Genomic DNA, 55,853 nt, shown 5'->3' with positions numbered 1-55,853 from the left:
ACCGGATTTTTCTTGCTCTTGTAACGGGGATAACTGTTCTGTTTCTTGAAGAAGCGGTCGTAACTGTCCGATAGATTCCGCAAGGAAGATTGGAGGGCGGTACTGTCGACCTCTTTCAGCCAGAGCGTCTCCTCTTCCTTTTTCAGCAACGTCAACTCGGCGGAGCAAGCGTTGTAATTCAGTCCTTTTCCTGTTTCCTTATAGTTTTTGTTCCATTCGGACAGGAAATGGTTGAACACGAACCGGGAACAGCCGATGGTCTTGGCAATCAGGATTTGTTGTTCCTGATTGGGGTAGATCCGAAACTTGTAGGCTTTGTGGATCATCATTGTTGTTCACCTCCTTCTGCCACCTATTATACACGAACGTTTGTTCTTGGTCGAACGAGAGGGTCTTCTTTAACAACAAGATTTTTCGAATTTTTCGAAAAGAATAGGCTGACGCCTACCGCCATTCATCTCCCACCTACTCATTGGCTGTGCCCTTTTCATTCCTAGAGGTGGGAGTCTTCTGGCGGAAAATGATAAAAGACGCAAGGCCAAGTGAATGAGCGGGGCTTGTCGCGTAATAATACTGGATTGGGGTTTTGGATATGAAATGTTATGTTGTGGATGCTTTTACGGATACGGTTTTCAAGGGGAATCCAGCCGCCGTATGCGTGTTGGACGAATGGCTGCCCGCTGATTTGATGCAGGAAATCGCAAAGGAAAACAATCTTTCCGAGACGGCCTTCACGGTGCGCAACGGGGAGGACTACGATCTGCGCTGGTTCACGCCGGGCGGGGAAATCGACTTGTGCGGCCACGCGACGCTTGCCACCGCGTACGTCCTGCTGCGGTTCTTCGAGCCGAACCGGGATGTGGTATCTTTTTACACTTTGAGCGGGGTGCTGACGGTGGAGCGGAAAGGAGATCTGTATGAAATGGATATGCCGGCCTACAAGTTGAAGCGGGTGCCGGTCACGGCCGAAATGGAGGAAGCAATCGGCTTTCGCCCGTTGGAGGCCTGGATGGGCCGCGACTTGGTGTGTGTGCTGGAGAACGAGGATCAGGTCATCCAAGCCGCGCCTGACAAGGAAAAAGTGGGGAATCTGGACGGCGTGCTGCTGCAGCTTACTGCAAAAGGCAAGGACTACGACTGTGTGACGCGCAGCTTCGCGCCGAAACTGGGCGTGTGGGAAGACCCCGTCTGCGGATCCGGCCACTGCCATGTGATCCCGTTGTGGGCCGAAAAAATGCACAAAACGGATTTCCATGCTTTCCAGGCCTCGCAACGCACAGGGGAGTTGTATTGCCGTATGGAAAAGGACCGCGTGCTGATCGCCGGGAAAGCCGCGCTGTATTCGGTGGCGGAAATTTTCTTGCCTGAAAAATTATAGCGCCAACGAAGTGGATTGGACCGCGATTTCTATGTGGAGTGATATAATGAAGCTACAGAGAACCGGGTGCGTTTAACCGGAAATGCCTATTGGTTTGCAGCGGAGGGAAAGCCCATGAAACGTTTATGGATGAGTCTGATGCTATGGATGCTCCTGTTGGTGGCTGGGTGCAGTTCATGGGAAAAGGCATATGAAGAAGCGGGGTCAGCCAGTCTTACGGTTATGGCACTTAAAGGTCCAGGGGCTCTTGGGTTGGTCAAGGCAATGGAACCAGGCCTCGATCCGCCGGTGAGATTGGGGGACACCGTGTACTACTCTTTCGAGGAGGATGAGGCAACGCTTTATGCGAAACTGTCGGAAGGGAAAGCGGACATAGCAGTTGTACCCACAGAAATTGCCGCGAAGCTCTATCATGAGGGCGCCGGATACCAATTGGCAGCAGTCAATACGGGCGGGTATCTGTATATGTTGTCAACGGATAACGCAATCAAAGAGGTTGCTGATCTGAGAGGCAAAGTCATCACGATAGCAGGGGAGAAATCGAGGGCGGAAGTTGTGATCAGGCGACTGCTGGAACGGAGCGGCCTCAATACGGATGCTGATGTGACGCTGACCTATGCTTCAAGTTCGGAAACCGCAGTCGAAAACGCCGCAAACAGCGAGCTGATATTGTTAGCGGAGCCTTGGGTGACCGATTTATTGGGTGAAAATGATGACTTCGCCATTGCTTTGGATATCCAGGATGAATGGATGCAAGTTAATGGGAATGGAATGTCCTTGCCTTTGACCTGCTTGATCGTGAAGAAGGAAATCCCTATTGATAGAGCAGAGGAATGGGGCTTGTTTGTCGCGGATTATAAGGATTCCATCGATTGGATCAACAGTAATCCGGCTGAAACGACGGAATTGGTGGATAAACATGAAATGGGAATTACGAAAGAGCAAGCAGAGGGAGTGATTTCCCGAAGCAATTTGATTTATTTGGATGCTGCAAGTTCGAAATCAGCAGTGGAAGAGTACCTGAATCTATTTCTTGAGGCAAATCCTGATGCGATAAACGGCAGTTTACCTGATGATGCATTTTACCTTGAACAAGAATAGGAGGAAAAGATCATGAAAATGCAGTTTTGGTCCAAGACAAAAGCCGGGCAATGGGCAGCGGGACTGACTTTGGCATTCATCGTACTGATGGCCATCAAAATGACGGCTTTGGGAGCAACAATCAGATTGCCGTTGCCGACACCGGCCCTTGCGGTGCTGGGCGTGATCGGTTTCATCATGGGCTTGATAGCAGTCATCAAACACAAGGACAGAGCCTTGCTGACGCTGCTGTCCATTCCGGTCGGGCTTGTGATCATACTATGGACACTGGCGGAAATCGCCTTCCCGCACTGATGCATCCTTATCCGAAAAGCCTATTGAAACAAAAAAGACGCCCCGGGGCGTCTTTTTTGTTTCAATAATGAATGACATTTTCTGCCTTTTTGATGCGCTCAATCACCGGTTTTGCCTCTTCGCTCATGAAGAAATCGTAGGTAGTCTGTGGGACGAGATTTTTGAATTTTGCGAAATCACCGTCTTGGATGGCTTTGCGCACGGTCGAAGCGCTGATGGCGCGGCCGCCGGATTCTTTGCGCGGAACAACCGTGCAGGCGATGCCGGATTTCGGCAATTCCTTCTGCATGATTTCATTGTAGAGGTTCGTGACCTGGCTGGTGGGTTCCTCGCCCACGTAGCGGTGGTTGATCCCCAGCTTCGCGGCGATCTTTTCGAAGATGGCCAAGTCGATCATCGCCTGGCCTTTGATGACGGACACATCGTCCTTCAGGAAGTAGCTCGGGAAGGTGGCGCTGCTGATGATGTACGGTCCGCTGTCGTGATAGCGGACGTTTTGGAGGTGGGCAGTCCCGGCCATGACCAACTTTTTGCGGACATCGAAAGGCACGAGGCTGGCATCCTCGCTGACGATAAAAATGTGCAGGGCATCGTTCTCCGCTGCGGCTTTTTCGATCAGATACTGATGCCCCAAAGTGAACGGATTCGCGTTGACGACGATAGCGGCGGTTTTCGGTGCGTCGATCTTATCTGCGGCCAGATTGTCCAGGTAATCAGCAAAACCGGTCCTGCGGTTCTCCATGAAGACGACCTGATCCTCGACGCGGGCGATTTCGTAGAAGCCCAAATCGCCGAAAAATTTGGCGGTGTCGGTCTTCGTGTACACAAACAAATGGATGTTGCCGCGCTCGAACTGCACGTTGATGAGATGGGTGATGATTTCGTTCAGCAGGCCTTCACCTTGATGGTCCTTGCTGACGGCCAGGCAGCGCAGCGTGTTGCCGAAGCAGCTGCCGGTGGCGATGATGTTCATCTTCTCATCATACATGCCGCAGGTATAATCGAGATTTTTGTCGCGGGCGATGCCTTCCGATTCCAAAAGCAGATCGACTTTTTTGTTGCCGGCTGAATCTTTCGGGAAAATGCGGGAAATGCTGTAATCTGACATGTTGTTCTCTCCTTGCTTAGTTTTTTCTGATCAGATCCACGAACGCCTTGACCTGCGGCAGCTTCAGGGCTTGTTCGGTATAGAGGATATAGGTGGAGCGCACAAACGGCTCTCCGTTGGCGAAGGAAAGCGGTTCGACGTGTCCGTCGAAGTCCTTCAGGCAGATTTCCGGAACAATCGCCCAGCCCAGTCCGCGTTTGACCATCTCTACGCAGGTGGAAAGGTTATCGACGTGGATGCTGTAGTTTTTCGGATGCAGTCCGTTCTCGTGCATCCATTGGCCCATTTCCCGTTCCGACTCGGCATCGGAATTCCGTCCGATGTAGGGCAGTTCCTGAAGCCTGCGGTCCTTGTCCGGCACCAAACGGATGACGCACATGTTCTCGCGCGACAGCAGCAATTTATTGCTTTTCCATTCGTATTCCCCGCGCAGGATGGCGACGTCGATCGTGCCGTTCAGCATCTGGACATACAGTTTGCGGCTCTGGTCTGTCGTGACGTGCGTATTCACACGCGGGTAACGCTGGCAATAGTCGGCCAGGACATCGGGCAGCGCGTAAAGGGCATAATTGATCGATACGCCTGCCCGGAGCGTACCGCAGACGTAATCCTTCTGTGCATCGAGAGTGGCGCGCATCCTTTTCAGCTGATCGGCGGCCTCTATGCTGCGGCGGAGGACTTCCTCCCCTTCAGGCGTGAAATGGATGCCTTGTCTGGAACGGAGCATCAGGCAGATGCCGAGTTCCTCCTCGATGGCGCGGATGCGCTTCGAGAGGGAGGATTGGGAAATGAACAGTTTATCGGCTGCATGCGTGATGTTTTTGGTCTCGTTCAAGGTGATCAGCAGTTCAAAATCTCTTTCATCCATGGGTGCACCTTCCTTTCGGATAATTGTTGCATGATTCCATAAAGGAATGGAAAAATAAATATTTTAATACTACTAACGAATTACTGGAGTAGTGTATAGTCTCCATTTGTAACCGTTCTTTCGCTAATCATTATAGCTCATTCCGCACAAAAAAGGATAGTTGAAATCATTCCATATCGGAATGGTTATGCATGAAAATCGAGACTTTTACATCCGGCTGAAAAAGTTGTGTAATAGGGGCAGGAAGTAGAGTGATTGTTGGGACAAGCAAAAGGAAAAGGAGCAAAGCAATGGAAATCAAAAAAGCAGGATTAGCCGGGACACTGGAGTCCAGCGATGCCCAAGTCAGCATCGAGCCTTCAAAAGCGGGCATCCGACTGACCGTTCAGAGCAGCGTCATGAACCAGTACGGCAAACAGATCAAATCAACCGTTCTTCAGACATTGGAAAACCTCGGGGTGGAAAATGCGAAAGTCACCGTGGTCGACAAAGGTGCTCTGGATTGCACCATCAAGGCCCGGGTGGAATGCGCCGTGTTCCGCAGCGGCGAAGCATCTGAGAAAAATATTCCTTGGGGAGGGGCCGTAAAATGATCAAACGTCCAGCACCGCAAAAAGTGCGCCTGCGCCGCACTATGATGTTCATGAATGCGCAAAAACCAGGGCTGATCAAGGACGCCTACATTTACGGAAGCGACAGCATCATCCTGGATCTTGAGGATGCCGTTGCGGAAAACCAGAAGGATGCAGCCAGATTCTCGTTGTACAATGCCCTGAAATCGGTCGATTACGGCGACACCGAAGTCATCGTCCGCATCAACGGCCTTGATACGCCGCATTGGCAGGAAGATATCCGCTGCGTCGTCGCGGCTGGCGCGGACGGCATCCGCATCGCGAAATGCGAAAGCGCTCAGGATGTCCTGACCGTCGAAGCGCATGTGCTGGCGGCTGAACGCGAATTCGGGGTCGAAGAAGGCCGGACGCTGCTGATGGCCGCACTTGAAAGTCCGAAAGGCATCCTGAACGCCTACGAAATCGTCAGCGCCTCTGCGCGCATGTTCGGTTGCGCCATCTCCGGCGGTGATTTCCGCAAGAGCATGCACGTCCAGATCCAGGAAGGCGGCATCGAAATGCTGACCGCAAGGGGACAGATGCTGTTGGCGGCGCGTGCGGCTGGCGTGATGTGTTTCGACACCATGTTCCCGAACATCGATGACATGGAAACGTTCAAGCAGGAAGTCATCCAAAACCACAAAATGGGCTTCGACGGCAAATCCATCGTCAGTCCAAAACAGATCCAATTTGTGCATGACACTTTTGCCCCGACGCAAAAAGAGATCGCCTATGCCGAAAAATTGGTGCGCTCCTTCGATGAGCAGGCGGATTCCGGAGTCGGAGTCTATACGGTCGACGGCAAGATGGTCGACATCCCGTTCTTCGAAGATGCGAGGCGGATCATCGCCCTGGCGAAAGCCTGCGGTGTCTACAAAGGCGATTTATAAAAAGACAGGAAAGGAAGTGGATCCATCAATGAAAAATGCAGTAGGAAGAGAAATTCCGGACCAGTTGTTGGGTGAAGGAAAAGAAGTTTATCAAGGCAAGGGCTATATGGACGGCAAGTATTTCCAGAAGGCTACGCCGCGGACACGACGCTACGAAACGCCGCAGGAGAGCAAAATCGTCCAAAGCATCCGCGAGGCTTGCGAAAAGTGCGGAGCGCACGACGGCATGACCTTCTCGTTCCATACGGAATTCCGCGAAGGGGATTATGTCGCGAGCATGGTCGCGAAAGTACTGATCGAAGATATGGGCTTGAAGGACATCACAGTGGCGGCCACTTCATTGGGCAACGCCCAGGATAACTTCGCCGACTACATCGAACAAGGCAAAATCATCGGTGTGCAGACTTCAGGTGTCCGCGGCCGCATCGGCGAAGTCATCTCGGCAGGAAAACTGAAGACGCCGGCCATCATCCGCAGCCACGGCGGCCGTCCACGCGCCATCGAAACGGGCGATGTGCACATCGACATCGCCTTCCTGGCGGTTGCGTCATCCGATTGCTGCGGCAACTCAAGCGGCATCGGCGGCAGGAATAATTGCGGCTCGCTCGGCTTTGCGATCCACGACACACATTTCGCGGATCATGTAGTCATCGTGACGGATACGATCGTTGAATACCCGAATTTGCCGTCCTCGATTTCATCCATCGACGTCGACTGCGTCTGCGTGGTCGATGAAGTCGGTGATGCAACCAAAATCTCCACCAAAGAAGCGCGCATGACCGACAATCCGCGCGAATTGATGATGGCCGAAAATGTCGCGAATGTCATCGCGGCCAATCCTTACTTCAAGGACGGTTTCTCGTTCCAGACAGGGGTCGGCGGGCCTTCTCTGGCCGTCAACCGCTTCCTGGAAAAGCATATGCTCGAAAAAGGCATCAAGATGAGCTTCGCTTTGGGCGGCACCAGCAAAGCGATCTGCGATCTGATGGATAAAGGTCTGGTCGGCCGCATCCTGGATACGCAGGACTTCGATCAGGGCGCCATCGATCACATCTTCAAGAATCCGAACCACGTCGAAATCGACCTGAGCGAATACGCGAACCCGGCCAACAAAGGCGCTTACGTCAACAAGCTGGATTTCGTTGTCCTTTCCGCATTAGAAATCGACACGAACTTCAACGTCAATGTCATCACCGGTTCCGACGGCGTGCTGCGCGGCGCTCCGGGCGGGCACCCGGATACGGCTGCCGGAAGCAAGTGCTGCATCATCGTGACGCCATTGACGCGCGGCCGCATGGCGACCGTCTGCAAAGATGTCGTTACGGTAACGACGCCGGGCGACTGCGTGGACGTGCTGGTCACGGACTACGGCATCGCCGTCAATCCGCTACGCCAAGACATCATTGGCTACTTGGACGAGGCCGGCATCAAGCATGTCACCATCGAATCTTTGCAGGAAAAAGCCTACAGCATGATCGGCACGCCGGACGACCTGGAATGGGAAGATGATGTCGTTGCCATCGTGGAAGCCCGCGACGGCACGATCCTCGATGTCGTGCGCAAGATCAAACCGATGGAATTGGACTAGAACAGGATTTGGAACGCGGGATGGGCAGGCTGCCTGTTCCGCGTTATTTGCAGTTGAACGATCCGATCGCTTGCGCGGTTCGGCAGCTCCGGCGAAGGCCGTGTTCGCCGGAGGACGTCGAGAAATCGGACTCCAACTCCGGGGAAGCCACGTTCGCCGGAGGACAGCGCCGAAAAATACGCCCAACTCCGGGGAAGCACTGTTCACCGGAGGACAGACCGAATGCAGATCCTGAACTTCGGCGAGGCCGGTTTCACCGGAGCACAGTCTTTCCCCGAGGGTTTTCCGCCATGCGCAGCATGCACATTTCCCGGATATTTACCTAAAACATATAAAAACGCTTCCCTTGGAGCGCGCTCCAAGGTGTATACTTCTTCCTGTAACGCGAAGGGCGCTTTTGATTTTGCATTAGGGCGCAATGATCAAAACAAACAGCTTCGGAAAGGAAGGAAACAATATGACAACATGGTTGATTACAGGCTGCTCAAGCGGCATCGGCAGAGGGATTGCAAAGGCAGTTTTAAAGCATGGGGAGAATGCGGTCGTGACTGCACGGGATATTTCTACAGTGGCGGATATCATCGCAGATTACCCTGATGCGGCCATTTCAATAGCTTTGGATATCACAGACAAAGCGAGCATCGCGAAGGCTGTGAAAGCGGCAGAGGACAAGTTCGGCGGAGTGGATATCCTTGTGAACAACGCCGGCTACGGCTATCGTTCGTCCGTTGAAGAAGGCGAAGAAGAAAGCGTGAATCTGCTGTTTGACACGAATTTCTTCGGCCCGATTGCATTGATCAAGCAAGTACTGCCTTACATGCGGGCTCAGAAAAACGGCGCCATCATCAATGTTTCCTCGATTGCCGCAGCCCGTTCCGGTGTCGGTTCCGGCTATTACGCCGCATCCAAAGCCGCGTTGGAACTGATGACGGACGGCCTGATGAAGGAAGTCGCGCCATTGGGGATCAAAGTCATGACCGTTGAACCCGGCGCCTTCCGCACCAAATTCTACGACACTTCCCTGAAAGGGACGCAGCAGCAGATCGAGGATTACGCCGAAACAGCCTGGAAAACGAGAAAAGAGAACATCGTCGACAATCAGGATCAGCCTGGCGATCCGGACAAAGCTGGGGAAGTCATTTACGAAACCATCCAGAAAGAAACCCTTCCGAAACGCTTGTTGCTCGGATCGGATGCCGTCAAAATCGTGTCTGCTGAGATGAAGGAGCGGCTGCAGGAGATCGAGGACTGGAGCGCCGTCAGCACACAGACGGACTACTGATCGGAATTCCGGAACAGGCAATGATGGATACAGACTGCGGAGGCGGGCGTGTTGCCTTCTTCGCAGTTTTTTTGCATGACTGGCAGTCCTTTTTCCGAAGACTTACTTTCAAAAACGCGGTTCTTGCAAAAAATAACTACTTGTTATAAGATATATGCATGCGCATGCAATTTTAGGAGCAGAACATTCTGTTAGGCTTTTTCCGGCAGGCTCGGTAGAATGAAATAAAGCGATCCAAGGGGAGAGAAAAATATGTCAACAATGAACAGCAAACTGACTTTCAAACGCGGCCTTGAGCTGAAGAACCGCATCATGATGGCGCCGATGACAACAAAGATGAGTTTCTATGACGGTGTCGTGACATCCGACGAAATCAATTACTACGCACTCCGTTCCGGCGAAATCGGCGCGGTCATCACAGGTGCGGCGAATGTGCAGAACGACGGCAAGGGCTGGGAAGGCGAATTGAGCGTAGCATCCGATGTGTTCATCCCGGGCCTAAGCAAACTGGCGGCGGCCATCAAGAAGAACGGCACGAAAGCCATCCTGCAGATTTTCCACGGCGGACGCATGACGGATTCCAGCGTCTTGCGCGGTGTTCAACCGGTGGCGCCGAGTGCGATCGCTGCCGAAAGACCGAACGCGGAAACGCCGAGAGCATTGGCCGATGACGAAATATTGGATTTGATCGAAAACTTCAAAGCCGCTACCCGTCGCGCGATCGAAGCCGGATTTGACGGTGTGGAACTGCACGGCGCCAATACTTATTTGTTGCAACAATTCTTCTCGCCGCACTCCAACCGCCGGGACGATGAATGGGGCGGCAGCCTGGAAAAGAGATTCCGTTTCATCGACAAATTGGTTGATGAAGTGACGGCGGTCGTGGATGAGTCAGGCGCCGAGAATTTTATCGTCGGTTACCGCTTTTCACCCGAGGAATATGAAAATCCTGGCATCCGTTTTGCCGATACGCTGTTCCTGGTGGACCAATTGGCCGACAAAGGCTTGGACTATCTGCATATTTCCTTGCGTGACAGCCAACTCGTTTCCGTTTCGGAGGACCATAAAGAGAAAAGTATGATGGCGTACATCCATGAACTGATCAACGGACGCGTGCCGTTGGTCGGTGTCGGTGACGTCCGCACGAGCGTGGACGCGGAGCAAGTACTGGAAAATTCGGAGCTTGTTGCCGTCGGACGGGCTTTGCTGATCGATCCGCATTGGGGCGCGAAAGCCCTCGACAAAAAGGACGAGCTGATCCGCCAAGCAATATCCCACTACGACCGCGAAGAACTGTTCCTTGCGAACGGCGTCTGGGGCTTCATGGAATTCATGATGCCGGACCGTTTGGGTAAATAAACAATCAGAAAGGCCATACAGACTTTTTCCTGAAGTCTGTATGGTCTTTTTGAATTGCAAATATTAAAAGCTGAAATGCAATAAAAACGTACATTTTAAATAGAGCCGCCGTATTGTGGGCCTAAAATAAGGGAGTGATTAGAGACCAATTAATTACTTGTTTCGTTTGTCATTTCCGTTCGTATATTATAGAATGTATACGAACGGAAATGACATGGAGAGCGGTGAAAATCCGATGAATCAAAGGGATTTAGTCTTAAAAGTGTTGAAAGAAAATAATGGTTTGATAACTGCCGGCCAAGTCAAAGAGAAAGGTGTAGCATACAAAACTTTACAACGGATGAGCCAATCGGGAGAGATTGAAAAAATTGAGCGAGGGCTGTATATGGATCCAAATTTTATTGAGGATGAATTTTTTTTGACCCAATACAGATGCCAAAAAGGAATTTTTTCGCACGAAACGGCTCTTTATTTTCATGACCTTTCCGACCGTACGCCTTATCAGTTGATGCTTACTATTCCTTCGGGATTCAACACCAGACTTTTGAAAGATAAAGAGCATTATCGATTTTTTTATGTAGCAGAAGCGCTTCATTCCATGGGTGTCATTGAAATGGTAACCCCTTATGGCAACAAGGTAAAGGTGTATGATAGAGAGAGAACAATCTGCGACTGCCTTAGAAAGAGAAATATTTTGGATAGTGATTTGGTGCTTGAGGCAGTCAAAAAATATCTGAAGGGACCAGAGGCAGACTATGCCAAGTTGCTCAAATATGCGGAAATTTTTAATGTCAGAGATGCTGTCCAGAAATATATGGAGGTATTAATGTGAAAGTTAGCAGCCCTAAGCAACTCAAGGACTGGATAAATAACATGGTTCAAACCAAATAAACATTTCCGATTCAAAAATGTTTATTTGGTTTTTCTTGCGCTTCTTTGGGTGCGGTTGCAGGCGATTCTCGGGTTGGAAAAGTGTTATAATGAGGTCGAATGATAGCGGTTGCGAAGTTTCCGTTTCAGTCACTCCTCTTCCTTTTTCCACAAGTCGCATCAGTTCAGGGAGGAATTTCTGATGACCAGAATCAACAAACACCAAACCAAATTTTTCTTCATCATGATGTCGCTGTTGTTGTTTATCTTTTCGGGCTGCGGTTCTCCCAGCAAAGAATCCGACTCAGCATTGGATTCCGAAGCGATCAGGGAGAGCCGGATCAGTGAACTGGAAAACAGCGACCTGGTCGGGAATGTGGATGCTTATGCCGCCATCGAAGGTATGCTTGCGGAAGGGCCTGCTCCAACGCCGGCGAAAGTTTTCATCATCGAAAACGATGAATCTGTGGAAGGAGACGCCGGAGAAAAGTACGTCTATTCGCGGCATTATCTTGATTTGCCGGAGGAACTGCAGGCCAAGTCGGATGCGGAGATGAATGTCTTGGTTAAATTGCGCCAATATTACATGGAGACCGGAACCTATTCGAATGAAGGCATTGCCTACACGCGCTATGTCCAGATAACCATCCTGGACAGGGCTGCCGGAACCATAATCCATCAGGAAACGATGATCGGGTCGGCGCCGTTCAGCATCAGTGAAGGTGAGTCTGCCGGCTATGGGTACGTTCCGGAATACCAAGTTCTGGAAAAAATCCTGGAATTTTTTGGATATGCGGAAGAATAGAGGAGGCAAGTAGAAATGTCGAGTCCGATGGATTACAAAAAGGTAGAAAAAAACCTTTACCAGCCGAAGACAGTACCTATGATAGTCGATGTGCCGAAAATGACCTTCATCATGGTTGACGGCAAGGGGAACCCCAATGAGGAAGCGGGGGAATACGCGAAAGCGATCGAAATGCTTTATGGATTGGCCTACACGATCAGAATGAGCAACAAAAGCGGGAATGCCCCCGCTGATTTTTTTGAATACGTCGTGCCGCCATTGGAGGGCCTCTGGTGGACGGAAATTGATCGTCCTTTTGACACGAGCCAGAAGGACCAACTGATTTGGACGGCGATGATCCGGCAGCCGGAATTTGTCACCGAGGGAGTATTCCGCTGGGCTGTCGATGAATTGAAGAAAAAGAAGCCGGAGCTTGAACTTTCCAAAGCAAGGTTGCAGGAGTTCACGGAAGGGCTTTGCGTGCAGATGCTGCATATGGGTCCATATGACACCGAAGCTGTAACGGTTAAGGCCATCGATGACTTTGCTGCAGCCAATGGATACGTCAATGGCATTTCGGATGTGCTGCCGGACGGCATTATCCGCAGGCACCATGAGATCTACCTGAATGATCCGCGCAAAGTTGCCCCGGAAAAGATGAAGACGGTCGTCCGCCATCCAATCAGGAAATAAAGGAGGCTCGTGGCATGAGATTCCATGAATTTGGAAATCGAGGCAGAAAATCGGTTATGCTCATCCATGGACTTGGAACGACATGGGAGAAAAGTTTCGGTAAATTGATTCCTTTGCTTGCAGCTGATTTTCATGTCGTTGCTGCCGGACTTGATGGGCATGACCCGGAAGAGGAAACCGATTATACAAATGGAGAACAGGAAGCGGAACAGGTTGAGGCATATATTCAACATAACCTTGGTGGGAAGCTTGACGTGATCTGCGGCTCATCGCTAGGCTGCATTACGGCATTATTGACGGCATACCGCAGAAACGTAATAGTAGGAAATATCGTCCTGGATGGGACTGCGGACATGTCGCTTGGTATATTCAATAAACCAGCATCTAAATTTGCCGGATGGTTTGGCGAACAAGTGCTGAAAGGGAAGATGAATTGGTTTCTGAAACTTGGAGGAATTACGCCTAAAATGCTGGATGAACTTTTATATGCCGACATTTCAAGAAAAACACTCGAGAATGCTTTCTATGATGCGGCATCACTGTTCTCGCATATAGATAAAATGGAACCTTATGCCGGCGTTAGGCTGGCTTGTTGGTATGGAACCAATGAAAAGCTGGCTGCGAAAGGCGCCAAAAAAATAAGAAAAGTTTTCCCAAATGGGAAGGACACCCTATTTGCGGGGTTTGGCCATGGTGAAATACTGCTTCATCCGGAACAATACTGCAAAGCGCTTCAAATTTTTTTGGAGGAAGCCTAAACGTCATCATTCACGAAGGCATCGGCAGGCACGCCCTTGTGTACGGCATCATCTGCGCCGTTGCTTTGGTGCTGTTTATTATGTCCACCGAGAGCGGATCATATGGACAGGGAACAGCGATATGGTGTTCACATTTTGTCCGCAATACTGTTGGATTATCGACAAAATGTAGGCGCTTAAAAGTGCTATAATGAACCGAAAGTACATTTCTGGGAGGTCTGTTTTGATGAAAGATGAAAATTGCGCTTATTGCATGGAAGGCGAGTTGGTGGCGGCTTTCGGTTACCCATGCTGCGAATTGCCATACAGCAAAGTCTATGTTTTTAAAGAACAAAGCCATAAAGGCCGTGTGATTGTTGCCTACAAAGACCACGTGAGCGAATTGGTGAACATTATGGATGAGGAACGCAACGGCTACTTCGCCGACATCGCCAAAGTGGCGAACGCTTTGCACAAAGCTTTCAGCCCTGAAAAAGTGAACTACGGCGCTTACGGTGATACCGGCAAGCACTTGCATTTCCACTTGGTGCCGAAATACAAAGAGGACGCTTTCGAATGGGGCTCGACTTTCGACATGAACCCAGGCCGCGTGACTTTGACGGACGATGCTTATGAAGCATTGGCAGAAGAAATCCGCGCAAACATGTAATAAGAGCGAGATGAATCCCGGGTAGAAATCGAGCACTAAGAGGCTATTACGAGAACGACCGTATTTTGGTCGTGACGTAATAGCAACTTAGGCACAGATTTCTGGGATTCAGAACGCGTTTAATAGAGCGAGATGAATCCCGGGTAGAAATCGAGCACTAAGAGTGTCATAGTTCCAAAAAATAAAGGTCGACTCCAAAAAAACGGGGTCGGCTTTTTTGTGCGGACTTATAAGATGAACGGTGCAGAAAAATAGGCGGGGTGGCTGCGATGTTCTATAATAAACATGACCACAAACGCAAAGGAATACGGGGGAGTTGAACGGATGATAATGGAAGAAAGAATCAAACAACTGAACGAAAAGAACGCGATATTGGAGCGACCGTATGTGGTCTACTGGATGCAGAGTTCGCAGCGGGCGGAGTACAATCATGCTTTGGAATATGCAATCCGCCAGGCTAATCGCCTCGGGAAACCACTAATTGTCTTTTTCGGGATCACGGACGGATTTCCGGAAGCCAATGAGCGCCACTACGCCTTCATGCTGGAAGGGCTGAAGGAAACGAAGGCGGCCTTGGAGCAGCGCGGCATCCAGCTGCTGATCCGGAAAATATCACCGGAACAAGGAGCATTGGAGCTTTCCGGATTGGCGGCCTTGTTGGTTGTTGACCGCGGTTACCTCAGGATCGAACGTCAATGGCGGGCTGCTGTGGCTGAAGGAGCGAAATGTGCCGTCGTCCAAGTCGAAAGCAACGTCGTCGTCCCGGTCGAGTTGGCTTCTCCGAAAGAGGAGTATTCCGCCGCGACCTTGCGTTCGAAAGTGAAGAAAGTCCTGCCCCTATGCCTGGCGCCGCTGGAAGAGTCCACCTGCAAGCATCCGTCTATCGCATTGGAGCTACCGTTCGAGGCATATGATGTTTCGGACACCGGAGCGGCTTTGACCGGATTAAACATTGACCGCAGTGTGCCGCGCGTTGCGGATTACGTCGGCGGAACCAGCGAAGCCAAGCGTCGGCTGGAGGATTTCATCGAACATAAATTGGCAGGGTACAGCGAACGCAAGAACCGCCCTGGCGAGTCTTTCACATCCAACCTGAGTCCGTATCTGCATTTCGGCCAGATTTCGCCGCTCTATGTTTACCGCAGGCTGATGGGAATGGACAGCGAAAGCCAACAGTCTTTCCTTGAGGAACTTGTCGTCAGAAGGGAACTGGCCGTCAATTTCGTTTATTATAATGAACAATACGATTCTTTCGCAGCCGTGCCGGATTGGGCCAAAAAGACGCTGGCCAAGCATTTGGTGGATGAACGCGAATATCTGTACACCTTGGAGGAACTGGAAGCGGCCAAGACCCACGACGATTATTGGAATGCAGCCCAACTGGAAATGAACCTGACCGGGAAAATGCACGGCTACATGCGCATGTATTGGGCCAAAAAAATTCTGGAGTGGAGCAGCACGCCGGAGGACGCCTACCGCAAAGCCATTCATTTGAACAACAAGTATCTGCTGGACGGCCGCGATCCGAACGGTTTCGCTGGCGTGAGCTGGTGTTTCGGCAAGCACGACCGGCCGTGGGGGGAACGGGCCATCTTCGGGAATGTCCGTTTCATGAACGATAAAGGCCTGAAGCGAAAGTTCGACATGCCACTGTATCTGGATCAGGTTGCGAAGCGGACCCGGAACTAGCACATAGACAGAAAGGGGGCGGAAAGGATGGACAGCAGTCGCAAAAAGGCGGAACCCTTGCACATAATTCTCCTGGTGCTTTTCATCATCGCCTACATTTTTTCGGCCATCCGTCCATTGGATCGGCTGGCTTGGATGGGCCAGATGACGCCTGCGCTCCTGCTCGTTTTCTTGTTGGTTGTGACTTACCGGAAGTTCCGTTTCAGCACCTTCGTCTATGTGATGGCTTTTCTGCATGCTTTGCTGTTGGTTTACGGCGCTCACTTTACCTATTCCCAGAATCCTTTGTTCAATCAATGGAAGGAACAGTTCGGCTGGGAGCGCAATTACTTCGACCGGGTGGGGCATTTCGCGCAAGGCTTCGTGCCGGCGTTTCTGGCCAAGGAATTCCTGCTGCGGGGCGGCTACGTCAGGAAGGGCAAGATGTTGCTGCTCATCGTCCTCCTCTCTTGCCTCGGCTTCAGTGCAGCCTATGAACTGAGCGAATTTGCGATCGTCAAAATTATGGATGTGCCCGCTGATGCCGTTATGGGGACGCAGGGCGACGCTTTCGACAGCATTTGGGATATGCTATGGGCATTGATCGGCGCGATTCTGGCGGTGTTTGTGTTCGGCCCGTTTCATGACCGTCAGATGGAAAAAATGGAAAATTCCGATGGACCTCTCTGTTAGCGATACCACGATCGATGACCTATAATAAAGGTGAAGCTGATGTTGGAGAAGGACGACAATCGTTTTTGTTGTATTTGCGAGAAGGAGGAAAATGAAATGGAACTGATGCTGGTAATGGCAGCCATTGTATTTTTCAGCATTCTTTTTGTACCTGTGAAAGCAAAAGCACATTGTGACACCATGGATGGACCTACAGCTGTTGACGGAAAGCGAGCGCTGGAGACCTGCAACATAAATTATGCGGCAAAATGGATCCTTCCGGAGCATGAAGAAGAGCTGAAGGAAATCTTTGCCTTGAGCTGCAAGGTCAGGTCACTCGGGCCGGATGCAAAGGAATTGGCTGACAGGTATTTCCTTGAGAATTTGGTCAGAATTCATCGGGCCGGGGAAGGCGCCTTCTATGAAGGATTGAAACCTTCGGGAACCCCCATCGATGAGAAAGTTGCCGCAGCCGACAAATGTATGGATGTGGGGGACTTATCCCCATTGGAGGGGCTGCTCTCACATGAAGAGCTTCATGAACTGGAAGGAAAATTCCAAAAAGCTTTGTCACTGAAAGCATTCGATGTGGATGATGTGGAAGCTGGGAGAGCCTACATAGAGGCTTATGTCGATTTCTTCAAGACGGTGGAAGGTGAACACCATGCACATAAACATGATTATGGCCATGCTGCGCACCCGCACTGATTGGGAACAGGGCGTTCTGTATATTTCACTGATTGTTGCCGCCATTTTGGCCGCTGTATTCGTCCGGAAATATCTGTTTTTCGTGACAGTGGTTCAGTCCGATTCGATGTTTCCCGCCCTGCGGTCAAAGGATTGGGGAGTCACACTGCGCATCCACAACGCAACCGAAATCAAAAGAGGAAACATCCTCGTTTTTTATTCCGAGGAACTTAAGGATACGCTGGTGAAAAGGGTCATCGGATTTCCGCATGACCATATCATCTGCGGCCGTGATGGCGCCGTTTACGTCAACGGCAAAAAATTGCAAGAACCTTATCTCAAGCAAACAGAAGGGGAGAGGTCGGAATTTCGGGTGCCGGCAGGCAAGTATTTTTTGATGGGCGACAACAGAGCGCATTCTTTCGACAGCCGTTCTTTTCTTGAGCCTTTCATCTCAGAACAAGATATCAAGGGAAGAATCATTTTTTCCCTCGTGCCATTCCGAAAAATATGATCGGTACGATTTCATATTCACCTGATAAGGTCTCTGTTAGTACGTTTGTTGCATCGAGTATTGGAGAAAGAAAGGTGTAGTATCATGAAAGAGATTACGACAGAAAAACTGAGGCGCTTCAACCTGATCATGGGCGGATTGCATTTGGTCCAAGGCATTGCAATGCTGTTTTTGGCAACGTCCGTCATCCAAAAAATCGCCGAATTCAGCCCGCAAATCACCCAATTCTATTTGGCTTTCAATCCCGAAACGCGCTCGTTGGAAACGGCCTCGCGCGTTCTGTTCGATTTGCCGTTCGGTATCCTTGTCGCTTCGTTCCTGTTCATTTCCGCCATCGCGCATGCTTTGATTTCGATCCCGAAAAATCTCAATGCGGTCTACAACGCCGATTTGGCTAGGGGCATCAATAAGTTTCGCTGGTTCGAATATGCACTCAGCTCCTCGATTATGATCGTCCTGATCGCGACCCTGTTTGGCATCTATGACATCGCGTCGCTCATCCTGATTTTCATCGTGAACGCCACAATGAATCTCTTCGGGCTCGTGATGGAGCAGTTGAATGCGGGCCATTCAAAAGACAACATCCAATGGGGACCATTCATCTGGGGCTCGATTGCCGGAATCGCGCCATGGATCGCCATCCTGCTGTATATGTTCGGGACGGGCAATTTCGGTGAGGTCCCTTGGTTCGTCTGGGCGATCGTCGGCACGTACTTTGTCGCCTTCAACACGTTCCCGATCAACATGATTCTGCAGTACAAGAAAGTCGGCAAATGGGCCGACTATCTTTACGGGGAGCGGATTTACATCGTGCTGAGTCTGGTTGCGAAATCGATCCTTGCTTGGCTCGTGCTTTTCGGGGCGATGCAGCCGTAAGGCAGCTTGCCATCAGACAGCAGCCTTTACAAAAAAATGACAGTATTTTTCGATAGAATTTACACAACTGGTGTATATTGAACTTGTGGAGGAAATGTATTTTGTTTCTGCTTTGCTTATATCTGAATCACAATGCTGCAGCCGGACAGGTTGGTCGTCCACCAGAAAGCTTCTGATGGATGCCCAACCTGTCCGGTTTTTTGTGTTTTCACCAAATCGTGATTATTGGCAATCGTATGCGGCAAGGTCTACAATGGTTTTGACTAAACAAGTATCGTAACGGATGGAGGAGGAAATCAGATGAAAGAACTGCAGCAAATCCCCGGCATCGGTCCGAAGATGGCGGCTACCCTTGTTTCATTGGGGATAAACAAAATCGCTGATCTGCGCGACAAGGATCCGCAGGAACTCTATGACCGTTTGAATCGGATAACCGGGCATCGGCAGGATCCTTGCGTGCTGTATACTTTCCGCTGCGCCGTCTATTATGCGACCGAACCGCATCCGGATCCGGAGAAGCTGAAATGGTGGAACTGGAAAAACGGATAGCTTATCCAATTGCGTTCCTTTACTCTTGATACCTATAGGGGTATAATGGTTTTTAACCAATCTGGCGAAGCATCCAGAGTAAAGGAGAAAAAAATGGCGCAGGAATTTTACAAGAAAATATACTCGGTGCGGGAATTCTACACGATTTTGTATGAGGGAATCCGCACAATGAAATACATGATCAGGGCCAAAAAGAAAAAAGAATTGAGTCCGGAATTCATCGAAAGGATCATGTTGGGCGTGACGGAAGTGAATGGCTGCGAAGTCTGTTCTTATGCCCACACGAAGATGGCTCTCGAGCAGGGAATGGCTGCGGAGGAAATCCAACAATTGCTGGCGGGATCCGCTGACGAAATCCCAACGGATGAAATGCCAGCGTACCTTTTCGCCCAGCATTATGCCGACAGAAGAGGATATCCGACCGAAGAATCCTGGGACCGGATCGTATCGCTTTATGGAGAGGACAAAGCGAAAGGGATTTTGGGAGCCGTTCGCGCCATCATGGTCGGCAATGCCCATGGCGTCGCGTTCAGTGCCTTCGCAAGCCGCTTGAAAGGCAAACCAGTCAAAAAGAGCAGCCTGCTGTATGAAATAACGATGATGATGAGCATCATCGTCTATCTGCCGCTGGCTTTGCTCCAAGCGCTGATCGACGGTCTGTTCAAGAAGCCGATCATCACTTTCTGAGGACACACCTGAACTAAAATAATCCTGTTTGTGGATGACGACAAAGAATAAGCTGTGGAAAAGCCATTCAAAATGGTTTTCCACAGCTTATCTGCTTTTTTATGGTAATTACTTCCCGTCAGATCCGTTCCAGGTTCTTCAGCGACAAATCAAGGATTGCCGAAGAGTGGGTGAGGGCTCCCGACGAAAGGAAATCCACTCCGGTGTCGCGCAAAGCGATAATGTTATCCGCGGTAAGATTGCCGGAGCATTCCACCAAAGCGCGTCCGTCTATCAAGCGGACGGCTTCCTTCATCGCGGCCGGAGTCATGTTGTCGAGCATGATGATGTCGGCTTTCGCTTCAATCGCCTCTTTGACCATTTCCAGGTTTTCCACTTCGACCTCGATTTTATGCACAAAGGAGGCATAAGCCCGCGCCGCCGCGACAGCCTGCTTGATGCCGCCGGCCGCCGCGATATGGTTGTCTTTCAGCATGACGCCGTCGGAAAGGCTGAAGCGGTGGTTGCTGCCGCCGCCGACCTTCACGGCATATTTTTCGAACAGCCGGTTGTTCGGCGTCGTCTTGCGGGTGTCAAGCAGCGTGATGCCGCTGCCTTCCAGCAGATCGACGATCTTGCGGGTATGCGTGGCGATGCCGCTCATGCGCTGGAGATAATTCAACGCGGTACGTTCGCCGGACAGGATGATGCGGATGTCGCCGATGACTTCAGCCAGCAGGTCGCCGGATTTGACGGCATTCCCGTCCTGGTAATGCAAAGTCACCTCGGTCGTGTCGTCGAGGAGGGCAAAAGTACGTGCAAAGACGTCAAGTCCGGCGATGATGCCGTCCTGTTTGCACAACAGCTGTGCCTTGCCTTTTGTGTAATTTGTGATGATGGCATTGACCGAGATATCCTCGGTGGGGATATCTTCCTGCAGCGCCGCCAAAATCAGACGGTCCAGATTACTTTGCATGCATTTCCGCCTCGATTCCGATTAATTTTAATAGTGTATTCGTAGATTCATCCAAGCCGTCAGCGATGGTGCGGGCATCCGGTTCGGGAAACAGGCAAGGAGGTTCGCGATGGAATGTCGCTTCGATGGCTTGGGCGGCGCGCTTGCTGAAGACCAAACTTTCCAACAGCGAGTTGCTCGCCAAACGGTTCTTCCCGTGCACGCCGTTGCAGCTCGTTTCCCCTGCTGCATACAAATTCGCTAGCGAGGTTTTGCTCTGCAGGTCGACTTCGATGCCGCCCATGAAATAATGCTGGGCGGGGACGACCGGGATGTAGTCTTCGGCAAGGTCATAGCCTTCCTCCAAGCAGTGGCCGTGGATGCCCGGGAACCTTTCGGCGATCGGTCCGTCGATATGCCCTTTCAGGAGCATCCGCACATAGGGCAGACGGTCCTTTTCCATCTGGGCGTAGATTTCTTTCGTCAGCAAGTCGCGCGGCAGTAGTTCGTCGGCGAAGCGCTGGCCGTCTTTGCCGACGAGGATGGCACCTTCCCCGCGCAGCGATTCCGACATCAGGAAAGCTTTTCCGGGGCGTCCCGTGTAGAGGGAAGTCGGATGGATCTGGACATAATCGAGGTCCTTGACGCGGATGCCGTGCTTCAAAGCGATAGCGATGGCGTCGCCGGTCAAATGCGCGAAATTGGTCGATTTGCTGAACAGGCCACCGATGCCGCCGGTGGCAAGAAGGGTGGCTTGGGCATAGAGATTGGCAAGCTTTCCGGACTGGTCGCGGAGCACGACGCCGTGGCAACGCTCATCGGCGACCAAAAGATCGACAAGCGTACTGTTCTCCAGAATGGTCACATTAGCCAGCTCTTTTACGCGCGCAATCAATTTGCTGTTGATTTCCTTGCCGGTCATATCCTTGCAGTGCAAAATCCTGGCCCGCGAGTGGGCGCCTTCTTTGGTGTAGGAAAAGCCTTCTCCCTGCTTGTCGAAGGCGACGCCCAAACCGATCAGATCGCTGATGATATTCTGTGAAGAAGTGATCATGGTTGCGACTGCAGCTTCGTTGTTTTCGTAATGACCAGCACGCAGCGTGTCCTCCAGGAAAGGTTCGAAGTCCGTTTCGTCGCGCTGAACGCAGATGCCACCTTGGGCAAGAAAGGAATCGTTGTCTTCCAGAGTTCCCTTGGTGACGATAAGAATGTTCTTGTCGCTGCCGAGGTTCAGGGCTGCGAAGAGTCCGGCAACCCCGGTTCCGATGATAATGACGTCATAATTGCGCATGGCTCTTCACCTCGGCCAATTCCAACATGCGTTCCAGCGGCTGCAGCCCTTTCAGGCGCACTGTTTCATCCATTTCCACAGCGGGTTCGAAAGTTTCCAAAGCTGCGATGATTTTCTCCACGGTGTTCAGCTTCATGTCGGGGCAGAGCTGACCGACGGATGGGGCATGGAATCTTTTGCCCGGCGAGCGTTTCTCCATTTCATGGATGACGCCGATTTCCGTGCAGATGATGAAATCCTGTGAGGGGCTCTTCTCGGTATAGGCGACGAGGTCCGACGTGCTGCCGACAAAATCAGCCAATGCAAGGATCTCCTCCTTGCATTCCGGATGCGCCAGTATTTCGGCTTGCGGCAGATCGCGTTTCATCTTCAGCACATCGACTACGCGGATGCTGGTGTGGATCGGGCAGTAGCCGTCATTGAAGAGGAACGTCTTTTCGGGAAGCTGGCGGGAAATATATCTGCCGAGGTGCTCATCCGGAATGAAGTAAATATAACGGTTGGGCAGGGCGGCGATGACGTTTTTCGCGTTGGAGGACGTGACGATGACATCGGCATGGCCTTTGATTTCGGCGGTGGAATTGATGTAGCAGACCACAGCCACGTCTTCGTATTTCTCGCGGATTTTCTGGATATCGCGGATTTTGACCATGTGGGCCATCGGGCAATCCGCCTGCAGGTCGGGCATCAGGACGACTTTCTCCGGATTCAGCATCTTCGCGCTTTCGCCCATGAAGGCCACGCCGCAGAATACGATCACTTTTTCTGTGACCTGTGCTGCAATTTTGCTCAAATAGTACGAATCCCCGATGAAATCTGCGATATCTTGAACGGCTCCAGGAACGTAGTAGTGTGCGAGAATGACGGCATCTTTTTCTGCTTTCAGCTGCAATATTCTTTCCGTAAGTTCATCCATTGTTGCGACCCCTTTTTTCTGATAGTTTAATGAAAATGACTATATCACAGAACTTTACAGGTGTCAAGACACCTGGGAAGTTGAGAATATTTTTATCCCCCAACATCTGTCTTTCACCGTCATTTTGGGTGACATGACGGTGAAAAAGGTAACGCCTTCGAATACCGGGTGGTCCATTAAAGCATTCACCGGGAAATCAGTGGCCGGAATGTCCAGAATCCCCGGCGAGACGATGTTCACCGGGAAATCGGCGGCCGGAATGTCCAGAATTCCCGGCGAGACCTTGTTCACCGGGAATTAGGCAACCAAAAACTCCGAAATTCCCGGCGAACGGATTATTGACTATAATTAGCGCAAAAAAAGGGAGGTGTCTCATGACGAGACATCTCCCTTTTGATGGTTGCTGTTCAGTATTTCTCGAGGCTCTTATTGAAGGCATCCAGATGTCCTTCGGAAGCGTTGCGCAATGCCGTAAAGGTGGCGCGCACGTCATCCGGGATCTCCTGTTCGAGGAATTTATTGTACATCGCGATATTGTCCACTTCCCCAGTGGCGCAGTTCTCCAACGCCTCCTTGATATCCGCCGCTTGTTTCAGATGATCGGCCGATTCGTCAGCCGGAACCGCCAAATCGTATTTCTCGAACAGAACAGTCATCTCAGAAACATGCTGGGCTTCAGCAGTGACGATGTTGTTGAATGGGGCTTGGTCGCCGAAGGTTTCCAGTACGTAGGCGTATTCTCCGTGGGCCAAGTGTTCATCCTGGATGGCGTACGTAAACATCTCCTCCATCGTCAGATCATTGTCCGCCAAGGCGCCGACTGCACCATAGATGTATGGTGTTTCAACCGATTCGTCTTCTTCCGTGTCACTTTCTTCGCTGTCTTCCATTTTCGATTCATCTTGTTCGGAACTGCTGGCTGCTTCTGAACTGCTTTCGACCATTTCCGATGATCCGGCCACTGAAGATTCGCTTGAAGCGGTGTCTTCATCCGCCGCACAACCGACCAACATCAACAGACTCAACATTGTGGCCGAACCGTAAAGTTTCTTCTTACTATTCATTTTTTTCGTCCTTTCATAACAAAGCCATAGGAGCGATTGGGAGGAGGAATTGGAGAGGCACTTTTGGGTGATGAAGGGCAGGGCTGAACGAAGACTATGTTAATTTAAAGATGCTCCGAATAGCCAAAATTATCAAAGAATTGGGATTGAAGACGACAAAATTTTTCGCATCCAAACCTATCTCAATATTTGCACAAACGCTCTGTTTTGAGTACTATTGAGTTAGACAAATCCTTTTTGACTTGGGCTAAAAACTGACGTTTAGAGATGTTGTTGCCATTATTGTGCTTATCAGGAACAATGGAAGAGGAGGAAACAAAAAATGGAAACAAAGTTGGACACAAAGCAACTTGAAGGACCCATCAAACTCACTGTGGCCGTGACGTATCTGATCATGATCGTCGTCAATGCGATGGCGAACATCCTGCCGATCAACGGCATCGACACCGGCGTGGTCTCGGATTCCTATCCGAACCTGTTCGCGCCTGCCGGCCTGACGTTCTCGATCTGGGGCGTCATCTATCTGTTGCTGGCCGGGTATACGCTCTACCAATACGGCTTACTCCAAGGCGACAAGAGCAAAGTGAAAACGGAACTGCTGCGCAAAGTCGGCATCGTCTTTTCGGTCAGTTCGGTTGTGAATGCTGCCTGGATCTTCAGTTGGCATTACCGCCAGATCGGCTTGTCAGTGCTCCTGATGCTGGTGCTGTTGCTCAGCCTGATCTACATCAATGAAACGATCAAAAAGGAACAGCTCGATCAAAAGGAAAAGCTGTTCATCCGCCTGCCGTTCAGCGTCTATTTCGGCTGGATCACGGTGGCGACCATTGCGAACATCACGACGCTGCTGGTCGACATCGGCTGGAACGGCTTCGGCATCCCCGAAGCGGTCTGGATGGTCCTCATCATCGTGGTCGGACTCGCAATCGGAGCGGTCACGATGATCCGCAACCGGGATATCGCCTACGGACTGGTGATCATCTGGGCATACACCGGCATCCTGATCAAGCATATGTCCCAAAGCGGATTTGCCGGCCACTATCCTAGCGTCATCACGACGGTCATCGCCTGCATCGTGCTGATGGGCGTCGCCATCGGGTATGTGCTTTTCGCGAAGAAACAAGCACCGTCCATACTGAAATAATGATTATTTCAACAATAATATAGTTCGAGTGATCAGAAACAGGTCCTGGCAACAATTCATCTGAATTGAAGCCGGGACCTGTCTATGCGTGGTTTTGCACGCGATCGGCTGCCATCGTATTGATGGTCGTGCGCCTGCGTAAGTGATAAAATAAGCATGAGATACTATGCTTCAGAAAAAGGGGAAGTGGGGAAAATGGGTTACATCATCGAAATGATCGAAACGCAAGAACAACCGACTTTAGTTTTGAAAACGGTTACTCCGGTGAGCGAGCTGCCGAAAATACTGGGGAAAGCCTTCATGGACATCGTCACGCACATCATGGAACTGGGCGAGCAACCGGTCGGACCGGCGTTCGTCGGCTATTTCAACATGGATATGGAACATCTGCAGCTTGAGATCGGCTTCCCGGTGTCCAAGCCGTTGCCTGGCAAAGGGGATATATTGCCCGGGAGCATCCCGGCCGGCAAACAGGTCACCTGCATGTACAAAGGGCCATATATGGAGATGCCGCCCGCTTATGCGGAAATTAAGCAATGGATCGAGGAAAAAGGCTACACGCCGATCGGAACCGTTTATGAACATTACTACAATTCACCGGATGAAGTGCCGGAAAGCGAGCTGTTGACGAAAATCGTTTTTTTGTTGGAATGAAAAGAATGAGGTGGCACCAATGACGGACGTAATGACGAACAAAGAAAAAGAGGCATTCTTTGCCGGCAAACCGGAAGCCCGGGAACTTTTCATGGCCGTGGAGAGGAAAATCCGGGCAATCGGGCCCGCCATTATCACGGTGGGCAAAACCCAGATTTCCTTCGCCACGCGGACGCAATTCGCCTGGGTCTGGATGCCGCAGCCGACGGACAAAAAGCGGCCGCTGCACAGCCTGGTGCTGAGCTTCGGCTGCGGACGCCAGATTGTGCACGATCAGATTGTCGAAGCCATCGAACCTTACCCAGGCAGATGGACGCACCATGTCATCATCGCGGAGGAAGCGGATCTGACGGATACCCTCGATGCCTGGCTGCGGGAAGCATACCGGTTTTCGGAAATGCGGGGCCGGAAGCCGGATCCGCAAAACCGAAGCTCAGAGGAGGGATCAGCATGAGCGAAACGCATTTGCACAGAGGCCGCCAGACCGTCAAATTGGGCCTGATCAAGGTCGTGCATGATCTTTTTCCGGAAGAGACGCTGAAGACATCCTATTCGATCCTGGAAGGCGTCTTCTGCAATCTGTACGGATCGATTTTGTCGACGCGGGAAGTGAAGCAGATTGAGGTGAGGCTGCGCGAGTGGGTCGATCAAAACAGCGGCATCGAACTGCTCCGCAGCGAGGGCGGCTACTACCATTACCAAGTGGGGGACATCGTCGTGAAGGCGGTCTATCCGGCTTTCACGGATACAAAGCTAGTCGAACCTTTCACTATCCTACCGTTTTCCTACGGATTCATCGTGGATTTCGGCGACATCGACAAAGGCAGCAAGCGTCCGCTGATTCCGCCGGTGCAGCTGTCCGAAGCGTTCGAGAAGAACCAGATCTGGATGGACAACATCAATATCGAGCTCGTCCAAGACGTGAACGACTACATCCGGTCCGGGCGCACGATGAAACTGGTCAGCATCGCCGAAGCATTGCATGAAAAGGAAATCTCCATCATCGCGGATGCCATCCTGCAGCACCGGCGCGCTTTGCGGCTGCTGCTCGTATCGGGGCCTTCCTCGTCAGGCAAAACGTCCTTCGCGCAACGGCTGTCGACCCAGCTGGAAGTGAACGGGCTGAAGCCAATCGCGCTGTCGCTGGACCATTATTTCGTGGACCGGGAGCATACGCCCCGGGATGCTGACGGGAAACTTGACTTCGACAGCATGGAGGCTCTGGATTTGCCGCTCCTGAAGCAGCAGATCGAGCAACTCATCAATGGCGAGCGCGTATCCGTGCCCCAATTCGACTTCTTGACCGGCAAACGGCTGGCCGAATACAAACCGATGCAAGTAGGGCCATCGGAAATCCTCATCATTGAAGGCATCCATGCGCTGAATCCGGAATTGGTCACCAACATCAACCGCAACCTTATCTACAAAATCTACATCAGCGCGCTGGGCGGCCTCAACATCGACCTGATGAGCCGGGTTCCGACTTCAGAAATCCGGCTGCTGCGGCGCCTGGTCAGGGACGACAAATACAGGGGCGTCACGCCGGAAAATACGATCCATCAATGGGACAGCGTGCGCCGCGGCGAGTACCAGAACATCTTCAAATTCCAGGAAGAAGCCGACGTGATGTTCAATTCCAGCATGCTGTACGAGATGAATGCCCTGCGCCCTTTCGCGGAAACGGCGCTGCGGAAGATTCCGGCCGACAGCGCTTATTACGATACACGCGAGCGGCTTCTGAATCTGCTGAGTTTCTTCGAACCGCTGGATGTTTCGAAGGTGCCGTTCAATTCCATTCTGAGGGAGTTCATCGGCGGCAGCATCTATTACGATTGAAGCGAAGAAGAAGGGCCGATGGAAATGGAACGGGAACAAATCATCACATGGCTTTTGGAAGGCGATGCAGCCATCCAATATCAGACAAGACGCGACCTGTTGCATGAAGACCCGGCTGCGTTGGTTGAATTGAAGAATCGGATAGCGGAAGAAGGCTGGGGCCGCGCTTTTTTGGACCGCCAACAGCCGGATGGACATTGGGGACAGTGGTTCTACCAGCCGAAATGGACGAACAGCCATTACACCTTGCTTGACCTTAGGAACCTCTGTATCCCCACGACGCCGGAAATCAAGAAAGCCTTGGACCTCATCCTTGAAACAGTGATCGCATCCGACGGCGGCGTCAATCCGGCGAAGGGCATCGAGCAAAGCGACATCTGCGTCAACGGGATGTTCCTGAACTATGCCTGCTATTTCGGGACGGAGGAGGAACTCAGGTCGGTGGTCGATTTTATTCTTAGTCAACAATTGCCGGATGGCGGCTTCAATTGCCGGCTGAACCGTTCCGGTGCCTGGCACAGCTCGGTGCATTCCACGCTGAGCGTTCTGGAAGGCATACGGGAATACGCCATAGCCGGGTATGCCTACCGGGCGGATGAGCTGCAGCGGATGGAAGCGGAAGGACAGGAATTCCTCCTGCGGCACCGGTTGTACAAATCCGACCACACCGGTACAACCATTCATCCCAGTTTTTTGAAACTGGTCTATCCCCCGCGTTGGCACTACGACATTCTGCGCGCGCTCGATTATTTCCAAAACGCCCGCCATCCTTATGACGAACGGATTCAGGATGCTTTGGAAGTTCTGAAGGAGAAGCGGTTGCCGGACGGCCGCTGGAAAACGCAGGCCCACCATCCCGGCGCGGTGCATTTTCTGATGGAGGAAGCCGGTAAAGCCAGCCGCTGGAACACGCTCAGGTGCCTGCGTGTGCTCGAGTATTATGAACAGGGCAAAAAACAAAATGAATCCGGAGTTGATCTGCATGGGACATAGTGAGAGTGACAAGTTGACCGAAAAGCTCCAAAAAAACCGGAATTGGAAGCCTTCATTCGGGAAGTGCTGGAGCAGCCGGAACTTACCCCGGAATTGTTTGCGTTCATCAAGGCCGATCGGGGCAGCACAAAGTTTTTTTGCGGCAAAATCATCCGGATCGTGAGCGAGCGGCGTCCCGACTTGCTCTATCCTTATTTCGACGAGGTGGCGGCGCTGGCAGACAGCCCCAACAGCTTCATCAAATGGGGTGCGATCGCCACGCTGGCGAATCTGGCGGCTGTGGACGCTGAAAATAAATTTGCCTCAATCTATGGAAAGTATTTTGGTTTGATAGAGTCGGAGGCAATGGTCACGGCGGCGAATGTCGTCGGCAACGCCTGGAAAATCATCCTGAACAAGCCGGAACACGAACAGGACATCACGAAGCGCCAGTTGCGGATTCCGAAAAACACCTACCTTTACAAGGGGGAACCGTCACCGGAATGCAGGAATATCCTTTGCGGGCATGCGCTCGATTGTTTCAGTAAATACTTTGAGTTGGCCCATGACAAAAATGGAATCCTGGCTTTTGCATTTGAGCAAACGCACAATCCCCGGAAGCAGGTAGCCAAAAAGGCTGCAGCCTTTCTGAAAAAGCATAGGCCGCAGGAATGAACCGGCCGAACGGTTCAAAAAGGAGGAGCGGTGATGGGCAAAACAGCGTCTTATAGGGAAACACTGAAGCAATTGGAGGATTGGGATGCCTATCTGCTGGAAGAATCCCGCCTCCCCGGCCCGAGGGGAAACCTGGAACTGGTCGCTGCCGTGGCGGAAGAGGGGGATTTGGAGCTTTTTCAGAGATATCTTGCCTATGATGCATCCACAGCCCCGTATGGCTCCTCTTTGGAGTTTTTGCCGGTCTGCGGCGTCGTGGGGCTGGGCAGACTGCTTTCCGAAGGGCAAGTGGAGCATCTTGTTGCTATACGGCGGTATGCTTCCGATCCGCGTTGGCGGGTCAGGGAAGGTGTGGCGATGGCGTTGCAACGTTACGGTGAAAAGGACATGCAAGGCCTGCTGCAGGAAATGGAGCAGTGGAGCGAGGGTTCGTTGCTCGAGAAACGGGCAACGGCTGCAGCCGTCTGCGAACCGAAGCTGCTGAAGAAACCGGATGATGTCAAGCGCGTCCTCGGCTTGCTTGATTGCATCACCGCGTCTCTGCTGCAGGAGAGTGACCGCAAATCCGAAAGTTTCAGGGTGTTGCAGCAAGCCCTGGGATATTGTTGGAGTGTGGCGGTGGTTGCCGATCCTACGAAGGGGAAAAAACTGATGGAGAAATGGTTTTCGGCAGAGGATCAGGCTATCCGCTGGATCATGCGGGAAAACCTGAAGAAGAATCGCCTGCACAAATGTGATGCGGAATGGACGGAACGGTGGGCAAACGAACTCGAACGGTCGACAGGAAAAGGGCTTGCGCTATTGGACTGTTTGGCCTCCGAAGATCACCTCAGCTGCCGAAATATTCAGGAATGGCATGACTGGCTGGCGCAAAACCATGACCAAAAAGAACTGATTTGGCTGAAAATCAAAAAAGCCCATGCTGCAGGCGAAGGCATCCTGCTCGCGGAAGCGGTCGAAGAGGCGCTTTGCTTCGGTTGGATCGACGGCAAGATGTACAGTCTGGATAAAGAAAGCTTCATCATCCGCATGACGCCGCGCAGAAGCGGGAGTGTCTGGTCGCTGATCAATCGGCGTCGGGCGGAGGCTTTGCTGAAGGCGGGGAGGATGACCGCAGCCGGAAAGGAAGCGATCCAAGCGGCCAAGGCGAGCGGAAAATGGCAAGCGGCCTATTCCTCGAAGGAAGTCCCGGATTTGCCCGCGGAATTGGGGCAGGCGTTCAGGGATGATCCGGCTGCCGCGCGTGTTTCGAAGGTTGGCCGACCGGCGAAAAGGCCCACTATCTTTTCTGGATCGCCCAAGCCAAACGCCCGGAAACCCGCCAAAAAAGGATCGCCGAAACATTGGAACGGGCAAAAGCAAAAAGAGACCATCCCGGTGAAGCGGATGGACGGGATTCGTAATGAAAGGATGTGCCGAAATAATGAAAGCAATCATAAAAGATCTATTGTCGGGTTTGCTTATTTTTATCCTGATTATGTTATTGGAATTCGCAGTGACGTTGCCGTTCGGGGAACCCGGCGGCGAGAGCGGAGACCTTGCCGTCTATCTGAAGCGGGAATTCCTGTTGACGGCAATTCCCGCTTCGATCTTGACTTACTTGGCGGCGAGGGTGATGAAGGTGACGACCATCGCCAACGCTTACCGCAAGAGCATCATCTGGACAGCCGTGGTGTTGGGGTTGTACACAATCATCGCCGTAGGGAATGACAATGCCGGGCCAATCTTTGGATCGTACAGCTTCTATCTGTTGCTGCTGGGAGTCTTTCTCGGGCCGGTACTTTATGCCAAAATCAAACGTATTTCGTAGATTCGGAAGGAAGTGGATTAATGAGCCTTATCCATCATATCGAAATCAATGTCAGCGATTTGGCTGCCAGCAAGGCATTCTGGTCCTGGCTGCTGGAAAAACTTGGTTTTACGAAGTACCAAGAATGGGAGCAGGGCTTCAGCTACAGGGAAAACGGCACTTATATCGTCTTCGTCCAGACAGCCGAACGCTTCCTTGACGAAGCGTATCACCGCAGCCGGACGGGATTGAACCATCTTGCCTTCGCGGTCGATACAAAGCATGCGGTGGACGAACTGTACCGGGAGCTGCAAACGCGCGGCATCCCATTGCTGTACCCGGAAAGACATCCCTTCGCGGGCGGAAAGGAACACTACGCCGTCTTTTTCGAAGACCCCGATCGGATCAAAGTCGAGGTCGCTGTAAGGTCGGCATCCGCACAAACGAAACACATCCATTAAGAGCGAAAAATTTGAACCAGAAAGTAGGAAAGACTATGGAGATCGGGATCATCATCCATTCTCTGACAGGCAATACCTTGTCGGTGGCGGAGCGGCTGCAGGAAAAACTCACCGCTGACGGGCATGACGTTGAAATCGAACAGCTCAAGACCATCGGAGAAGAAAACATAAAGGAAACGAACAGCGCGAACATCAAACTGAAGGCCTATCCGGATCCGCAAGCGCACGATCTCCTGATCATCGCCGGACCCGTACGGGGGGCTTCCGTGTCCCCTATCCTGAAGCATTATTTTTCGAAAATCGGCCAACTCGAAGGCAAACCCACGCTTCTTTTCGTGACCGAATTCTTCCCGTTCCCCTGGATGGGCGGCAAGCACGCCCTGAAGCAGATGACCGCGCTCTGCGAAGAACACGGCGCCGCCGTCATCGGCAGCGGCGTCATCAACTGGAAGAACCCACGCCGGGAAGGGCAGATCGAAGAACTGCTGCAGCAATTCAGCGATTCGGCTGCGCGGATGGATCGAAAGTAAAATAGGCACTGTGCAAGCAAATCGGAAAGGGGAAATCACCAGATGATTACGATCTTCAATCCAGAAGAACAGAAGTGGCCGATCAAAGTGTGGCTGGAGAATGAGGAACAGGTGGGCGAGGACTGTCTGCAGCAAGCGAAGAACCTTTCGAATCTGCCGTTTCTGCATCAATGGGTCGTGCTGATGCCGGATACGCATTCCGGCTACGGGATGCCGATCGGGGGCGTCATCGCCGCTGAACAGGTCATTATCCCGAATGCGGTCGGAGTGGACATCGGCTGCGGGATGAGCTTTGTCCAGACCAACATCCCTGTTGAAAGGCTGATCGAAATCGAAACGCCGAACGGAAAGTTGGCCCAGGCGATTGCGGGCGACATCCTGCGCAACATTCCGACCGGCTTCGAGCACCACAAGAAAAAACAGCCATGCGCATCGGTCGCCCGTTTCCTTGAAGGGCTGACGCCCGAAGAAAGGGAAATGATGCCGCAGGAACTGATGAAGGAACTGGAGGACGCCGCCTATCAGGTCGGCACGCTCGGCAGCGGCAACCATTTCATCGAACTGCAGACGGACGACCAGGGACGGTTAGGAATCATGCTGCATTCCGGTTCGCGCAACCTTGGCTTCAAGATCTGCCATTATTTCAATGATCTGGCCAAGGAGGTCAACAAACAGGAGGAATCACCGATTCCGCCCGAGTGGGATCTGGCCTATTTTTCAACCGAAAGCGAGCTCGGGAAGCTGTATCTGCGCTGGATGCAATTGGCGATGGAATTCGCCGAGGAGAACCGCAACCAGATGATGGAGAAAGTGCTCGATATCGTCAGGCTCTGGGTGAAAAAGTACGCAGGCATCAACCATGTCAACTTGTCGGACGCCGTCCATTGCCACCACAATTATGCCGCACTGGAAGAACATTACGGCAAACAAGTCTGGGTCCACCGCAAAGGCGCTATCCGCGCCGGGGCGGGCGAAATGGGCATCGTCCCGGGGGCGATGGGGACGTATTCCTATCTGGTCAGAGGCAAAGGCAATCCGGAAAGTTTCCTGTCCTGTTCGCATGGCGCGGGCCGGCGCATGAGCCGATTGGATGCCCGGGAGCAGTTCAGTGTCCAGGACACGATCCTGGATTTGAGGGAATTGGGCGTCTTTCTCGCAAAAGCCAAACGGACAGACGTCGGCACAGAGTCGCGCTTTGCCTACAAAGCCATCGATTTTGTGCTCTCGCAGGAACTGGATCTCGTCGAACCGGTACGCCGCCTCAAGACCGTCGCAGTAGTCAAAGGCTGAAGGGCAACCAAGAAAAGAGGGATAAACAATGGAACTGCAGGAAAGGTACATCGCTGCCGGCCTGAAGCATATTCCGCCGGGCGAGAAGACTGAAGTGGAAAAGGCCATGCGCCGCATCATCGCGGAGCGGTTGGAAGGACGCGGAGATGTCTCGGAGGAAACGGAACGCGAAGTGCTGAGAGGGCTGGGGAATCCAAGGCTGTTGGCTGAAAGGCAACTGAAGGAAGCGCCCCATCTGATCGGACCGGAACTGTATGGGACCTACTTTATGATCGTAAAAATCGTCATGACGGTCGCAGTCATCGGAACGCTGATCGGGAATACCGTCGATTTCATCGTCAATGGCGGGGGGCTGTTGGGGTATTTGGCCCAAAGTTTCGCGACTGCGCTCAGTGCGGCTATCGGTGCCTTCGGTTGGGTGACGCTCGTGTTCGCCATCATGGAAAAGACGGCGAAACAGAAAATACTGACGGAAATCCAGGAAGACTGGAGCCTGGCCGATCTGCCGGAGAAGGAAGTCCCGCAGAAACCGTTCAGCAGGGTCGGGGTCATCATCGGCATCATCTTTACGATGCTGTTCCTCGTCCTCGTCAACCAATACAGCCATCTGCTGGGATTCTACTATACGCTGGACGGCAGCATCCAGGAAATGATTCCGATGTTGGATCAGGAAGTGTTCCGGAATTACTTGCCTTACATCAACGGCATGCTGGTGCTGCAATTGCTGTTTTCCGCCAGCAAGCTCGTTTTCAGGAAGTGGACATACCCGGTCGCGACCGCCAACCTGATTCTGAACGTCCTGTCGTTTCTGTTGCTATGGTTCATCCTTCAAGATGACTCCATCCTGAATCCGGAACTCGTCAGGAAAATCGCGGAAGCTACGGATGGGAACCGCGTGCTCCATACCGCGTTCAATTCGATCAAAGCGGTTTTCCTTTTCATTTTCCTTTTGGATTCCTTCGAAGGGTTCCACGATGCTTACAACAACAGTAAAAAGCCGGCTTGAACCGGGAAACTGTTGCCGAAGGTATGTGAAAAGCGGAGCGGATGGTCTATAATGGAGTTGCATACAGACTGGATTTCCGCTGAGCGGCAACCGGTATTTTTGGAGGGAATATTTTAATCATGGAGCAGACAAAAGCAAAAGGATACATCCTTTACAACGAGGTCACGAACGAATATTTGACGCGCGTCACCTTCATGGGCAGTACCGTCTACAAGACGACGACGCTCGATTTGGCGATGCGTTTTTCGGAAGAGGATAAGCAAAAGTTGGAGGCGATGGGCGCCGGCAATCCGGACAAGGTGCTGAACAACATCGAAGCGACGGCTTTCGGAAACGACAGCGATGTCAAGGAAACCTACAGACTGTCGAATCTTAGCTTCCTGTCGATCAACGACTTGACGCCGGAAGAACGGGCGGCTTTCGACCAGGAAATCGAAGAAGGCAAGAAGAAAGCCGCCAGGATCCATTGCTGCCGGATCGTCAGCAGATAGGCACCGCCAAGAAGCAATCAGCGGCACGCAATCAAACCAGTCATCATTCAGGATAGAGCAGTAGGCACATTTTCAGGTCAGGTTGCACAAGCCGGCCCCGTAAAGAACGCTGCCGCCTTCGCATGACACTCCTCGGCTGGATGGTCGGGGAACGCCACCGAAAAGGCAAAAAAAAAACGGGCGCTATGCAATCCTCTTGCATAGCGCCCGTTTTTCATATGATTCAGTTGTTTATTTGCTTGTAGCTGCTTCTGTTTTTGCCGCTCTCTTGGCAGCCGTCACATTGCCCAACGGCAGGACTTCTTCGCCGTAGACTTCGTTCAGCACTTGTGCCAAAGCGCCGTAAATGGCTGAGAATCCGCAGAAGATGCCTTCGTAGCCGGCGATTGTTGAAATCATTTCATTGCCCGTGAAGTCTCCCAAAGCAAGCAGGAAGAAAAGCAGCGTCAAAGATCCGAAGACGATCTGCAGATTCTTGCTGATGCGCAACGTCCCGATGAACATGCCCAAGGTGAAGAATCCCCACATGAACAGGTAAGCTGCCATCGCTTGAGCTGAAGCCGCTTCGCCCATACCAAGGCCAGGCATGAGGATCGTTCCGACTAGGGAAAGCCAGAAGAAGCCGTAGGAAGTAAAGGCAGTTGCACCGAAAGTGTTGTTTTTCTTGAATTCCATGATGCCGGCAACGACTTGCGCCATGCCGCCGAAGAAAATGCCCATTGCCAAGATCATCGTGTTCATCGGGAAGTAGCCTGCATTGTGGATGTTCAACAATACAGTAGTCATTCCGAAGCCCATCAAGCCTAGCGGCGCTGGATTAGCAGTGAATTCTTTCAAGCTGACGATCGTGTTGTTCTGTGTATTTGATGCATTTTTCATTGATTGTCCGTTCTCCTTTGATTTCAGATCTGAAAATAATACCAGAGTGATTATATCCATGTTGGCCGCTTTTCGTCAATCGGTTTCGTGAAAAGTACACCTAAAGTTCATTTTTAATGCGACCGAAAACACTCCTGGCTGTGAGTTTTTTTCCAGTCTGTAGACGTGATTTTGAAGTGATTCCGCTGAGAAAATAATAAAACGATTTTGAGAACTTGCGAAAGGATGGAAGAGAAAATGACAGCGATAAAGAAAATCATTGCGGTCGGTGGGATCCTGCTGGGGACTGCCGGCGTTGTGCACGCTTATCTGCGCACGGCACCTTCGAAGGCTGCCAGGGAATTCACCGATTTGGCGGAGGACTTGCTGAAGGAAACAGAGCCAGCCAAAGGACGTTTCACGGAAGCCGACATCGCTGCGTTGCCTGGACCCGTCCGGCGTCATCTGCGCCATTGCGGTCATCTCGGGAAGCCGAAGATGGCTTACATGAAGGCTGTTTTCCCGGATGTCGCTTTTTCGCTTGGAAAGGGAAAACCGACCATCCAGATTGCCTACACGCAATATAATTTTGTGGATGGACCCGATCGCATCGCCTACATCGACAGCTCGCTTTATGGCGTGCCTTTTGAAGGTGTGGACGCCTACGTCGACGGCAAGGGCTCGATGAAGGGGATCGTCGCGAAACGTTTTACACTGTTCGACATCGATGGGGAAGCAATGGATAAGGCCAGCCTAGTGACGTTCCTGTCCGAGTGCCTCTTCGTTCCGAACGCTGCGCTGCAGGACTATATCCGTTGGGAAGCCATCGATGCGCACCATTCTAAAGCGGTGATCACGGCGCACGGTACCACCGCGGAAGGGGTGTTCACGTTCAATGAGGATGATGAGATGGTTGCCTTCACCACCGATGACCGGGAAGCCACGACGATGGACGGCAAGAGCGAAAAAGTCCGCTGGTCGGCCCTGTGCGGCGGTTATAAGGAAATCAACGGCATCCGCCAGCCGACGGATCTGAAAGCAGTCTGGCATTATGCAGATGGGGATTTCACATACTTTGATGCGAAAGCTGTGATGATGACTTATGGCAAACAAGAATGATTGGAATGAATGGAAAGGATTGACGGAAGCGGAAGCCGCTGAACGAAGGCTCCGATACGGCGCGAATGCCTTGCCGGTACCGAAGCACCGACTGCTCAGACTGATCGCAAGGCAATTCCGGGGCATCTTCAACCTGATGCTGCTGATTGCAGCGGGAGTGACCTTCTCATTAGGCGAGCCGATCGATGGCGCCTTCATCCTCTTGTTTGTGCTCCTTGGGACCGCACTCAACGTCTATCAGGAGCACAAATCGAATCAGGCAGCCGATAAATTGAAAGCGTACCTGCTGAGCACGATCACGGTGATGAGGGAGGGGCAGGAAAAGGAAGTGCCGACCGATTCGTTGGTGCCTGGGGACATCCTGAAGCTCGAGTCGGGCGATATCGTGCCGGCCGATGCCGTTGTCCGCAAAGACCGCGATCTGTTGGTCGATGAAACCACCTTTACGGGAGAGTCCATTCCGGTGGCGAAGCGGTCGGACGGGACACCGGACGAAGGGGCTTTGCTTCAAGGTGTCGTGATTGTCCGAGGAAATGCTTTGGCGGAGGTCACAGCGATCGGTCAGGAGACGCAATTTGCCCGCATTGCCAAGACGGCCTCCTCCGTCCAGGCGGAGAGCGAACTGGTCAAGAGCGTGGACAAAATCAGCAATTTCATCATGAAAGTGACGCTGCTGACGCTCGGATTCGTTGTGCTGGCGAACATCCTGATCGAAGGCCGGCAGGTGGATGTCACCGGCTTGCTGATTTTTGCGATCGCGCTTGCCGTATCGGCCATCCCGGAAGCTCTGCCGCTGGTGCTGACGTTTTCGCTTTCACGAGGTGCGCTGGAATTCGCCAAGCGCGATGTCATCGTCAAGCGGCTTTCCGCGGTCCAAGATCTCGGATCCGTCAATCTGTTGTGCACCGACAAAACCGGCACGATCACGGAAAACCATCTTGTGTTCACAAATGCTTTTAAGTTGCCTGAATCGCCATACGATCCGTTGGTATTGGCGCGCTTGGCCGCAATCAATCTGCAGGAACGGATACCGGAGCCTTTCGACCGCGCAAGCGATGAGGCCCTGTCGGCGGAACAGCGGCAGAGCGTGGAACAATTCCGTCTTTTGCAGGAGGAAGCCTTCGATCCGGCGCTGCGCAGCAACGGGGCAATCGTGAAACGGACGGACGGCACCACATGGCACATCCGTCGCGGAAGCCCGGAATATTTTTTCGGGGAAGGGCTGGTTTCCCGTGCCGCGGTTGAGGATTGGCTCCAGGCCGAAGAAGAAAAAGGCCACCGGGTGTTGGGCGTGAGCTGCGACGACGGGACCGGCCAGCGGTTCGGCGGTTTCGTCTCGTTTGTGGACCGCATCAAGGATTCCACGATTGCGACTGTCGCTGCCGCGAAACAGCTGAATGTCGCCATCACGGTCATCACCGGGGATGCCCTGAAGGTGGCCGAAGCGGTCGGAAGGGAAGCCGGTCTGGTGACGGGGAGCGCTGAAGTTGCCGAGGCGGCCGCCTTTCTGGCATTGCCGCCGGCCGAAAGGAAAAAACAGCTGGCCTCGATCCGTGTCTTTGCGCGGACGACGCCGGAACAGAAGCTGGAGGTGATCCAACAGCTGAAGGAACAGTTCACGGTCGGTTACTTGGGTGAAGGCATCAATGATGCGCCGGCTTTGAAGGCCGCCCATGTCTCGATGGTTGTCCAGTCGGCGGCCGATGTCGCCCGCGAAACCGCCGATATCGTGTTGCTCCAGAACGATCTGCGCGTGATCGTCGACGGCATCCGCTTCGGGCGGGAAACGCACGCGAACACGATGAAATACATCCGCGCCACTTTGATTTCGAACTTCGGCAACTTCTACGCGGTCGCCATCGGCTCGCTTTTCATCAGTTTTTTGCCGATGCTGCCGAAACAATTGCTGCTCTTGAATCTGCTTTCCGACTTTCCGATGATGGCCATCGCGTTTGACCGGGTGCCGGCCCGGGAAGTGGAACGGCCGCAAAGGTATGATCTGCACGCGCTCTACATCATCTTCGTCACGATGGGACTCGTCAGTACGGTCTTCGATTTCATCTGCTTCGGTCTGTTCTATCGGATTTCCCCGGCAGTGCTGCAGACCAATTGGTTCATCGCCAGCGTGCTGACGGAGATTTTGTTGATGCTCTCCATCCGCTCTTTGGCGCCGATCACCAAAGCCGGCTGGCCGGCGCCATCGATTGTGATCCTTTCGGTGATTGCCATGGCACTGGCCATCGGACTGCCGATGATCCCCGCGACGGCCGCTTTTTTCGAGTTCCAAACGCCGACAATGGCGCATTTGGGGATCATTTTGGGGATCGCCTTCGCTTATCTTGTCGTCAGCGAAATCGTCAAACGGCCGCTCTCCGGATTCGTCAGGAGGAAATAGCTTGAATGTCGACACTGGAATGAAACAGTACTTGTAAAGGTGGGAGTATCATGCATCCTTTTTATGGATCAGTAAGCGAATTTTTGGCGGAAGGGCAGTGGTGGATCGGCTTGTTGTCGATGGCTATGTACCTGATCTTCTGGGGTGTTGTCATCATTTTCGCGGTCAAGCTCTTCAAAATATATTTCGCCGATAGGCCAACTCTGCCCAAACCGGAGGAAGATACGGCGCTGAAGATCCTCCGCGAAAGGTATGCGCGCGGGGAAATCGATGGCGAGGAATTCAAAAAGAAGAAAGAGGATCTCCTGTCTTGACAAATCTTGAAGCGGGAGGGGATGAAAGATGGAACTGCGTTCATTGCTGCAGTTGGCGTATGTTGGCGCCACGACGATTTTGTTAAAAAGGAAACGGCCGCTGGTGGGCTCCATCATCCTGACCGACAAGTGCAATCTGGCCTGCAAACACTGTGCCGTCAGCAACATCACTTCGATCATCTACCCCTATGCGCAGATCCGGGCCGAGATGCAAGGGCTGTACACGGAAGGCGTCAGGATCCTCTTTTTCTACGGAGGCGAACCGTTCCTCTGGCGCAATCAAGGCCGGACGCTGCGGGACCTGGTCATCGAAGCGAAGCAGATCGGCTTTTTGCTCGTGAACGTGGTCACCAACGGCACGCTGCAGGTGGATCTGCCGGAAGCGGATCTGGTGATGGTGAGCCTTGACGGCGGCAAAGAGAAGCACAACGCAATCAGGGGAGAAACCTACGACCGCATCCTCGCCAATATCGAGCAGGCTTCCAAGGAGAATGTCTGCCTCTATATGGCGATCAATCAAATCAATAAGGGAGACATCAAAGCAGTCTGCGAAACGGCCGTGCGCACGAAAAACGTCAAGGCCGTTTCCTTCAACTTCCACACGCCCTATCCCGGGACGGAGCAGCTCAAACTCAGCCGAGCCGACAAGCAGGTCTGCGCCGATAAAATCGCGCAGCTGATCGATGCGGGCTATCCGATCCTGAATCTGAAAAGCGCATTGCCGTACATCGTGGACAATACCTTTCCGACGCCGTGCTACCAGTGCGTTGTCGTGGAAAACGGGGGGAAATGGGTGTGCGGTCGCTGCATCGGCATCGAAGGGCTCTGCGCGGAGTGCGGCTTCTTTTTCGCCGCTGAATTTTCGCTCCTTTTCAAAGGCAACCTGAAGGTGACCTGGGATCTGCTCAGGACCTATCTGAAATACATCTAGGAGGTGAAATCATGAACTGGACATCATTGCTGCGGGTATACCTGACCCGCTCATTCAAGCCTTTCGTTTTTGAAGGCACCTACGAGAACACGTTGGATTTCGAAAAACTGGATGATTTGGGGCTGTATGTGCATATCCCGTTCTGCCGTTCCTTGTGCAGTTTCTGCCCCTATTGCAAGGTGGTCCACAACAAGCCGCAGGCCGATGCCTATAAGATCGCTCTCCTGAAGGAAATCGATTTGGTCTGCAAGGGGATGTCCGGCAAAAAGAAGGCGACGAGCTTGTATTTCGGCGGCGGGACGCCGGCCATGATGCTGGACGATCTGAAGGACATCATCGCGAAGCTGAAGGAGTACTTCGACATCACGGGCGGAATCGGCGTCGAGCTCCACCCCAGCGACATCACGGAAAGGAATCTGGAGAAGCTGAAGGAAGCCGGGGTGACGATGCTGAGCATCGGCATCCAATCTTTCCAGGAAGAGTGCCTGCGGAAAATCGGCAGGAGGAACGACGCTTTTGTCGAAAAGATCGGTTTGGTGAGAAGTTCCGGCTTCGAGGTCATCGATGTGGACTTGATTTTTGCCATTCCCGGCCAGACCGACGCGATTCTGGCGAGCGATATCCATACGGCTTTCGCCAGTGGCGCCACGCAAGTTTCGACTTATCCGTTCATCGACTTCACTTTCGCCGACAATGCCTACAAACCGATGAGCGAAGCAGTGAAGCGCGAGATGCTGGAGCATCTGACGGAATACTGCCGGAAAGAAGGCATCGAGCGGACATCGGTCTGGACGTTCGCGCAGCGGCACACCGAAAAATATTCTTCGGTCACGCGGGATGCCTTCCTGGGGTTCGGTGTTTCCGCCACCACACTGCTGAAGGATGCCTTCAAGATCAATACGTTTTCCATCCCCGCCTACATCGAGCGTATCGGATCGGGCAACTTGCCGACGTCCTTGACGCTCCGGTTCACAAAAAGGCAGCGGGCGGTCTATTACCTGTTCTGGAGTGCCTATGCCATGAGGATCGACGCGGACCGATTCGAGGAACTCATCGGGATCCCCCTGAAGAGGATGTTCGGACTGGAACTGTTCTTGGCGACAAAATCGGGTTATCTCAAGAAAAAAGGGCGCGTCTACGAGCTGACCGACAAAGCCGCTTTACTCTTCCATGGTGTCGAACAGGCGTACACGACTGCCTACATCGACAAAATGTGGCACATCTCCAGGCTACAGCCCTTCCCTGAAAAAATCATCCTGAAATAGACAATTAGAAAAGCTGAACGGGTTCGTTCAACCCAGAAAGAAATTTAGGAAATCGGGCCTTAGATGAGCATCGTAGAGCGCAATGGGTCAGATTTATCTAATTTCCGAAGGGCTAACCCGTGAAGCTAGCCATCATTTTTAGATGCACTTTCGGATTCAAAATATTTTATAAATTCCTTCAACGTCAAAAAGGCTGATCCCTTGTGGAGTCAGCCTTTTTGGGATGATTCAATTTTCCTCCGTCCGCATCATCAGCACGCCGCCGATGATGAAGAGGAGGGAAATGCTGGCAAGCCCGTTGCGCGAGTCGCCGGTCAATTGGCTCGTAAGCGCATAGAGGGCCGGACCCATAATGGCGGCGAACTTGCCGAGGATGTTGTAAAAACCGAAATATTCATTGGAATGCTCTTTCGGAACCAGTTTGGCGAAGTACGAGCGGGACAGCGCTTGGATGCCGCCCTGCGAAGTCGCCACCAAAGTAGCGAGGATCCAAAATTCCACGGCTGTGGTCATCCGAAAAGCCAACAGACAAGCAAACAGATAAATGATGATGCCCACCAAAATCATCTTTTTGCTGCCGAAGCGCTTGGCCAGTTTTCCGTAAAGGATCGTGAACGGAAAGGACAGGATCGGAATCACCAGTACAGCGATCATCAGCATGTCGGACACAATCCCGATGCTGTCGCCGAAGACGGCAGCCATGTGGATGATTGTGTTCAGGCCGTCGATATAAAAGAAATAAGCAATCAGGAACAGGAACATCTTTTTGTGGCTGCGGATCTGGTGCAGCGTCTGGTAAAGCCGGGCGAAACTGTCGTGGATGATATGGTCACTGGCCGGTACGAAATAGCGTTGTTTGACGTTGCGCAGCATCGGAATCGTGAAGGCGATCCACCAAAAAGCCGTGAACAGGAAGGATATTTTGACGGCAGTCGTCCGCGGAATGCCGATCCGCTCGCCGAACATGATCAGGAGAATCGAAAGCACGAACGGAATCGTACTGCCTCCGATATAGCCCATCGCAAATCCGTAAGTGGAGACGCGATCCATCCGTTCTTCTGTTGCAACGTCCACCAAAAAAGCGTCATAGAAGATATTGGCCCCCGAAAAACCGATTGTCGTCAGCATATACAGAGCCAACAGCCAGCGCCAATCATCCGTAAAGCTGAGCGCTGCGGTAGCGACTGCACCCAGCAAGAAAAAACTTTTGAACAGCCGCATTTTCCATTTCGGGAAATCCCCGACTGTCCCGAGCAGCGGGGCGGAGACAGCAATTGCCAATGTTGCAGCCGAGGTCGCATAGCCCCAATAGGAATCGGCCAAGTTCGGGGCGATGCCTTCACCGGTCGTGATCGATTTATAAAAAAGCGGCAGAATGACCGAGGAGATGATGACGGAATAGGCGGAATTGGCCCAATCATACATGATCCAACTTTTTTCCTGCAACGAAAAACTTTTCAGCATGGCTTCCGCCCCCAATCCCCTTTTTGGTATCGCTCTCATTTGTCTATAATTTATTTATATCAGTTGTTGGCGGATAGCACAAGCCCCAAACCAGTCAGTCAGCCTATCTTTTCGGGAAAAAAGAAAATCATGGTAAAATTCAGCTAGAAGGTGGACTCGTATTTTTTTGCCGGCATCAAATCGAACGCAATGAATGGAGGAAGGAAATCATGGCCAAATATGAACGCCCGGAATACAAGGTACTGCTGTCTGAGGAGCCGTTTGAACTGCGGGAATACCGGGATTTCTACATTGTGGAATACGACAATGCCGCTGATCCGGATGTGGACAGCGGATTCGGTACCTTGTTCCGCTATATTTCAAATGACAATCAGGCTAACCGTAAAATCAGCATGACCGTTCCGGTGATCCAGGAACTTTCGGATGACCGCACGAAGATGGCGTTTGTTGTCCCGAAGGCGGAATGGGAGGATATTCCGCAGCCCAACAGTCCTGTGCTGAGCGTCAAAAAATTCGCCAGCGGTCTCTTCGCGGTCATCCAGTACGGCGGCTATTCGAACGACCGCAAAGAAGGCGAGATGCTCGAGAGGCTTGCGCTGTGGCTTCAGCAGAAAAAGTATCGGCCTGCTTCGAACTATATGCTGGCGTCATTCAATGCACCGTTCGTGCCGCCGCCGTTCCGGCATAACGAAATCATGGTGCGGATTACAACGGATAACTTTAAGTAAATACTGGACAATCCGGCGTTTGTTTTGTATCGTGTCGGGGAACACATTCACCAAAAGGGAGATCTGTCCATGAAAAATTTAAAGAGCGGCCTGAAAGGCTTGTTCGCTTTATTGGCGATCATTTTGGCCGTATGGGTCAACGGCGTCGACTCGCTTTTCGAAGACCAACCACCTGATTCGTCGATCAGCATCGCCTCCAGCAGCCAGCCGATCGCTGGGGAGGAAGCAATCGAAACTGCAACACCATTGCAGGAATCAGCCGAAACGGCAGCTGCCAGTGGTGTCATTGAAGGGCAACCCTATTCAACGAAGGACGAAGTGGCGGCCTACATCCACCAGTTCCATGACTTGCCGCCCAACTACTTGACGAAGGACGAAGCCGAGGCGTTGGGCTGGGACAATGCCGAAGGGAACTTGTGGGAAGTGACAGACGGCATGTCCATCGGCGGCGATTATTTCGGCAACCGCGAAGGCTTGCTTCCGAAAAAAGCGGGCAGAACCTACTATGAGGCGGACATCGATTATGACGGCGGCTACCGCGGGGCGGAACGCATCGTGTATTCGGATGACGGCCTGATCTTTTACACGGCCGACCATTACGAATCATTCGAGCAGCTTTACGGGGAGGGGGATTGAAGATGGAAATCATCCGTTTGGACGGCAGAAAGATGACCGACCGGAAAGCGACGCATGCTTATCTGAAAAGGAAACTGCATCTCCCCGAATATTACGGCAACAATCTCGATGCCTTGTGGGATTGTCTGACGACCGATTTCTCCGGGAAAATGATCATCCTGCAGCATCCTCAACTGGTGCCAAAACAACTCGGCGATTACGGGGAAGCTTTGGTCCGCCTGATGAAGGAAGTTGCGGCAGCCAATTCCGCCATCCGGTTGATCCTGGCCTATCCGATCCAAAGTTGAAGCAACGCAATGCAGTGGGTAATGTTCGAATGTCAACAAATAAATAGGCTGTCACGCAAAAAAAGGCGATTCGCACAGAATCGTCTTTTTTTTTGCGGTATTCTCATTTTCTGGATGAAAAATGCTTTCTTTGATTGTCAACCAAGCGTATAGTTGATTGTATGGGGTAGACAAGTCAAAGGGGTGAGCAGATGGAAAAGAGAAACGTCAAAGTTTATATCGCAGTCAGCCTGGACGGCTACATCGCACACTCGGACGGCAATCTCGATTGGCTCGAAAGTGTCGCCAGACCCGATGAAGATTACGGTTATGCCGCTTTCATCAAAACGATCGACACGGTCATCATGGGGCGGAAAACCTACGAAAAGGTGTTGTCTTTCGGCGGCGGATTCCCGCATGCAGAGAGGGACTGCTATGTTCTGACCCGAACCGAACGCGCTCCTGATGGTCAGGTCCATTTTTACAGCGGACCGATCGAAGGCTTGCTGGATCAGATCCGGCGCAAGCCCGGCAAGGATATTTTTATCGATGGCGGTTCCGAAGCAATCGACCTTTTCCGCAAAAAAGGGCTGATCGACAGCTATACCGTATCCCTCATCCCGATACTGCTCGGCGAAGGGATCAGCCTGTTCAAGGAAAGTCAAAAAGAGCTGCCTTTGAAATTAGTTGACGCAGCCACTTTTGATTCCGGGTTGGTGCAGCTCACCTACGAGCCAATCAACGGATAACAACTTTCCGGTTCAGACATACTTGCCGCCTTCACGGATGCTCAGGTTGGAAAGATCCTCCTTATGCGCGGAAATGAAGGCGCGCACCCAGTCGGGATCGGTTTTGCTGAAATCGCGCAGGCTCCAGCCGATCGCTTTGTTGATGAAGAATTCCTTTTGGTTGAGGTTGTTGCGGATGATTTCCGCCAGCAACGCGGTGTCGGTCTTGTCTTTGAAGCCGAGCTGATGGTCGATGGCGACGCGCCGCAGCCAGATATCATCGGCCACGCTCCATTCCAACAGGATCGGTTTGCATTCCGGATAGCGCTGGATGATCGATCCGACCACTCCGTCCAGGCCGTCGACGGTGTCCCACCAAGATTTTGTTTGGATGTATTGCTTCAGTTTCGGCAAGTCTTCCGGACCGAGGCAGTCCTGGATCGCCAGCAGATAGTCGACACCGGCGTACTGGAATTCGCGTTCGTTTCTCTCAAAGCATTGATCGACAAAATCGAAGTCGACGCGTTTTTCTTTTTTTGCGGCGGAAAGAAATTTTTTATAGGCCGCTTTCCGCGGACCTGTTGCGATTCCTAGGAAAGGGAATTGGTTCCGCATATAGGCCGACATCTGGGGGGCGCGTTCTTCATCGCGCAACGCCAGCAAAGATTCAAAAATGCCATCATACCACATTGTGTCTACCTGCCTTTCTGAGGTGGATGCGACTCACAAGTCACTCATCATGATCACTTTAGATCAGTTTCGGAAAAAGTGCAATCATGATCACAGGAGGAAGGATACTATGGAAAAAAACAGGAAATCCAGTTGGCTCCGTAAGTTGCTGATCGGATTGGCCGTAATGATCGTGATTGCTGCAGGAGCATTCTTTTGGTACATAAATGACTATTATCAAGCGACGGCGGCTGCGATCAAAGCGCTGCGGTCGGATGGATCGGTCACCATCACCGAGACGGCCAAGGCGATCACTTTTGAACCGAATGGAGCAGAGCCGGAGGCAGGCGTCATCTTTTATCCGGGCGGAAAAGTGGAAGCGGAAGCCTATGCGCCTTTGCTTCGGCAGTTGGCTGAAGAAGAACTGTTGGTCGTCGTCGCCAAGATGCCGTTCCATTTGGCGGTCTTTGATGCGGATGCAGCCGAAACGATCATGGTACAAGAAAATGATATCGAGGATTGGTATCTGGCCGGGCATTCCTTGGGAGGCGTCATGGCCTCCAGTTTTGCGGCCGACCAATCTGAGGAAGTCGCCGGCCTGATTTTGCTGGCATCCTATCCCTCGGGAGATTTGACCGATGCGCCGTTTCCGGTCCTCTCCATCTACGGTTCGGAGGATGCGGTCCTGAACCGCGCAAGCTATCAAGAAGCGCAAGCTAAGCTGCCGGATGACTACACAGAAGTCGAACTTGTCGGCGGCAATCATGGCCAATTCGGCGATTACGGTCCGCAAGCGGGGGACGGAGCAGCTACGCTGTCAGCCGATCAGCAGCAACAGCAGACGGTCGAGGCCATCACCGCATTCATCGCCAACAACCGTCAGCCCTGATGCGGCGGATCAAATAAGCAGTGCGTTTTGCAGGAGAGGAAGAGAAGAATGACAGAAATAAAGATGGCGAAAATGAGCCAATTATCGGAGACGCAAAAAGAACAAGTCAGAAAAATTTTCGTCACCAGCTATTACAAGGACATGAAGACGCTGCATCGCGATGTCGAGCGCCTGTTGGGCGGGTTCCGCCGGGTATTGCAGGAAGACCTGATCTGCGTTGCCATGGATGGGGAGCGCCCGGTCGCGATGGTGGGCTGTTCGACCAGTCAGCGCCGCGCCATGGAAGTGAACAAGGAGGATTTCCTGGCTAATTTCGGAATGTTCTGGGGGCATGTCGGGTATTACAGTTTCCGCAAAGAATATGGGGAGCCCTTGCCGATCGATGATGAGACGCTCTATTTTGAGTGTGTGGCGACCAATGAAGCGGATCGGCGCCAAGGGGTTGCGGGGCAGATGCTGCTCAATCTGATCGAAACCGAACCTTACAAAACCTTCGCCTTGGATGTCGTCGACAGCAACGGACGGGCCCAAAGCGTTTACGAACGCATCGGCTTCCGCGAAGTGCACCGCAAAAAATCATGGATCGGAAAAATCTTCATGGACTATTCGGAAAGCATTTGGATGAGCCGCCCGAAGCATTTGCAGAATCTGCCGGAGTGATGAAGGCATGAAAATCCATTAGACAAACAGGTCCAACTTTGATATAGTGATACAGATAATAATCACATTCATTGATGAAGAAAGTACTTCGAACGATGTTCACAGCGAGTGGGGTAGGTGGAAGCCCGCAACGGAGTGAAGAAGGAAACGCCCTTCAGAGAAAATGACTTGAAAGCAAGCCCGATCCCCTTTTCGTCAAAAAGACCGGAAGGGACAATTGCGAGTAGCGTCATTCGGTTTAGCCCCGTTAGCGGTTCAAAAGGATAAAATAATCAGAGCCCATCTGTATTGCTTTATCGAATTAGAGTGGTACCACGGATGTTCGTCTCTATTTTGCCAGGGCAGAATAGGGGCTTTTTTTATCGTTGACGCATACTTGCGGCACGAACGCGAATCAAGGTGAGCCATTCATCGTGTGGTCAGGCGCAGAGGCATATGAAAAAAGGAGAAATACTATGGATTATAAAAAGATTGTTGCTGAAGAGATTCAAAAGCTTGTACCGGAACATTTAAGCTATGACCAAGTGTACCAATTGCTGGAAGTTCCGAAATATACGGAGCATGGGGATGTCGCATTCCCGGCATTCGCATTGGCGAAAGCTTTGCGCAAAGCGCCGCAAGCCATCGCCGTTGATTTGGCGGCCCAGTTGAACCACCCTTACTTCGAAAAGGTTGAAGCGGTAGGTCCCTACGTCAATCTGTTCCTGGAAAAAGCAGCCGTAACGAATGCGGTCCTGCATGAAATCGCGGCTGAAAAGCATGCATTCGGAGCAGCTGATATCGGCAAAGGCGGCAATGTGCCGATCGATATGTCCTCGCCGAACATTGCGAAACCGATTTCGATGGGACACTTGCGCTCCACGGTAATCGGCAACGCTTTGGCCAACATCATGAAGAAAGTCGGCTACAATCCGATCAAAATCAACCACTTGGGCGACTGGGGCACACAATTCGGCAAACTGATCGTCGCATACAAATTGTGGGGCAGCGAAGAGAAAGTCAAAGCCGAGCCGATCAATGAATTGCTGACTTTGTATGTGCGTTTCCATTCGGAAGCAGAAACAGACGAAACTTTGAACGACGAAGCCCGCGCTTGGTTCAAGAAACTGGAAGACGGCGACGAAGAAGCGCTGCACCTGTGGGAGTGGTTCCGTTCCGAATCGCTGCAGGAATTCATGAAAATCTACGATATGCTGGGGATCACCTTCGACTCCTTCAACGGCGAAGCTTTCTACAACGACAAGATGGATGAAGTCGTTGAGCTGCTGGACAAAGCCGGCATCCTGACCCAGGACCGCGGCGCAACCATCGTCGATCTGGAAAAATACAATCTGAATCCGGCTTTGATCAAGAAATCGGACGGCGCGACACTGTACATCACCCGCGACTTGGCTGCGGCGATCTACCGCAAACGCAACTATGATTTTGCGATGTCGCTGTATGCGGTCGGCAACGAGCAAAGCAACCACTTCAAGCAACTGAAAGCAGTCTTGAAGGAGTTGGGCTACGACTGGGCAGAAAACATGCACCATGTCCCATTCGGCCTGATCACGCAAGGCGGCAAAAAACTGTCGACGCGCCAAGGGAAAGTCATCCTGCTTGAGGAAGTGCTGAACGAAGCGACTGAACTTTCCTTGAAACAGATCAACGAGAAGAATCCGACATTGGAGAACAAAGAGGAAGTCGCCAAAGCAGTCGGCGTCGGCGCCGTTGTTTTCCACGACCTGAAAAATGACCGTCTGAACAATTTCGACTTCGATCTGGAGGAAGTCGTGCAATTCGAAGGCGAAACCGGCCCTTATGTCCAATACACGAACGCGCGCGGCTTGAGCATCCTGCGCAAAGCGGCAACCGAACTGGATACGACCGAAATAGCTGATCTTGGCCTGGATGATGCTTATGCCTGGGAAGTCGTGAAACTGTTGAACAGTTTCCCTGAAATCATCCAGCAAGCTTACGAAAAATTCGAGCCATCCGTGATTGCGAAATACACGATCCATTTGGCCCAAGCGTTCAATAAATACTACGGCAACACCAAAGTGCTGGTTGAAGATGACAAACGCAACGCCCGCTTGGCATTGGTCCAATCCGTAGCCACAATCCTGCAAGAAGGCCTAAGACTCCTAGGCGTCCAATCCCCAGAAAAAATGTAGTGTGTGATGAATCCTGAGCTCAGAGTTTGAGCACTAACGAGGTTCAGGACCAAACAGCCCGGTTTTGGCTGGGTGGGCATGAACAGCGTTAGGCGGAGAACTCTAGGATTCAGAACCGTTCTAGTAGGATGTGATGATTCGCGTTTAGATACCCGGACGTTGGAGCCCCAAGCGAAGTGAACCTCTTTTGTTCACATCGCTTGGGACGAAACGGGAGCGGTATCTGCGAATCAGAACTCGACTATGTAGAGCGAGAAGAATCCCGCTCTAGGCGGAGATTACTGGGATTCAGAACGCGTTTGCGTAGGATACGATGAATTGCGGGTAGGGGGTCTTTCGCAATGTTTGTGCTGAGCCGAGTGACGCACTATCTGCTAGGGATTCAGAGTTCAACTAAGTAGAGCGAGATAAAAATTCAAAACGCCTAAAATTATGCGCATAGTTTTAGGTTTTTTGATTTTTCGGATCATTAAAAAAGAAAGAGGGGATAACCTGTGGATATCTACAGGAAGCTACTGGCTGATGAACGCGTCGTTTACCTTGCGAAAGGAACGCTTGTGGGCTTAGCGGCCGGTTTTATTGTCAGCCTGTTCAGATTAGGCATTGAGTTCATTTTGGAGACAGTGGTCGAAAGCTACTATCACATGCAGGAACAGCCGATTTGGCTCATTCCTTGGGTGATTTTTTCAGTGGCAGCTGCGATCATCGTCGGAAAACTCGTAAAAAGCGAACCCAACATCAAAGGCAGCGGCATCCCGCAAGTGGAAGGGCAAGTCCAAGGGGTAATGCGCCTCAACTGGTGGCCGATACTCTGGAAAAAATTTGTCGGAGGCTTGTTGGCGATCGGATCCGGGCTTTTCCTCGGAAGGGAAGGCCCGTCCATCCAGCTCGGTTCAGCGGTCGGACAAGGCGTCAGCAACCTGACGAAAGGGGATGATGTCGAAGAAAAAATCCTGCTTTCGAGCGGTGCCGGCGCGGGTTTGGCGGCAGCCTTCAATGCGCCGCTGGCCGGACTGATGTTTGTCCTGGAGGAGGTCCATCACAACTTTTCCCCCTTGTTGGCCATCACGACTTTTGCCTCGGCGCTTGTGGCCAATTTTGTTTCTTTGAACATATTCGGATTGACGCCGGCTTTGGACATCGGCATGATGAACACCATTCCGATCGCTTACTACGGTTTGGTTGTCGGCCTGGGCATCTTCCTCGGATTGAACGGTTGGCTCTACAGCAAAGTGGCCTTGGCGCTGCCGAAACTCTACGGCCGGCTTCCGCTTATCCCGGCCCGATATAACGCAATCTTGCCCTTTGTGCTTGTGATCCCGATCGGCTATTTCCTTCCGCAAGTCATTGGTGGGGGCAGCGGTCTGATCCTGCAGCTGAGCAATTGGCAGCTTTCCTTAGGCCTGCTGCTCGGCTTATGGATGTTGCGTTTTGTCTTTTCGATGATTTCCTACGGCGCGAATGTTCCCGGCGGCATTTTTCTGCCGATCCTTTCTTTGGGGGCCATCCTGGGCGCTATCTACGGGAAAGCCGCTTTGGTGCTGCTTTCGTTCGATCCGCAATATTTGCCCCATTTCATCATCTTCGCGATGGCGGGTTACTTCACTGCTATCGGGAAAGCACCCTTGACTGCCATCATTTTGGTGACGGAGATGGTAGGCGGCATGAACCAGTTGATGCCGCTGGCCATCTGCTGTTTCAGCGCTTTTGTAACTTCCGATCTGCTGGGTGTGGACCCCATCTATGAAAGCCTTCTGGAAAGGCTCATTGCCTCACATGACAGCAAACGCCTCGGCAAAAAATATCTGTTTGATCTGCCGGTCAGAGCCGAAAGCCATTTCTCCGGCAAAAAGATCCGGGAAATAGAATGGCCTGAGGATGTTTTGGTGATCTCGATCCGAAGAGGGCAACAAAATGTGGTCGCTACGGGGAAAACAATCATGCAAACGGGGGACATGTTGCATATTTTGACAGACTTGGGACTGGCCAAAACGGTTCAGGAAGAATTGAAGCAACTGGAAAAGAGACAAAAGAGACAACTTTTCGACACGTGAGTCATCCGGGCAGTTTTTTACTGAAAAGTATGCTATCCTTATATTGAATTTTCAAAAGTCGGTGTATCGCAAGCCTTGAATGAGGGGGTACTGTTAAATGGGAAGAATTTCAGACATCACATTGACCAATCAGCCGGAACAGCGCATCATTTCCATCAAAACGGAAACGACGCTGAAAAATATGCAGGCCAAGATAGAGGACTGCCGCGAAAAGATCCTGACCTATCTGAGCATGCTGGAAGAACTGCCTGCAGGACCCTGTTTCACAATCTATTACTCATTCACGAAGCAAAATGTCGAAATTGAGGTCGGCTATCCTGTTGCAAAAATGTTGCCGCCGCAAGATGATATCCGCATGTCCAGCATTCCTGCCGGAAAACGGGTCTCTTGTCTCCACCTCGGCCCTTACAATGAAATCCCGAAGCTTTATCAGGAAATGGACCAATGGCTGGAACTCCATGATTTCGAAACGAACGGCATCTCCTATGAAACCTACTACAACGGCGAAGGCTTCACGCCACAAGAATATTTGACCAAAATCGAATTGCCTATCCAAGAGGCAGATGAAACATGAAAAAATTATAGCTACAAAAAGGCGAGCCGTCGAATCGACGGCTCCACTTTTTTGGAAAGGAAACAATATGCAACAAAACAAACAGCCAGCGATGGCGGAAAACAAAATGGGCGTCATGCCCGTCAACAAATTACTGATCTCCATGTCGGTGCCGATGATGATCTCGATGCTGGTGCAGGCGCTGTACAACGTCGTCGACAGCATCTTTGTGGCCCAGATCAGCGAAAAAGCTTTGACCGCCGTATCCTTGGCCTTCCCGGTGCAGAACTTGATGATCGCGTTGGCGGTCGGGACCGGGGTCGGGATCAATGCGATGGTTTCGAGACGCCTCGGCGAAAAAAATTACCCAGCCGCAAACAGCACAGCCGATAACGGCATCTTTTTGAACGCAATGCATTTCCTGTTGTTCTTGGCATTGGGGCTGTTCTTCATCCCGTTCTATTTCTCCTTCCAGACGAAGGATGCAGAAATCATCGCCTACGGAATCGATTACCTCCAAGTCATCTGCGTCTTCTCGTTCGGCGTCTTCATGCAGGTCAGCATGGAACGCTTGCTGCAATCCACAGGCAGAACCTTGTTCACGATGACGACCCAGGCAACGGGTGCCGTCCTGAACATCATCCTCGATCCGATTTTCATCTTTGGCTGGTTCGGCGTTCCGGAGATGGGGACGAGGGGAGCGGCGATCGCAACCGTGATCGGACAGATAGCCGCAGCCTCGCTGGCGTTCTTTTTCAACATCCGTTTCAACAAGGAAATCAGCCTATCCTTCAAAGGGTTCCGTCCGGATATGCAAACGATCAAAAAAATCTATTCCATCGGCGGCCCATCGATCCTGATGCAGGCAGTCGGCTCCTTCCTGAATCTGAGCCTGAACAACATCCTGATCCGTTTCACACCGACTGCGACTGCTGTCTTCGGTGTCTATTTCAAACTCCAAAGCTTCATTTTCATGCCGGTTTTCGGCCTGAACAACGGGATGGTGCCGATCATCGCCTACAACTATGGTGCCGATCAGAAAGAACGGATCGAGCAGGCCATCAGCCTGTCGAAACGCTATGCGATGGCAATCATGTTCATAGGGGCGGCCGTCTTCTTGTTGATTCCCGGCACCCTGCTGCAACTATTCAATGCATCCGAGGAGATGCTGGAAATCGGGATTCCGGCTCTGCGCATCATCAGCCTCTGTTATGTTGCTGCCGGCTACAACATCGTTTCCGGTTCCGTATACCAAGCTTTCGGAAGAGGCGGCCTGAGTCTTTGGGTTTCGCTTATCCGTCAGGTCGTCGTGCTGCTGCCGGCAGCCTTTCTGCTTTCTTTGTTCGGGAATGTTGCGTTTGTCTGGTGGGCGTTTCCGATCGCGGAAGTCTTTGCGTTGGTCATGAGCATCTATTTCAACAAGAAGATCGACAAGGAAGTCATTGCCAACATCTATCCGCATACGATTGCGGACGCTGTTCCGGAATAGCCGCGACAGCAAAAGCCCTGCAGAGCCAAAAGGTTCCGCAGGGCTTTTTTTATGGCGTGCCAGTGCGGATGGTTTTCATTTGTGGATAAGTGTCCGGCTTTACTTTTAATCCCGGGAATCCTAAAATGAAGGAGACAGAAGGACGTTTGATATCAGGACGGAGGGATTTCAGTGAAGATCGGAATCATCGGAGCGACAGGCAGACAAGGCAGATTGATTTTGGAAGAAGCGCATGCCCGGGGACACGAGGTGACGGCCATCATCCGGAATCCCGCCAAACTAGCGGACAAAGACGTCGCCATCATGGAACGGGATATTTTCGATGTGCAAGTGGAGGATCTGAAAGGGTTCGATGTGATTGTGGATGCCTTCAACGCACCGGCAGGGATGGAAGAGGAACATGTCACCTCGCTGCAGTCCCTGATCGATGAACTGGAGCATCTGCCGGAGACGCGCTTGATTGTTGTGGGCGGCGCCGGCAGCCTTTACGCGGATCCCGGAAGAACGATCCGGGTGATGGACACGGCCAGCTTTCCGGAAGCGTATAAACCCACCGCAACGAATATGGCCAAAGCTCTCAATATACTGAAGGAAAGCAAGGTCAATTGGACGTACCTGTCGCCATCCGCCTATTTTGATCCAACCGGCAACCGGACCGGACATTATGCGGAAGGCGGCGAGACGCTGCTGTTGAACAGCGAGGGCGAAAGTTACATCAGTTACGCGGATTATGCGATCGCGCTGGTTGATGAGATCGAAAAGCAACGGCATCCGATGCAACGCTACACAGTTGTGGGTGAGCGGCAGTAAGCGCTTATGCTGAAAACAACGACAACGCAGATCAGGAGGGGAAATCATGGAGACACTGGATTTGATCATCGATTTTCATAAAAACAATCCGCGTCAGGGTCCCGGCAGCCAGCAGAGCACCATCAAGGCCCTGCAATTCCTGCCGCAATTGACACCGCAATCGCACTTGCTGGACATCGGTTGCGGAACGGGCGCGCAGACCATGGTGCTGAGCGAGCAGACGCCGGCCCATATCACCGCGATCGACAGCAGCAAGGAATTTTTGGCCCTGCTGAAGCAAAAAGTCCTGCAGCAAGGCATCGCAAACCGCGTGACGGTCAAGGAAATGGACATGGAAAAGCTTGCTTTTGCACCCGAATCATTGGATGTCATCTGGGCGGAAGGCGCCATCTACAACATCGGTTTTTCCCGGGGGATCCGGGAGTGGCGGTCATTGTTGAAAAAGGATGGGTATCTGGTTGTTTCCGAAATTTCCTGGCTGACACCGGATCGTCCACAGCTTGTGGACAAATATTGGACGGATGTCTATCCCGAAATGGGGACGATCGCTGAAAAGACTGCCCAAATTGAGGAGGCCGGCTACATCCCGATAGCGCATTTCGTATTGCCCGAATCGGACTGGACCAGCCACTACTTCCATTATTACGAAACCAATGAAGCGGCCTTTCTGGAAAGGCATGGCCACAGCGAGGATGCGCAGGCTTTGGTGGAAGAGAACCGGCAAGAGATGAAACATTTCAAAAAATACAGCGCTTATTACAACTATGTTTTTTACATCATGCAGAAACGGGAAACTAAATAGTGAGGCCAGAGACGGATTCCTTCGAAAGAGGGAATCTTTTTTTGTGCGCCCGGCATGGGTGATAACTTGGTGGTGAAAGTCCACTACAGGCTTTGCAGTAGGAACTGTTAGCGAAAGACAAGGGTGTCCAC

Annotated in this window: 60 protein-coding genes and 1 other annotated feature; of the genes, 49 read left to right on the top strand and 11 right to left on the bottom strand. The window is 52.0% G+C overall.

The window, feature by feature from the left end; translation table 11 throughout:
- The coding region (locus BMX58_RS10315) for a helix-turn-helix domain-containing protein (protein ID WP_165605754.1) at nt 1–329 on the bottom strand (329 nt) is incomplete at its 3' end.
- Nucleotides 330–592: 263 nt separating this feature from the next.
- Between BMX58_RS10315 and BMX58_RS10310 the strand changes: the two genes are divergently transcribed.
- The 3 genes from BMX58_RS10310 to BMX58_RS10300 all read left to right on the top strand — a co-directional run bounded on the left by BMX58_RS10310 (nt 593) and on the right by BMX58_RS10300 (nt 2,773).
- The gene (locus BMX58_RS10310; protein ID WP_068623331.1) at nt 593–1,378 is read left to right on the top strand and encodes a PhzF family phenazine biosynthesis protein; all 786 of its coding nucleotides are present in this window, start codon (nt 593–595) and stop codon (nt 1,376–1,378) included.
- A gap of 114 nt (nt 1,379–1,492) precedes the next feature.
- Nucleotides 1,493–2,479 carry an ABC transporter substrate-binding protein gene (locus BMX58_RS10305; RefSeq protein WP_084253954.1) on the top strand — a complete coding sequence of 329 codons (987 nt, stop codon included), beginning with the start codon at nt 1,493–1,495 and terminating at the stop codon, nt 2,477–2,479.
- A 12-nt stretch (nt 2,480–2,491) separates the two neighbouring features.
- Nucleotides 2,492–2,773, top strand: a complete 282-nt coding sequence (locus tag BMX58_RS10300) for a hypothetical protein (RefSeq protein ID WP_068623330.1) — start codon at nt 2,492–2,494, stop codon at nt 2,771–2,773.
- A 61-nt stretch (nt 2,774–2,834) separates the two neighbouring features.
- Here BMX58_RS10300 and citC read toward each other — a convergent pair whose 3' ends face one another.
- Nucleotides 2,835–3,881, bottom strand: coding sequence for a [citrate (pro-3S)-lyase] ligase (gene citC, locus BMX58_RS10295; protein WP_068623329.1), 1,047 nt, complete (start codon nt 3,879–3,881; stop codon nt 2,835–2,837).
- Between the two features lie 16 nt (nt 3,882–3,897).
- Nucleotides 3,898–4,749, bottom strand: coding sequence for a LysR family transcriptional regulator (locus BMX58_RS10290; RefSeq protein ID WP_068623328.1), 852 nt, complete (start codon nt 4,747–4,749; stop codon nt 3,898–3,900).
- Between the two features lie 290 nt (nt 4,750–5,039).
- Here BMX58_RS10290 and citD point away from each other — a divergent pair, with 290 nt between their 5' ends.
- The 17 genes from citD to BMX58_RS10205 all read left to right on the top strand — a co-directional run bounded on the left by citD (nt 5,040) and on the right by BMX58_RS10205 (nt 19,886).
- Nucleotides 5,040–5,342 carry a citrate lyase acyl carrier protein gene (citD, locus tag BMX58_RS10285; protein ID WP_068623327.1) on the top strand — a complete coding sequence of 101 codons (303 nt, stop codon included), beginning with the start codon at nt 5,040–5,042 and terminating at the stop codon, nt 5,340–5,342.
- On the top strand, nt 5,339–6,250 hold the full coding sequence (locus tag BMX58_RS10280; RefSeq protein WP_068623326.1) for an aldolase/citrate lyase family protein: 912 nt from the start codon (nt 5,339–5,341) through the stop codon (nt 6,248–6,250). The genes citD and BMX58_RS10280 overlap by 4 nt, the downstream gene beginning before the upstream one ends.
- A gap of 28 nt (nt 6,251–6,278) precedes the next feature.
- A complete protein-coding gene (gene citF, locus BMX58_RS10275; RefSeq protein WP_068623325.1) occupies nt 6,279–7,838 on the top strand; it encodes a citrate lyase subunit alpha in 1,560 nt (519 codons plus the stop codon).
- 457 nt (nt 7,839–8,295) lie between these two features.
- Nucleotides 8,296–9,120, top strand: coding sequence for an oxidoreductase (locus BMX58_RS10270; RefSeq protein WP_068623362.1), 825 nt, complete (start codon nt 8,296–8,298; stop codon nt 9,118–9,120).
- A gap of 252 nt (nt 9,121–9,372) precedes the next feature.
- Entirely contained in the window at nt 9,373–10,479 is a 1,107-nt protein-coding gene (locus BMX58_RS10265) for an NADH-dependent flavin oxidoreductase (RefSeq protein WP_068623324.1), read from the top strand.
- Nucleotides 10,480–10,693: 214 nt separating this feature from the next.
- Complete coding sequence (locus BMX58_RS10260) at nt 10,694–11,311, top strand: type IV toxin-antitoxin system AbiEi family antitoxin domain-containing protein (RefSeq protein ID WP_162268627.1); 618 nt, start codon at nt 10,694–10,696, stop codon at nt 11,309–11,311.
- Nucleotides 11,312–11,551: 240 nt separating this feature from the next.
- On the top strand, nt 11,552–12,154 hold the full coding sequence (locus BMX58_RS10255; protein ID WP_068623322.1) for a hypothetical protein: 603 nt from the start codon (nt 11,552–11,554) through the stop codon (nt 12,152–12,154).
- 15 nt (nt 12,155–12,169) lie between these two features.
- A complete protein-coding gene (locus tag BMX58_RS10250; RefSeq protein ID WP_068623321.1) occupies nt 12,170–12,826 on the top strand; it encodes a GyrI-like domain-containing protein in 657 nt (218 codons plus the stop codon).
- Between the two features lie 14 nt (nt 12,827–12,840).
- Nucleotides 12,841–13,584, top strand: a complete 744-nt coding sequence (locus tag BMX58_RS10245) for an alpha/beta fold hydrolase (protein WP_068623320.1) — start codon at nt 12,841–12,843, stop codon at nt 13,582–13,584.
- A 226-nt stretch (nt 13,585–13,810) separates the two neighbouring features.
- On the top strand, nt 13,811–14,233 hold the full coding sequence (locus BMX58_RS10240) for an HIT family protein (RefSeq protein WP_068623319.1): 423 nt from the start codon (nt 13,811–13,813) through the stop codon (nt 14,231–14,233).
- Nucleotides 14,234–14,557: 324 nt separating this feature from the next.
- Nucleotides 14,558–15,922 (top strand): deoxyribodipyrimidine photo-lyase, encoded by a 1,365-nt coding sequence (locus BMX58_RS10235; protein ID WP_068623318.1) that lies wholly within the window; start codon nt 14,558–14,560, stop codon nt 15,920–15,922.
- Between the two features lie 27 nt (nt 15,923–15,949).
- The gene (locus tag BMX58_RS10230; RefSeq protein ID WP_068623317.1) at nt 15,950–16,594 is read left to right on the top strand and encodes a DUF2238 domain-containing protein; all 645 of its coding nucleotides are present in this window, start codon (nt 15,950–15,952) and stop codon (nt 16,592–16,594) included.
- Between the two features lie 96 nt (nt 16,595–16,690).
- A complete protein-coding gene (locus tag BMX58_RS10225; protein ID WP_084253952.1) occupies nt 16,691–17,281 on the top strand; it encodes a DUF6448 family protein in 591 nt (196 codons plus the stop codon).
- Nucleotides 17,238–17,774 (top strand): signal peptidase I, encoded by a 537-nt coding sequence (gene lepB / locus BMX58_RS10220; protein ID WP_162268626.1) that lies wholly within the window; start codon nt 17,238–17,240, stop codon nt 17,772–17,774. The genes BMX58_RS10225 and lepB overlap by 44 nt, the downstream gene beginning before the upstream one ends.
- Before the next feature lie 84 nt (nt 17,775–17,858).
- Complete coding sequence (heR, locus tag BMX58_RS10215; protein WP_068623315.1) at nt 17,859–18,650, top strand: heliorhodopsin HeR; 792 nt, start codon at nt 17,859–17,861, stop codon at nt 18,648–18,650.
- 300 nt (nt 18,651–18,950) lie between these two features.
- Nucleotides 18,951–19,199 carry a helix-hairpin-helix domain-containing protein gene (locus BMX58_RS10210; RefSeq protein WP_068623314.1) on the top strand — a complete coding sequence of 83 codons (249 nt, stop codon included), beginning with the start codon at nt 18,951–18,953 and terminating at the stop codon, nt 19,197–19,199.
- A gap of 93 nt (nt 19,200–19,292) precedes the next feature.
- The gene (locus tag BMX58_RS10205) at nt 19,293–19,886 is read left to right on the top strand and encodes a carboxymuconolactone decarboxylase family protein (protein WP_068623313.1); all 594 of its coding nucleotides are present in this window, start codon (nt 19,293–19,295) and stop codon (nt 19,884–19,886) included.
- 118 nt (nt 19,887–20,004) lie between these two features.
- On the opposite strand, the gene nadC is transcribed toward BMX58_RS10205, so the two are convergent.
- The 5 genes from nadC to BMX58_RS10185 form a co-directional block, all read right to left on the bottom strand.
- Nucleotides 20,005–20,841, bottom strand: a complete 837-nt coding sequence (nadC, locus tag BMX58_RS10200) for a carboxylating nicotinate-nucleotide diphosphorylase (RefSeq protein WP_068623312.1) — start codon at nt 20,839–20,841, stop codon at nt 20,005–20,007.
- Nucleotides 20,831–22,111 carry an L-aspartate oxidase gene (locus tag BMX58_RS10195; RefSeq protein WP_068623311.1) on the bottom strand — a complete coding sequence of 427 codons (1,281 nt, stop codon included), beginning with the start codon at nt 22,109–22,111 and terminating at the stop codon, nt 20,831–20,833. Before BMX58_RS10195 ends, nadC begins: the two co-directional genes overlap by 11 nt.
- The gene (gene nadA, locus BMX58_RS10190; protein WP_068623310.1) at nt 22,098–23,027 is read right to left on the bottom strand and encodes a quinolinate synthase NadA; all 930 of its coding nucleotides are present in this window, start codon (nt 23,025–23,027) and stop codon (nt 22,098–22,100) included. Before nadA ends, BMX58_RS10195 begins: the two co-directional genes overlap by 14 nt.
- A gap of 63 nt (nt 23,028–23,090) precedes the next feature.
- A complete protein-coding gene (locus tag BMX58_RS14605) occupies nt 23,091–23,318 on the bottom strand; it encodes a hypothetical protein (protein ID WP_131814074.1) in 228 nt (75 codons plus the stop codon).
- A 116-nt stretch (nt 23,319–23,434) separates the two neighbouring features.
- Nucleotides 23,435–24,091: a ferritin-like domain-containing protein gene (locus BMX58_RS10185; RefSeq protein ID WP_068623309.1), complete on the bottom strand. Its 657-nt coding sequence runs from the start codon at nt 24,089–24,091 to the stop codon at nt 23,435–23,437.
- Between the two features lie 322 nt (nt 24,092–24,413).
- On the opposite strand from BMX58_RS10185, the gene BMX58_RS10180 reads away from it, so the two are divergent.
- The 12 genes from BMX58_RS10180 (at nt 24,414) to BMX58_RS10120 (ending at nt 34,939) form a co-directional block, all read left to right on the top strand.
- Nucleotides 24,414–25,235, top strand: coding sequence for a tryptophan-rich sensory protein (locus tag BMX58_RS10180; protein WP_068623308.1), 822 nt, complete (start codon nt 24,414–24,416; stop codon nt 25,233–25,235).
- Nucleotides 25,236–25,430: 195 nt separating this feature from the next.
- The gene (locus BMX58_RS10175; RefSeq protein ID WP_068623360.1) at nt 25,431–25,889 is read left to right on the top strand and encodes a GyrI-like domain-containing protein; all 459 of its coding nucleotides are present in this window, start codon (nt 25,431–25,433) and stop codon (nt 25,887–25,889) included.
- Nucleotides 25,890–25,908: 19 nt separating this feature from the next.
- On the top strand, nt 25,909–26,343 hold the full coding sequence (locus BMX58_RS10170; RefSeq protein WP_084253950.1) for a DUF5655 domain-containing protein: 435 nt from the start codon (nt 25,909–25,911) through the stop codon (nt 26,341–26,343).
- On the top strand, nt 26,340–27,725 hold the full coding sequence (locus BMX58_RS10165; RefSeq protein WP_204243787.1) for a uridine kinase family protein: 1,386 nt from the start codon (nt 26,340–26,342) through the stop codon (nt 27,723–27,725). The genes BMX58_RS10170 and BMX58_RS10165 overlap by 4 nt, the downstream gene beginning before the upstream one ends.
- Before the next feature lie 24 nt (nt 27,726–27,749).
- Nucleotides 27,750–28,718, top strand: coding sequence for a prenyltransferase/squalene oxidase repeat-containing protein (locus BMX58_RS10160; protein WP_068623357.1), 969 nt, complete (start codon nt 27,750–27,752; stop codon nt 28,716–28,718).
- Between the two features lie 42 nt (nt 28,719–28,760).
- Nucleotides 28,761–29,372 (top strand): hypothetical protein, encoded by a 612-nt coding sequence (locus BMX58_RS10155; protein WP_068623307.1) that lies wholly within the window; start codon nt 28,761–28,763, stop codon nt 29,370–29,372.
- A gap of 33 nt (nt 29,373–29,405) precedes the next feature.
- On the top strand, nt 29,406–31,082 hold the full coding sequence (locus tag BMX58_RS14935; RefSeq protein WP_068623306.1) for a YdeI/OmpD-associated family protein: 1,677 nt from the start codon (nt 29,406–29,408) through the stop codon (nt 31,080–31,082).
- A 120-nt stretch (nt 31,083–31,202) separates the two neighbouring features.
- Nucleotides 31,203–31,622, top strand: coding sequence for a VOC family protein (locus BMX58_RS10140; protein ID WP_068623305.1), 420 nt, complete (start codon nt 31,203–31,205; stop codon nt 31,620–31,622).
- An 11-nt stretch (nt 31,623–31,633) separates the two neighbouring features.
- Entirely contained in the window at nt 31,634–32,152 is a 519-nt protein-coding gene (locus tag BMX58_RS10135; RefSeq protein ID WP_131814070.1) for a flavodoxin family protein, read from the top strand.
- A 42-nt stretch (nt 32,153–32,194) separates the two neighbouring features.
- Nucleotides 32,195–33,442 carry an RtcB family protein gene (locus BMX58_RS10130; protein WP_068623303.1) on the top strand — a complete coding sequence of 416 codons (1,248 nt, stop codon included), beginning with the start codon at nt 32,195–32,197 and terminating at the stop codon, nt 33,440–33,442.
- Between the two features lie 28 nt (nt 33,443–33,470).
- Entirely contained in the window at nt 33,471–34,448 is a 978-nt protein-coding gene (locus tag BMX58_RS10125; protein ID WP_068623302.1) for a hypothetical protein, read from the top strand.
- A 119-nt stretch (nt 34,449–34,567) separates the two neighbouring features.
- A complete protein-coding gene (locus BMX58_RS10120) occupies nt 34,568–34,939 on the top strand; it encodes a hypothetical protein (RefSeq protein WP_068623301.1) in 372 nt (123 codons plus the stop codon).
- A 231-nt stretch (nt 34,940–35,170) separates the two neighbouring features.
- On the opposite strand, the gene BMX58_RS10115 is transcribed toward BMX58_RS10120, so the two are convergent.
- On the bottom strand, nt 35,171–35,818 hold the full coding sequence (locus tag BMX58_RS10115; RefSeq protein WP_068623300.1) for an acetate uptake transporter: 648 nt from the start codon (nt 35,816–35,818) through the stop codon (nt 35,171–35,173).
- 237 nt (nt 35,819–36,055) lie between these two features.
- On the opposite strand from BMX58_RS10115, the gene BMX58_RS10110 reads away from it, so the two are divergent.
- The 5 genes from BMX58_RS10110 to BMX58_RS10090 are packed head-to-tail and all read left to right on the top strand — an operon-like array spanning nt 36,056 to nt 41,821.
- Nucleotides 36,056–36,916, top strand: coding sequence for a DUF6544 family protein (locus tag BMX58_RS10110; RefSeq protein WP_084253949.1), 861 nt, complete (start codon nt 36,056–36,058; stop codon nt 36,914–36,916).
- On the top strand, nt 36,900–39,311 hold the full coding sequence (locus BMX58_RS10105) for a cation-translocating P-type ATPase (RefSeq protein WP_068623298.1): 2,412 nt from the start codon (nt 36,900–36,902) through the stop codon (nt 39,309–39,311). The genes BMX58_RS10110 and BMX58_RS10105 overlap by 17 nt, the downstream gene beginning before the upstream one ends.
- A gap of 50 nt (nt 39,312–39,361) precedes the next feature.
- On the top strand, nt 39,362–39,625 hold the full coding sequence (locus BMX58_RS10100) for an SHOCT domain-containing protein (protein ID WP_204243786.1): 264 nt from the start codon (nt 39,362–39,364) through the stop codon (nt 39,623–39,625).
- Nucleotides 39,626–39,653: 28 nt separating this feature from the next.
- Complete coding sequence (locus BMX58_RS10095; RefSeq protein ID WP_068623296.1) at nt 39,654–40,556, top strand: radical SAM protein; 903 nt, start codon at nt 39,654–39,656, stop codon at nt 40,554–40,556.
- 11 nt (nt 40,557–40,567) lie between these two features.
- Nucleotides 40,568–41,821, top strand: coding sequence for a coproporphyrinogen-III oxidase family protein (locus BMX58_RS10090; protein ID WP_068623295.1), 1,254 nt, complete (start codon nt 40,568–40,570; stop codon nt 41,819–41,821).
- Nucleotides 41,822–42,049: 228 nt separating this feature from the next.
- Here BMX58_RS10090 and BMX58_RS10085 read toward each other — a convergent pair whose 3' ends face one another.
- Nucleotides 42,050–43,285, bottom strand: a complete 1,236-nt coding sequence (locus tag BMX58_RS10085; protein ID WP_204243785.1) for an MFS transporter — start codon at nt 43,283–43,285, stop codon at nt 42,050–42,052.
- 209 nt (nt 43,286–43,494) lie between these two features.
- Between BMX58_RS10085 and BMX58_RS10080 the strand changes: the two genes are divergently transcribed.
- The 4 genes from BMX58_RS10080 to BMX58_RS10065 all read left to right on the top strand — a co-directional run bounded on the left by BMX58_RS10080 (nt 43,495) and on the right by BMX58_RS10065 (nt 45,664).
- A complete protein-coding gene (locus BMX58_RS10080) occupies nt 43,495–44,013 on the top strand; it encodes an SOUL family heme-binding protein (protein ID WP_068623294.1) in 519 nt (172 codons plus the stop codon).
- 69 nt (nt 44,014–44,082) lie between these two features.
- Entirely contained in the window at nt 44,083–44,649 is a 567-nt protein-coding gene (locus BMX58_RS10075) for a ribonuclease domain-containing protein (protein ID WP_068623293.1), read from the top strand.
- Nucleotides 44,650–44,651: 2 nt separating this feature from the next.
- Entirely contained in the window at nt 44,652–44,936 is a 285-nt protein-coding gene (locus BMX58_RS10070; RefSeq protein ID WP_068623292.1) for a barstar family protein, read from the top strand.
- Nucleotides 44,937–45,127: 191 nt separating this feature from the next.
- Nucleotides 45,128–45,664, top strand: coding sequence for a dihydrofolate reductase family protein (locus BMX58_RS10065; protein ID WP_068623291.1), 537 nt, complete (start codon nt 45,128–45,130; stop codon nt 45,662–45,664).
- 12 nt (nt 45,665–45,676) lie between these two features.
- On the opposite strand, the gene BMX58_RS10060 is transcribed toward BMX58_RS10065, so the two are convergent.
- Nucleotides 45,677–46,333 carry a DNA alkylation repair protein gene (locus tag BMX58_RS10060; protein WP_068623290.1) on the bottom strand — a complete coding sequence of 219 codons (657 nt, stop codon included), beginning with the start codon at nt 46,331–46,333 and terminating at the stop codon, nt 45,677–45,679.
- Nucleotides 46,334–46,442: 109 nt separating this feature from the next.
- On the opposite strand from BMX58_RS10060, the gene BMX58_RS10055 reads away from it, so the two are divergent.
- The 8 genes from BMX58_RS10055 to BMX58_RS10020 all read left to right on the top strand — a co-directional run bounded on the left by BMX58_RS10055 (nt 46,443) and on the right by BMX58_RS10020 (nt 55,722).
- Nucleotides 46,443–47,201, top strand: coding sequence for an alpha/beta fold hydrolase (locus tag BMX58_RS10055; protein ID WP_068623289.1), 759 nt, complete (start codon nt 46,443–46,445; stop codon nt 47,199–47,201).
- A gap of 48 nt (nt 47,202–47,249) precedes the next feature.
- Nucleotides 47,250–47,861, top strand: coding sequence for a GNAT family N-acetyltransferase (locus tag BMX58_RS10050; protein ID WP_068623288.1), 612 nt, complete (start codon nt 47,250–47,252; stop codon nt 47,859–47,861).
- Nucleotides 47,862–47,923: 62 nt separating this feature from the next.
- Nucleotides 47,924–48,194, top strand: a binding site (T-box leader).
- A gap of 122 nt (nt 48,195–48,316) precedes the next feature.
- Complete coding sequence (gene argS / locus BMX58_RS10045; RefSeq protein WP_068623287.1) at nt 48,317–50,014, top strand: arginine--tRNA ligase; 1,698 nt, start codon at nt 48,317–48,319, stop codon at nt 50,012–50,014.
- Nucleotides 50,015–50,508: 494 nt separating this feature from the next.
- Nucleotides 50,509–52,068 carry a ClC family H(+)/Cl(-) exchange transporter gene (locus BMX58_RS10040; protein ID WP_068623286.1) on the top strand — a complete coding sequence of 520 codons (1,560 nt, stop codon included), beginning with the start codon at nt 50,509–50,511 and terminating at the stop codon, nt 52,066–52,068.
- 97 nt (nt 52,069–52,165) lie between these two features.
- Nucleotides 52,166–52,642, top strand: a complete 477-nt coding sequence (locus BMX58_RS10035; protein ID WP_068623285.1) for a GyrI-like domain-containing protein — start codon at nt 52,166–52,168, stop codon at nt 52,640–52,642.
- 67 nt (nt 52,643–52,709) lie between these two features.
- Nucleotides 52,710–54,110 (top strand): MATE family efflux transporter, encoded by a 1,401-nt coding sequence (locus BMX58_RS10030; RefSeq protein ID WP_068623355.1) that lies wholly within the window; start codon nt 52,710–52,712, stop codon nt 54,108–54,110.
- 171 nt (nt 54,111–54,281) lie between these two features.
- On the top strand, nt 54,282–54,920 hold the full coding sequence (locus tag BMX58_RS10025; protein WP_068623284.1) for an NAD(P)-dependent oxidoreductase: 639 nt from the start codon (nt 54,282–54,284) through the stop codon (nt 54,918–54,920).
- Between the two features lie 46 nt (nt 54,921–54,966).
- Nucleotides 54,967–55,722: a class I SAM-dependent methyltransferase gene (locus BMX58_RS10020; RefSeq protein ID WP_068623283.1), complete on the top strand. Its 756-nt coding sequence runs from the start codon at nt 54,967–54,969 to the stop codon at nt 55,720–55,722.
- The last annotated feature ends 131 nt before the right edge of the window (nt 55,723–55,853 follow it).

Source organism: Trichococcus ilyis (assembly GCF_900109135.1).
Lineage (GTDB): Bacteria > Bacillota > Bacilli > Lactobacillales > Aerococcaceae > Trichococcus > Trichococcus ilyis.
Note: the sequence above shows the minus strand (reverse complement) of the source record. Positions and strands in the feature narration are given on the sequence as shown.

What these genes read in the sequence shown, in the direction of transcription:
- BMX58_RS10310 (WP_068623331.1), top strand. Translation starts at nt 593, where the DNA reads ATGAAATGTTATGTTGTGGATGCTTTTACGGATACGGTTTTCAAGGGG.
- BMX58_RS10305 (WP_084253954.1), top strand. Translation starts at nt 1,493, where the DNA reads ATGAAACGTTTATGGATGAGTCTGATGCTATGGATGCTCCTGTTGGTG.
- BMX58_RS10300 (WP_068623330.1), top strand. Translation starts at nt 2,492, where the DNA reads ATGAAAATGCAGTTTTGGTCCAAGACAAAAGCCGGGCAATGGGCAGCG.
- citC (WP_068623329.1), bottom strand. Translation starts at nt 3,881, where the DNA reads ATGTCAGATTACAGCATTTCCCGCATTTTCCCGAAAGATTCAGCCGGC.
- BMX58_RS10290 (WP_068623328.1), bottom strand. Translation starts at nt 4,749, where the DNA reads ATGGATGAAAGAGATTTTGAACTGCTGATCACCTTGAACGAGACCAAA.
- citD (WP_068623327.1), top strand. Translation starts at nt 5,040, where the DNA reads ATGGAAATCAAAAAAGCAGGATTAGCCGGGACACTGGAGTCCAGCGAT.
- BMX58_RS10280 (WP_068623326.1), top strand. Translation starts at nt 5,339, where the DNA reads ATGATCAAACGTCCAGCACCGCAAAAAGTGCGCCTGCGCCGCACTATG.
- citF (WP_068623325.1), top strand. Translation starts at nt 6,279, where the DNA reads ATGAAAAATGCAGTAGGAAGAGAAATTCCGGACCAGTTGTTGGGTGAA.
- BMX58_RS10270 (WP_068623362.1), top strand. Translation starts at nt 8,296, where the DNA reads ATGACAACATGGTTGATTACAGGCTGCTCAAGCGGCATCGGCAGAGGG.
- BMX58_RS10265 (WP_068623324.1), top strand. Translation starts at nt 9,373, where the DNA reads ATGTCAACAATGAACAGCAAACTGACTTTCAAACGCGGCCTTGAGCTG.
- BMX58_RS10260 (WP_162268627.1), top strand. Translation starts at nt 10,694, where the DNA reads ATGGAGAGCGGTGAAAATCCGATGAATCAAAGGGATTTAGTCTTAAAA.
- BMX58_RS10255 (WP_068623322.1), top strand. Translation starts at nt 11,552, where the DNA reads ATGACCAGAATCAACAAACACCAAACCAAATTTTTCTTCATCATGATG.
- BMX58_RS10250 (WP_068623321.1), top strand. Translation starts at nt 12,170, where the DNA reads ATGTCGAGTCCGATGGATTACAAAAAGGTAGAAAAAAACCTTTACCAG.
- BMX58_RS10245 (WP_068623320.1), top strand. Translation starts at nt 12,841, where the DNA reads ATGAGATTCCATGAATTTGGAAATCGAGGCAGAAAATCGGTTATGCTC.
- BMX58_RS10240 (WP_068623319.1), top strand. Translation starts at nt 13,811, where the DNA reads ATGAAAGATGAAAATTGCGCTTATTGCATGGAAGGCGAGTTGGTGGCG.
- BMX58_RS10235 (WP_068623318.1), top strand. Translation starts at nt 14,558, where the DNA reads ATGATAATGGAAGAAAGAATCAAACAACTGAACGAAAAGAACGCGATA.
- BMX58_RS10230 (WP_068623317.1), top strand. Translation starts at nt 15,950, where the DNA reads ATGGACAGCAGTCGCAAAAAGGCGGAACCCTTGCACATAATTCTCCTG.
- BMX58_RS10225 (WP_084253952.1), top strand. Translation starts at nt 16,691, where the DNA reads ATGGAACTGATGCTGGTAATGGCAGCCATTGTATTTTTCAGCATTCTT.
- lepB (WP_162268626.1), top strand. Translation starts at nt 17,238, where the DNA reads ATGCACATAAACATGATTATGGCCATGCTGCGCACCCGCACTGATTGG.
- heR (WP_068623315.1), top strand. Translation starts at nt 17,859, where the DNA reads ATGAAAGAGATTACGACAGAAAAACTGAGGCGCTTCAACCTGATCATG.
- BMX58_RS10210 (WP_068623314.1), top strand. Translation starts at nt 18,951, where the DNA reads ATGAAAGAACTGCAGCAAATCCCCGGCATCGGTCCGAAGATGGCGGCT.
- BMX58_RS10205 (WP_068623313.1), top strand. Translation starts at nt 19,293, where the DNA reads ATGGCGCAGGAATTTTACAAGAAAATATACTCGGTGCGGGAATTCTAC.
- nadC (WP_068623312.1), bottom strand. Translation starts at nt 20,841, where the DNA reads ATGCAAAGTAATCTGGACCGTCTGATTTTGGCGGCGCTGCAGGAAGAT.
- BMX58_RS10195 (WP_068623311.1), bottom strand. Translation starts at nt 22,111, where the DNA reads ATGCGCAATTATGACGTCATTATCATCGGAACCGGGGTTGCCGGACTC.
- nadA (WP_068623310.1), bottom strand. Translation starts at nt 23,027, where the DNA reads ATGGATGAACTTACGGAAAGAATATTGCAGCTGAAAGCAGAAAAAGAT.
- BMX58_RS10185 (WP_068623309.1), bottom strand. Translation starts at nt 24,091, where the DNA reads ATGAATAGTAAGAAGAAACTTTACGGTTCGGCCACAATGTTGAGTCTG.
- BMX58_RS10180 (WP_068623308.1), top strand. Translation starts at nt 24,414, where the DNA reads ATGGAAACAAAGTTGGACACAAAGCAACTTGAAGGACCCATCAAACTC.
- BMX58_RS10175 (WP_068623360.1), top strand. Translation starts at nt 25,431, where the DNA reads ATGGGTTACATCATCGAAATGATCGAAACGCAAGAACAACCGACTTTA.
- BMX58_RS10170 (WP_084253950.1), top strand. Translation starts at nt 25,909, where the DNA reads ATGACGGACGTAATGACGAACAAAGAAAAAGAGGCATTCTTTGCCGGC.
- BMX58_RS10165 (WP_204243787.1), top strand. Translation starts at nt 26,340, where the DNA reads ATGAGCGAAACGCATTTGCACAGAGGCCGCCAGACCGTCAAATTGGGC.
- BMX58_RS10160 (WP_068623357.1), top strand. Translation starts at nt 27,750, where the DNA reads ATGGAACGGGAACAAATCATCACATGGCTTTTGGAAGGCGATGCAGCC.
- BMX58_RS14935 (WP_068623306.1), top strand. Translation starts at nt 29,406, where the DNA reads ATGGGCAAAACAGCGTCTTATAGGGAAACACTGAAGCAATTGGAGGAT.
- BMX58_RS10140 (WP_068623305.1), top strand. Translation starts at nt 31,203, where the DNA reads ATGAGCCTTATCCATCATATCGAAATCAATGTCAGCGATTTGGCTGCC.
- BMX58_RS10130 (WP_068623303.1), top strand. Translation starts at nt 32,195, where the DNA reads ATGATTACGATCTTCAATCCAGAAGAACAGAAGTGGCCGATCAAAGTG.
- BMX58_RS10125 (WP_068623302.1), top strand. Translation starts at nt 33,471, where the DNA reads ATGGAACTGCAGGAAAGGTACATCGCTGCCGGCCTGAAGCATATTCCG.
- BMX58_RS10120 (WP_068623301.1), top strand. Translation starts at nt 34,568, where the DNA reads ATGGAGCAGACAAAAGCAAAAGGATACATCCTTTACAACGAGGTCACG.
- BMX58_RS10115 (WP_068623300.1), bottom strand. Translation starts at nt 35,818, where the DNA reads ATGAAAAATGCATCAAATACACAGAACAACACGATCGTCAGCTTGAAA.
- BMX58_RS10110 (WP_084253949.1), top strand. Translation starts at nt 36,056, where the DNA reads ATGACAGCGATAAAGAAAATCATTGCGGTCGGTGGGATCCTGCTGGGG.
- BMX58_RS10105 (WP_068623298.1), top strand. Translation starts at nt 36,900, where the DNA reads ATGGCAAACAAGAATGATTGGAATGAATGGAAAGGATTGACGGAAGCG.
- BMX58_RS10100 (WP_204243786.1), top strand. Translation starts at nt 39,362, where the DNA reads ATGCATCCTTTTTATGGATCAGTAAGCGAATTTTTGGCGGAAGGGCAG.
- BMX58_RS10095 (WP_068623296.1), top strand. Translation starts at nt 39,654, where the DNA reads ATGGAACTGCGTTCATTGCTGCAGTTGGCGTATGTTGGCGCCACGACG.
- BMX58_RS10090 (WP_068623295.1), top strand. Translation starts at nt 40,568, where the DNA reads ATGAACTGGACATCATTGCTGCGGGTATACCTGACCCGCTCATTCAAG.
- BMX58_RS10085 (WP_204243785.1), bottom strand. Translation starts at nt 43,285, where the DNA reads ATGCTGAAAAGTTTTTCGTTGCAGGAAAAAAGTTGGATCATGTATGAT.
- BMX58_RS10080 (WP_068623294.1), top strand. Translation starts at nt 43,495, where the DNA reads ATGGCCAAATATGAACGCCCGGAATACAAGGTACTGCTGTCTGAGGAG.
- BMX58_RS10075 (WP_068623293.1), top strand. Translation starts at nt 44,083, where the DNA reads ATGAAAAATTTAAAGAGCGGCCTGAAAGGCTTGTTCGCTTTATTGGCG.
- BMX58_RS10070 (WP_068623292.1), top strand. Translation starts at nt 44,652, where the DNA reads ATGGAAATCATCCGTTTGGACGGCAGAAAGATGACCGACCGGAAAGCG.
- BMX58_RS10065 (WP_068623291.1), top strand. Translation starts at nt 45,128, where the DNA reads ATGGAAAAGAGAAACGTCAAAGTTTATATCGCAGTCAGCCTGGACGGC.
- BMX58_RS10060 (WP_068623290.1), bottom strand. Translation starts at nt 46,333, where the DNA reads ATGTGGTATGATGGCATTTTTGAATCTTTGCTGGCGTTGCGCGATGAA.
- BMX58_RS10055 (WP_068623289.1), top strand. Translation starts at nt 46,443, where the DNA reads ATGGAAAAAAACAGGAAATCCAGTTGGCTCCGTAAGTTGCTGATCGGA.
- BMX58_RS10050 (WP_068623288.1), top strand. Translation starts at nt 47,250, where the DNA reads ATGACAGAAATAAAGATGGCGAAAATGAGCCAATTATCGGAGACGCAA.
- argS (WP_068623287.1), top strand. Translation starts at nt 48,317, where the DNA reads ATGGATTATAAAAAGATTGTTGCTGAAGAGATTCAAAAGCTTGTACCG.
- BMX58_RS10035 (WP_068623285.1), top strand. Translation starts at nt 52,166, where the DNA reads ATGGGAAGAATTTCAGACATCACATTGACCAATCAGCCGGAACAGCGC.
- BMX58_RS10030 (WP_068623355.1), top strand. Translation starts at nt 52,710, where the DNA reads ATGCAACAAAACAAACAGCCAGCGATGGCGGAAAACAAAATGGGCGTC.
- BMX58_RS10020 (WP_068623283.1), top strand. Translation starts at nt 54,967, where the DNA reads ATGGAGACACTGGATTTGATCATCGATTTTCATAAAAACAATCCGCGT.